Source organism: Streptomyces sp. NPDC000983 (genome assembly GCF_040299205.1).
GTDB lineage: Bacteria > Actinomycetota > Actinomycetes > Streptomycetales > Streptomycetaceae > Streptomyces.
In genome coordinates, this window is record NZ_JBEPBM010000006.1 from 170,483 (window position 1) to 227,723 (window position 57,241).

The 57,241-nt window shown below is 72.4% G+C and carries 47 protein-coding genes (2 of these 47 cut by a window edge); 23 read left to right on the forward strand and 24 right to left on the reverse strand.

Annotated features, from left to right (window positions below; all coding sequences use genetic code 11):
• Positions 1 to 31: the beginning of a heavy metal translocating P-type ATPase gene (locus tag ABT296_RS09260; protein WP_351924938.1), read on the reverse strand. The gene continues 1,886 nt to the left of window position 1, outside the view; only the first 31 of its 1,917 coding nucleotides appear in the window; it begins with the start codon at positions 29 to 31; its stop codon lies beyond the left edge, outside the window.
• 56 nt (positions 32 to 87) lie between these two features.
• On the opposite strand from ABT296_RS09260, the gene ABT296_RS09265 reads away from it, so the two are divergent.
• Positions 88 to 444 carry an ArsR/SmtB family transcription factor gene (locus tag ABT296_RS09265; protein ID WP_351924940.1) on the forward strand — a complete coding sequence of 119 codons (357 nt, stop codon included), beginning with the start codon at positions 88 to 90 and terminating at the stop codon, positions 442 to 444.
• Positions 445 to 456: 12 nt separating this feature from the next.
• On the opposite strand, the gene ABT296_RS09270 is transcribed toward ABT296_RS09265, so the two are convergent.
• The 5 genes from ABT296_RS09270 to ABT296_RS09290 all read right to left on the reverse strand — a co-directional run bounded on the left by ABT296_RS09270 (position 457) and on the right by ABT296_RS09290 (position 7,145).
• Positions 457 to 1,764, reverse strand: coding sequence for a hypothetical protein (locus ABT296_RS09270; RefSeq protein WP_351924942.1), 1,308 nt, complete (start codon positions 1,762 to 1,764; stop codon positions 457 to 459).
• A gap of 411 nt (positions 1,765 to 2,175) precedes the next feature.
• Positions 2,176 to 2,685, reverse strand: a complete 510-nt coding sequence (locus tag ABT296_RS09275) for an O-acetyl-ADP-ribose deacetylase (protein WP_351924944.1) — start codon at positions 2,683 to 2,685, stop codon at positions 2,176 to 2,178.
• Positions 2,682 to 4,091, reverse strand: a complete 1,410-nt coding sequence (locus tag ABT296_RS09280; RefSeq protein ID WP_351924946.1) for a phytoene desaturase family protein — start codon at positions 4,089 to 4,091, stop codon at positions 2,682 to 2,684. Before ABT296_RS09280 ends, ABT296_RS09275 begins: the two co-directional genes overlap by 4 nt.
• A 250-nt stretch (positions 4,092 to 4,341) precedes the next feature.
• The gene (locus ABT296_RS09285; protein WP_351924948.1) at positions 4,342 to 5,190 is read right to left on the reverse strand and encodes an inositol monophosphatase family protein; all 849 of its coding nucleotides are present in this window, start codon (positions 5,188 to 5,190) and stop codon (positions 4,342 to 4,344) included.
• A 143-nt stretch (positions 5,191 to 5,333) separates the two neighbouring features.
• Positions 5,334 to 7,145 carry a gamma-glutamyltransferase family protein gene (locus tag ABT296_RS09290; protein ID WP_351924950.1) on the reverse strand — a complete coding sequence of 604 codons (1,812 nt, stop codon included), beginning with the start codon at positions 7,143 to 7,145 and terminating at the stop codon, positions 5,334 to 5,336.
• A 254-nt stretch (positions 7,146 to 7,399) separates the two neighbouring features.
• Here ABT296_RS09290 and ABT296_RS09295 point away from each other — a divergent pair, with 254 nt between their 5' ends.
• Complete coding sequence (locus ABT296_RS09295) at positions 7,400 to 8,068, forward strand: hypothetical protein (protein ID WP_351924952.1); 669 nt, start codon at positions 7,400 to 7,402, stop codon at positions 8,066 to 8,068.
• 19 nt (positions 8,069 to 8,087) lie between these two features.
• Here ABT296_RS09295 and ABT296_RS09300 read toward each other — a convergent pair whose 3' ends face one another.
• The 9 genes from ABT296_RS09300 to ABT296_RS09340 form a co-directional block, all read right to left on the reverse strand.
• On the reverse strand, positions 8,088 to 9,617 hold the full coding sequence (locus ABT296_RS09300; RefSeq protein ID WP_351924954.1) for an NCS1 family nucleobase:cation symporter-1: 1,530 nt from the start codon (positions 9,615 to 9,617) through the stop codon (positions 8,088 to 8,090).
• 131 nt (positions 9,618 to 9,748) lie between these two features.
• Complete coding sequence (locus ABT296_RS09305; protein ID WP_351924956.1) at positions 9,749 to 10,768, reverse strand: TIGR03842 family LLM class F420-dependent oxidoreductase; 1,020 nt, start codon at positions 10,766 to 10,768, stop codon at positions 9,749 to 9,751.
• Between the two features lie 11 nt (positions 10,769 to 10,779).
• Complete coding sequence (gene hydA / locus ABT296_RS09310; protein ID WP_351924958.1) at positions 10,780 to 12,174, reverse strand: dihydropyrimidinase; 1,395 nt, start codon at positions 12,172 to 12,174, stop codon at positions 10,780 to 10,782.
• Positions 12,175 to 12,265: 91 nt separating this feature from the next.
• Positions 12,266 to 13,108: a nitrilase-related carbon-nitrogen hydrolase gene (locus ABT296_RS09315; protein ID WP_351924960.1), complete on the reverse strand. Its 843-nt coding sequence runs from the start codon at positions 13,106 to 13,108 to the stop codon at positions 12,266 to 12,268.
• Between the two features lie 155 nt (positions 13,109 to 13,263).
• The gene (locus ABT296_RS09320; RefSeq protein WP_351924962.1) at positions 13,264 to 14,847 is read right to left on the reverse strand and encodes a PucR family transcriptional regulator; all 1,584 of its coding nucleotides are present in this window, start codon (positions 14,845 to 14,847) and stop codon (positions 13,264 to 13,266) included.
• A 12-nt stretch (positions 14,848 to 14,859) separates the two neighbouring features.
• A complete protein-coding gene (locus ABT296_RS09325) occupies positions 14,860 to 16,149 on the reverse strand; it encodes an aspartate aminotransferase family protein (RefSeq protein ID WP_351924964.1) in 1,290 nt (429 codons plus the stop codon).
• On the reverse strand, positions 16,146 to 16,988 hold the full coding sequence (locus tag ABT296_RS09330; protein ID WP_351924966.1) for a nitrilase-related carbon-nitrogen hydrolase: 843 nt from the start codon (positions 16,986 to 16,988) through the stop codon (positions 16,146 to 16,148). Before ABT296_RS09330 ends, ABT296_RS09325 begins: the two co-directional genes overlap by 4 nt.
• Before the next feature lie 182 nt (positions 16,989 to 17,170).
• Positions 17,171 to 19,057, reverse strand: coding sequence for a hypothetical protein (locus ABT296_RS09335; RefSeq protein ID WP_351924968.1), 1,887 nt, complete (start codon positions 19,055 to 19,057; stop codon positions 17,171 to 17,173).
• Between the two features lie 131 nt (positions 19,058 to 19,188).
• Entirely contained in the window at positions 19,189 to 19,440 is a 252-nt protein-coding gene (locus tag ABT296_RS09340; protein ID WP_351924970.1) for a helix-turn-helix domain-containing protein, read from the reverse strand.
• Between the two features lie 32 nt (positions 19,441 to 19,472).
• On the opposite strand from ABT296_RS09340, the gene map reads away from it, so the two are divergent.
• A complete protein-coding gene (gene map, locus ABT296_RS09345; protein WP_351924972.1) occupies positions 19,473 to 20,240 on the forward strand; it encodes a type I methionyl aminopeptidase in 768 nt (255 codons plus the stop codon).
• 895 nt (positions 20,241 to 21,135) lie between these two features.
• Positions 21,136 to 23,685, forward strand: a complete 2,550-nt coding sequence (locus ABT296_RS09350; protein WP_351924974.1) for an ATP-dependent Clp protease ATP-binding subunit — start codon at positions 21,136 to 21,138, stop codon at positions 23,683 to 23,685.
• 9 nt (positions 23,686 to 23,694) lie between these two features.
• Here ABT296_RS09350 and ggt read toward each other — a convergent pair whose 3' ends face one another.
• On the reverse strand, positions 23,695 to 25,494 hold the full coding sequence (gene ggt / locus ABT296_RS09355) for a gamma-glutamyltransferase (RefSeq protein WP_351924976.1): 1,800 nt from the start codon (positions 25,492 to 25,494) through the stop codon (positions 23,695 to 23,697).
• 117 nt (positions 25,495 to 25,611) lie between these two features.
• On the opposite strand from ggt, the gene ABT296_RS09360 reads away from it, so the two are divergent.
• Positions 25,612 to 26,382, forward strand: a complete 771-nt coding sequence (locus tag ABT296_RS09360; RefSeq protein WP_351924977.1) for a hypothetical protein — start codon at positions 25,612 to 25,614, stop codon at positions 26,380 to 26,382.
• A 1,083-nt stretch (positions 26,383 to 27,465) separates the two neighbouring features.
• On the opposite strand, the gene ABT296_RS09365 is transcribed toward ABT296_RS09360, so the two are convergent.
• Positions 27,466 to 27,906 (reverse strand): DUF6278 family protein, encoded by a 441-nt coding sequence (locus tag ABT296_RS09365; RefSeq protein ID WP_351924979.1) that lies wholly within the window; start codon positions 27,904 to 27,906, stop codon positions 27,466 to 27,468.
• Positions 27,907 to 28,062: 156 nt separating this feature from the next.
• Here ABT296_RS09365 and ABT296_RS09370 point away from each other — a divergent pair, with 156 nt between their 5' ends.
• The 10 genes from ABT296_RS09370 (at position 28,063) to ABT296_RS09415 (ending at position 38,337) form a co-directional block, all read left to right on the forward strand.
• Positions 28,063 to 29,391: a radical SAM/SPASM domain-containing protein gene (locus tag ABT296_RS09370; protein WP_351924981.1), complete on the forward strand. Its 1,329-nt coding sequence runs from the start codon at positions 28,063 to 28,065 to the stop codon at positions 29,389 to 29,391.
• 129 nt (positions 29,392 to 29,520) lie between these two features.
• A complete protein-coding gene (locus ABT296_RS09375) occupies positions 29,521 to 29,682 on the forward strand; it encodes a hypothetical protein (RefSeq protein ID WP_351924983.1) in 162 nt (53 codons plus the stop codon).
• 235 nt (positions 29,683 to 29,917) lie between these two features.
• Complete coding sequence (locus ABT296_RS09380) at positions 29,918 to 31,390, forward strand: coproporphyrinogen-III oxidase family protein (RefSeq protein WP_351924985.1); 1,473 nt, start codon at positions 29,918 to 29,920, stop codon at positions 31,388 to 31,390.
• Between the two features lie 4 nt (positions 31,391 to 31,394).
• Entirely contained in the window at positions 31,395 to 32,120 is a 726-nt protein-coding gene (locus ABT296_RS09385) for a hypothetical protein (RefSeq protein ID WP_351924987.1), read from the forward strand.
• Positions 32,121 to 32,159: 39 nt separating this feature from the next.
• A complete protein-coding gene (locus ABT296_RS09390) occupies positions 32,160 to 32,957 on the forward strand; it encodes a class I SAM-dependent methyltransferase (protein ID WP_351924989.1) in 798 nt (265 codons plus the stop codon).
• Positions 32,958 to 33,357: 400 nt separating this feature from the next.
• Positions 33,358 to 33,804 carry an SAM-dependent methyltransferase gene (locus ABT296_RS09395; RefSeq protein ID WP_351925189.1) on the forward strand — a complete coding sequence of 149 codons (447 nt, stop codon included), beginning with the start codon at positions 33,358 to 33,360 and terminating at the stop codon, positions 33,802 to 33,804.
• A 117-nt stretch (positions 33,805 to 33,921) separates the two neighbouring features.
• Positions 33,922 to 35,193 carry an MFS transporter gene (locus tag ABT296_RS09400; protein ID WP_351924991.1) on the forward strand — a complete coding sequence of 424 codons (1,272 nt, stop codon included), beginning with the start codon at positions 33,922 to 33,924 and terminating at the stop codon, positions 35,191 to 35,193.
• Entirely contained in the window at positions 35,177 to 36,805 is a 1,629-nt protein-coding gene (locus ABT296_RS09405) for an FAD-dependent oxidoreductase (protein ID WP_351924993.1), read from the forward strand. The genes ABT296_RS09400 and ABT296_RS09405 overlap by 17 nt, the downstream gene beginning before the upstream one ends.
• 100 nt (positions 36,806 to 36,905) lie before the next feature.
• The gene (locus tag ABT296_RS09410) at positions 36,906 to 37,475 is read left to right on the forward strand and encodes a TetR/AcrR family transcriptional regulator (protein WP_351924995.1); all 570 of its coding nucleotides are present in this window, start codon (positions 36,906 to 36,908) and stop codon (positions 37,473 to 37,475) included.
• A gap of 136 nt (positions 37,476 to 37,611) precedes the next feature.
• The gene (locus tag ABT296_RS09415) at positions 37,612 to 38,337 is read left to right on the forward strand and encodes a TetR/AcrR family transcriptional regulator (RefSeq protein WP_351924997.1); all 726 of its coding nucleotides are present in this window, start codon (positions 37,612 to 37,614) and stop codon (positions 38,335 to 38,337) included.
• 100 nt (positions 38,338 to 38,437) lie between these two features.
• On the opposite strand, the gene ABT296_RS09420 is transcribed toward ABT296_RS09415, so the two are convergent.
• Positions 38,438 to 39,499: a type III polyketide synthase gene (locus tag ABT296_RS09420; RefSeq protein WP_351924999.1), complete on the reverse strand. Its 1,062-nt coding sequence runs from the start codon at positions 39,497 to 39,499 to the stop codon at positions 38,438 to 38,440.
• 554 nt (positions 39,500 to 40,053) lie between these two features.
• Here ABT296_RS09420 and ABT296_RS38710 point away from each other — a divergent pair.
• The 3 genes from ABT296_RS38710 to proB are packed head-to-tail and all read left to right on the forward strand — an operon-like array spanning position 40,054 to position 44,239.
• Positions 40,054 to 42,015 carry a WhiB family transcriptional regulator gene (locus ABT296_RS38710; RefSeq protein WP_502977213.1) on the forward strand — a complete coding sequence of 654 codons (1,962 nt, stop codon included), beginning with the start codon at positions 40,054 to 40,056 and terminating at the stop codon, positions 42,013 to 42,015.
• Positions 42,012 to 43,022 carry an alpha/beta fold hydrolase gene (locus ABT296_RS09435; protein ID WP_351925001.1) on the forward strand — a complete coding sequence of 337 codons (1,011 nt, stop codon included), beginning with the start codon at positions 42,012 to 42,014 and terminating at the stop codon, positions 43,020 to 43,022. The genes ABT296_RS38710 and ABT296_RS09435 overlap by 4 nt, the downstream gene beginning before the upstream one ends.
• Positions 43,019 to 44,239, forward strand: coding sequence for a glutamate 5-kinase (gene proB, locus ABT296_RS09440; protein WP_351925003.1), 1,221 nt, complete (start codon positions 43,019 to 43,021; stop codon positions 44,237 to 44,239). Before ABT296_RS09435 ends, proB begins: the two co-directional genes overlap by 4 nt.
• A gap of 66 nt (positions 44,240 to 44,305) precedes the next feature.
• Here the strand turns inward: proB and ABT296_RS09445 are convergent, their stop codons facing one another.
• The 3 genes from ABT296_RS09445 to ABT296_RS09455 form a co-directional block, all read right to left on the reverse strand.
• Positions 44,306 to 44,467: a hypothetical protein gene (locus ABT296_RS09445; RefSeq protein ID WP_351925005.1), complete on the reverse strand. Its 162-nt coding sequence runs from the start codon at positions 44,465 to 44,467 to the stop codon at positions 44,306 to 44,308.
• A gap of 316 nt (positions 44,468 to 44,783) precedes the next feature.
• Positions 44,784 to 44,930 (reverse strand): hypothetical protein, encoded by a 147-nt coding sequence (locus ABT296_RS09450; protein WP_351925007.1) that lies wholly within the window; start codon positions 44,928 to 44,930, stop codon positions 44,784 to 44,786.
• Positions 44,931 to 45,127: 197 nt separating this feature from the next.
• Positions 45,128 to 46,078 carry a DMT family transporter gene (locus ABT296_RS09455; protein ID WP_351925009.1) on the reverse strand — a complete coding sequence of 317 codons (951 nt, stop codon included), beginning with the start codon at positions 46,076 to 46,078 and terminating at the stop codon, positions 45,128 to 45,130.
• A gap of 257 nt (positions 46,079 to 46,335) precedes the next feature.
• Between ABT296_RS09455 and fdxA the strand changes: the two genes are divergently transcribed.
• Both fdxA and ABT296_RS09465 read left to right on the forward strand, forming a co-directional pair.
• Complete coding sequence (gene fdxA / locus ABT296_RS09460) at positions 46,336 to 46,659, forward strand: ferredoxin (protein ID WP_351925011.1); 324 nt, start codon at positions 46,336 to 46,338, stop codon at positions 46,657 to 46,659.
• A gap of 121 nt (positions 46,660 to 46,780) precedes the next feature.
• On the forward strand, positions 46,781 to 48,559 hold the full coding sequence (locus tag ABT296_RS09465; protein ID WP_502977214.1) for an SGNH/GDSL hydrolase family protein: 1,779 nt from the start codon (positions 46,781 to 46,783) through the stop codon (positions 48,557 to 48,559).
• 21 nt (positions 48,560 to 48,580) lie between these two features.
• On the opposite strand, the gene ABT296_RS09470 is transcribed toward ABT296_RS09465, so the two are convergent.
• From ABT296_RS09470 to pcaDC, 3 genes are read right to left on the reverse strand one after another with little or no spacing between them, the layout of a single operon-like run.
• Entirely contained in the window at positions 48,581 to 49,360 is a 780-nt protein-coding gene (locus ABT296_RS09470; protein ID WP_351925013.1) for an exodeoxyribonuclease III, read from the reverse strand.
• 30 nt (positions 49,361 to 49,390) lie between these two features.
• Complete coding sequence (locus tag ABT296_RS09475) at positions 49,391 to 50,026, reverse strand: MBL fold metallo-hydrolase (protein WP_351925015.1); 636 nt, start codon at positions 50,024 to 50,026, stop codon at positions 49,391 to 49,393.
• Positions 50,027 to 50,059: 33 nt separating this feature from the next.
• Positions 50,060 to 51,385: a bifunctional 3-oxoadipate enol-lactonase/4-carboxymuconolactone decarboxylase PcaDC gene (gene pcaDC, locus ABT296_RS09480; protein ID WP_351925193.1), complete on the reverse strand. Its 1,326-nt coding sequence runs from the start codon at positions 51,383 to 51,385 to the stop codon at positions 50,060 to 50,062.
• A 1,142-nt stretch (positions 51,386 to 52,527) separates the two neighbouring features.
• On the opposite strand from pcaDC, the gene ABT296_RS09485 reads away from it, so the two are divergent.
• The 3 genes from ABT296_RS09485 to ABT296_RS09495 all read left to right on the forward strand — a co-directional run.
• The gene (locus ABT296_RS09485; RefSeq protein WP_351925017.1) at positions 52,528 to 53,361 is read left to right on the forward strand and encodes an IclR family transcriptional regulator; all 834 of its coding nucleotides are present in this window, start codon (positions 52,528 to 52,530) and stop codon (positions 53,359 to 53,361) included.
• Positions 53,362 to 53,526: 165 nt separating this feature from the next.
• On the forward strand, positions 53,527 to 54,564 hold the full coding sequence (locus ABT296_RS09490; RefSeq protein ID WP_351925019.1) for a helix-turn-helix transcriptional regulator: 1,038 nt from the start codon (positions 53,527 to 53,529) through the stop codon (positions 54,562 to 54,564).
• A 604-nt stretch (positions 54,565 to 55,168) separates the two neighbouring features.
• On the forward strand, positions 55,169 to 57,241 hold the 5' portion of the coding sequence (locus ABT296_RS09495; RefSeq protein ID WP_351925021.1) for a M20 family metallopeptidase. It continues 195 nt past the right edge of the window; 2,073 of the gene's 2,268 nt are visible here — the first part of the coding sequence; it begins with the start codon at positions 55,169 to 55,171; its stop codon lies beyond the right edge, outside the window.

Sequence of the window (57,241 nt, forward strand, 5' to 3'; positions counted from 1 at the left end):
GGGCGAGTGCGGTGGACACGCGGGCCACCATACAGGAACACATGAAGACTCATTCATCTGTTCATGCGTGATGGGTAGGATACGCGCATGGGTCATGGAGCCGTCACCACCACCGACGACGAGCGGGTACGTCTGGACGCGGACAACGTCGCGAAGGTGGCGACCACCCTCCAGGCCCTGTCCACCCCCTCCCGGCTGCTGATCCTGGCGCGGCTGCGCGAAGGCCCGCTGCCGGCGACCGAGTTGGCGGCCGAGGTGGGCATGGAGCAGTCGGCCTGCTCGCACCAGCTGCGGCTGCTGCGCAATCTGGGGCTGGTGGTGGGCGAGCGGCGCGGCCGGTCGGTGGTGTACGCGCTGCACGACCACCATGTCGCCGAACTCCTCGACCAGGCCGTCTACCATGTGGAACATCTGCGGCTGGGGCTCAGCGACACGGCGGAGTGAGGGCCGACAGGGCTAGGCCGCGGTCTTGTCGTGGGTCGGCCGCCCGGTCTCGTCCTCCGCGACGAACTCCACCACCGCCAGGGCGAAGAGCAGGGTGAGGGCCAGGCCGACGACGACCGCGCCGGTCGGGTACGGCCACAGGACGAAGGCCACCGCCGCCGCGGCCACCAGCAGCCAGGAGATCCAGGTGCGGTGCCGGTACAGGAAGTGCCCGACCCGCCCGGTGCGCAGGCCCGCCCGGTCCGCGGTGGACCGGACCGCGCCGATGCCGTTGTGCCACAGCTGCCGGACGAATCCGGCCCGGCGCCCGGGTCCGGTGAGCCAGGCGGCGAGGGCGACCACCACGCCCAGGACGACGCCCACCCGGACGGCGACCCGCAGATAGCGGATGAGCGTGTCGTACACCGACTCGGCGGCCGCCTGGGAGACACCCGGGGGCAGGGCGTCGAGGTAGACCACCCGGAAGACGGACAGCGCGATGCCGAGCAGCCCGACGGCGAAGGCGAAGCCGAGCGCGCCGGCGACCAGGGCCCGGCGCCGGCGCACGGCCACCGCCACGCCGGCCGCGACGAGCAGGACCGACACCACGGGCAGCCAGAAACCGACGATCTGGAGCAGCCGGAACCCGGTGCGGACCTTGCCGATGTCCTGCGACTGCACGACGGTGATGTCGGTGTGGATCTCGGGGATGTTCCCGGCCACCGTCATGCCCTCGTCGACGAGCCGCTGCTTGACCCGGTCGACGACCGGCCCGAGGTCGATCGTGACGGCGTCGTCCTTGAGCTGGACCGCGCCGCCGCCCTGGCCGGTGAGCGCCTTGACGACGGCGTCGTGGGCCCGCCGGTTGGCCTCGGTCCAGATCGTCTCGAAGGCGTCGGAGGCGACGACGGCCTGCGCCTTGTCGTGCACGAAGCTGCTGACCGCGTCCTGGAGGGAGTCGCCCAGCTTGCCCAGCGCCTTCTCCACCAGCGGCCGGTCCGCGGCCTCCGTCTGCTGGAGCAGGGCGGCCAGGTCGAGGCGGGACATCAGGGCGTCGGTGACCCGGGTGGCCACGGCGTTCTGGACGTCCTTGTCACCGGCGAGCGGCTCGACCGTGTCGACATAGCGATCCGTGTCGCCGGCGAGGTCGGCGGTCCAGGCCGCGACCGCGCCCAGCGGGGCGAGGATGCAGCCGAGGACGATGAGCACGGTGGCCAGCACCGCCCGGCCCACATGCCGCTTCGGCCGCCCGGCCCGCTCCTCCTCCAGCGCGGCGACCCGCGCCCGCAGCCGCTCCAGCTCCTCCTGAGAGGCACCCGAGGCATCGCCGTCGCTCGCCATGCCGTTCTCCCTCCTGCTCCGCTGGGCTCAGCAGAACCCGGGGAGCGGAGGGCGGCGACCTCGACGGGCCGGACGGGTGAGCGAAGGCGCACGCCCGCGGCGGCAGAAAACGGGTGACCACCGCAGCGGGCGGTGTACGCGCGGGGCGCGCGGGCGTGGCGGGTGATGGTTGAGTTTCCGCTGTTCGGTCGGCGTCATGTGCGAGCCACGATGATTCTCGACCGGATCCCTGCAGGGCTGGTGCAAGAGGGGCGCACCCTGACATCCGGGCACCCTCACCTGGTTTCCGTGGTCAGACCACCGGCGCGTGGACGATGCGGATGTGCCGACCAGTTTCGTTCTCCGGCCGCGCGGAAGCAGGGCCGCTCGGGAACGGCGTCGTTGTGCTGTACGGCCCCTCCGTCTTGTCCGTCAGCGGAGCTGTTCCGTGAACGCCTCGTACGCCCGGTCGTCGAAGAGGACGAAGCGTGCCTCCTCGACGTCCGTCCGCGCGGCGCGCACCGTTTCCACCGCGATGCGGGCCGCGTCTCGCATGGGCCAGCGGTAGACGCCGGTGGAGACGGCCGGGAAGGCGACCGTGCGGGCGCCCAGTTCGTCGGCGACGCGCAGGGACTCGCGGTAGCAGGAGGCGAGCAGGTCCGAGCGGTCCTCGCTGTCGCTGTGGACGGGGCCGACGGTGTGGATCACCCACCGCGCGTCGAGTTCCCCGGCCGTGGTGGCGACCGCCTGCCCGGTCCGCAGGCCCTTGCCGTACCGGGACGCGCGCAGTGCCCGGCACTCGGCGAGGATCTCGGGGCCGCCGCGGCGGTGGATGGCGCCGTCGACCCCGCCGCCGCCGAGCAGCGAGGAGTTGGCGGCGTTGACGATGGCGTCGGCGCTCTCCCGGGTGATGTCGCCCTGGACGAGCGTGATCGTGGTCATGTCTGCCTCAACCTTCTCCAGACGGCCTTCGCCGCGTTGTGCCCCGACATTCCGTGCACCCCGGGCCCGGGCGGGGTGGCCGAGGAGCAGATGAAGACCGCCGGATGCGGGGTGCCGTAGGGGGACAGCGACAGCTTCGGCCGCAGCATGAGCTGCAGTCCCGAGGCCGCGCCGGAGCCGATGTCGCCGCCGACGTAGTTGGCGTTGCGGGCGGCGAGTTCGGCCGGTCCGGCGGTGGCGCGGGCGAGCACCAGGTCCCGGAACCCCGGTGCGTGGCGCTCCAGTTGGCGTTCCATCGCGTCCGTGAGGTCGCCGGTCCAGCCGTTGGGGACATGGGCGTACGCCCAGAAGACCTGCTTCCCGGCGGGGGCCCGGTCCGGGTCGACGACTCCGGGCTGGACCGTGATCATGAACGGCCGGTCGGGTGCCCGCCCCTCCCGGGCGGCGGCGCGAAGGGCCGCGCCGATCTCCGCGCTGCCGGCGCCGAGCTGGACCGTGCCGGCGCGCCGGGCCTCCGGGGCGGTCCACGGGACCGGTCCGTCCAGCGCGTAGTCGATCTTGAAGACTCCGGCGCCGTACCGGTAGCGCTCGTAGTACCGCCCGAACCCGGCGATCCGGGCCAGCGCGGTCGGTGAGGTGTCGAAGATGTACGACCGGGCCGGCGGCAGGTCGTCGAGGCGCTTGACCTCGTAGTCGGTGTGGATCGTGCCGCCGAGGTCGCGCAGGTACGCGGCGAGCGCGTCCGAGATCGCCTGGGAGCCGCCCCGGGCCACGGGCCAGCCCCGGGCGTGCGCGGAGAGGGCGAAGACCAGGCCCACGGCGCCGGTGGCGAGGCCGTTCAGCGGCGCCATGACATGGGCCACCAGGCCGGCGAAGAGGGTCTTGGCGCGCTCGCCCTGGAAGCGGCGGGTCAGCCAGGTGGACGGGGGCAGTCCGGCCAGGCCGAAGCGGGCGAGGGTGACCGGGTCGCGCGGCAGGGAGGTCAGCGGCAGCGACATGAAGTCCCGCGCCAGGGTGTCCCAGCGGGGTAGGAAGGGCTCGACCAGCCTGCGGTACGCGCCGGCGTCCCGGGCGCCGAAGGAGGCCGCCGTCTCCCCGACCGAGCGGGAGAGCACGGCGGCGGTGCCGTCGGGGAACGGGTGGGCCATGGGCAGTTCGGGGTGCAGCCACTCCAGTCCGTAGCGCCCGAGCGGCAGGGCGCGGAACGCCGGGGAGTTGACGCCCAGCGGGTGCGCCGCCGAGCACGGGTCGTGGCGGAACCCGGGCAGGGTGAGTTCCTCGGTGCGGGCGCCTCCGCCCACGGTGTCACGCGCCTCGAAGAGGGCCACGGAGAATCCCCGCCGGGCCAGCTCCACGGCGGCGGTCAGCCCGTTCGGCCCCGCCCCCACCACGACCGCATCGAGCATCGACGGCACCTTCGGACTCCTTCGTCAGCCGATGGCCACTCGGGATCAGGATAGGCCGGGGCACCGACAGCCGGTGCGGGGCGGTGACGCCCGGCCCGGTCGCCCCGGCCCCACTCCCCCGGACGTCCGGTCAGTCCGTGGCCGGCGCGGACGACCACTCCGTGGCCGGTGCGGACAGTCGGTCCGCGGACGAACCGGACGGTCAGTCCGTGGCCGGACCGGACGGTCAGTCCGTGGCCGGACCGGACGGTCAGTCCGTGGCCGGTGCCAGCAGCGCGCGCAGCCGTTGCGCGGTCGCCGCGTCGCGGGCGGCCGTGAACGGCAGGGCGTTGCCGCCCGTCACCCCGAACGGCTCGCCGCTGAGGGTGAGATGGGCGCCGCCCGCCTCCTCGACCAGCAGCAGGCCCGCCGCGTGGTCCCAGGCGGCCTCCCAGCTGAAGGCGACGCCGTCGGACTCGCCCCGGGCGACGGCGAGATACTCCAGGCCGGCCGAGCCGCAGGGGCGCGGGGCCACGCCCTCGGTCCACAGGCCGAGCAGGGCCCGCTTCTGCGCCTCGGTGGTGTAGTCGGGGTGGGAGGTGGCCACGCGCAGGTCCCGGCCGGGTTCCGGGGCGCCGGAGTTCAGGCGCTCGCCGTCGAGGAAGGCGCCCTGTCCGCGGACCGCGGTGGCGAGCAGGTCCAGGGCCGGGGCGTAGGTCCAGGAGGCGAGGAGTTCGCCACCGCGGGCCAGCGCGACCAGCGTGCAGAAGCCGGTGTCCCCGGCCACGAACTGGCGGGTGCCGTCGACGGGGTCGACGATCCAGACGGGGGCGTCGCCGCGTATCGCGTCGTAGGTCGCGGGGTCGGCGTGGACCGCCTCCTCGCCGACCACGACGGAGCCGGGCAGCAGGGCGCCGAGCGCCTCGGTGAGGTACTGCTCGGCCTTGCGGTCGGCGTCCGTCACCAGGTCGTGCGGCCCGTTCTTCTGGTCGACCTCGTGCGCGGCCAGCTTGCGCCAGCGCGGCATGATCTCCAGGGCGGCGGCCCGGCGGACGGCTTCGGTCACGTCGAGGGAGCGGTGGGCGAGAAACTCGTCGATGGTTTCCGTGTCTACGATCATGCCTCCATCAGAACACGCCGCACCGACAAGCCCGTCCGGGGGTGGTGCACTCCGGGTGGAATCGGCATGAACAGGCGGGTTCGTCCGCCGGTGACCGGGCCGCCACCGGGGCAGGGCCGGGTCGCCACCGGGGCAGGGCCGGGTCACCGGCCCACGGCGTAGCCCTGCATGCCGCGCGGGTTCGCGGCCGCCGACAGCAGCCCGGTGCGCGGGTCCCGCGCGACGGCGCACAGCCTCCCCTCCGACCAGGGCTCCGCGACGGTCACCCGGTGGCCTCGCCGGATCAGCTCGTCGACGACGGCGGGGTCGGTGCGGGACTCCACCGTGACGCTGCCGGGCCGCATCCCGCGCGGGTGGAACGAGCTGGGGAAACTGTCGTTGTGCCAGTTCGGCGCGTCGATCGCGCCCTGGAGGTCGAGGCCGCCGCGGACCCGGCCGCGCAGCGCCACCCCGAGGAAGAAGTGCAGTTGCCACTGGTCCTGCTGGTCGCCGCCGGGAGTGCCGAACGCCAGTACGGGCTCCCCGTCGCGCAGGGCGAGGGAGGGCGAGAGGGTGGTGCGCGGGCGCCGTCCGGGCGTCAGGGCGGCCGGGAGTCCCTCCTCCAGCCAGGTCATCTGGAGCCGGGTGCCGAGCGGGAAGCCCAGTTCGGGCACGACGGGGTTGGACTGGAGCCAGCCGCCGCTGGGGGTGGCCGCGATCATGTTGCCCCAGCGGTCGACGACGTCGAGGTGGCAGGTGTCGCCACGGGTCGCGCCGTCCGGGCCGGCCCCGGGCTCGCCCGGCGCGTCGTAGCGGGCGGTGGTGGGCTCACCGGCGCCCCGGGCGGTCGCCCGCTCGTCGAGGACCGTGCCGGCGTGTGCGCTCAGGCGGGGCGTCCGGCCGCCGGGGCTGCCCGGGCGCAGCGCGTGGGAGGCCCGCTCGCCGACGAGCGCGCGCCGGCCGGCGTTGTACTCGGCGGACAGCAGCTCGGCCAGCGGCACCTCGCCCGCGTCCCCGTACCAGGCCTCGCGGTCGGCCATGGCCAGCTTGCAGCCCTCGATGAGCAGGTGGAGGTGGTCGGCGGAGCCGTACGGCGGCAACTCCTCGGGAAGCAGCGCGAGTTGCTGGAGGAGGACGGGGCCCTGGCTCCAGGGGCCGACCTTGCACAGGGTCCAGCCGTTCCAGTCGTGGGTGACCGGGGCCTCGTAGCTCGCGGACCAGCCGGCGAGGTCGTCGGCGGTGAGGGTGCCGGCGTGGTGCTCGCCGCTGGTGTCCAGGGTGGGCCGGCCCGCCTGCCGCACGAGGGCCTCGGCGATGAAGCCGGTGCGCCACACCTCGCGGGCCGCCTCGATCTGGGCCTCCCGGTCGCCCGCCCCGGCGACCTCGGCGAGCAGCCGCTTCCAGGTCGCGGCGAGGGCGGGGTTGCGGAAGGGCACACCGGGGCGCGGCGGCCGGCCGTCCGGCAGGTACACCCGCGCCGACGACGTCCACTCGGTCTCGAACAGCTCGCGTACCGCCTCGACGGTGGCACCGAGGTTCTCCACCGGCGGGTGCCCGTGCTCTGCGTATCCGACGGCGTACTTCAGCACGTCGGCGAGGGTTCTGGTGCCGTGGTCGCGCAGGAGCAGCAGCCAGGCGTCGAAGGCGCCGGGCACGGCGGCGGCCAGGGGGCCGGTGCCGGGGACGAGGTCCAGGCCGAGGGCGCGGTAGTGGGCGACGGTGGCCCCGGCCGGGGTGACGCCCTGGCCGCACAGCACGCGCACCTCGCCGCCCGCGGGGGCCAGCAGCGCCGGCACCTCGCCGGCCGGTCCGTTCAGGTGCGGTTCGACGACGTGCAGTACGAACGCGCCCGCTACGGCCGCGTCGAAGGCGTTGCCGCCGTCCTCCAGCACCGCCATGGCCGACTGGGAGGCCAGCCAGTGGGTGGAGGACACCATGCCGAACGTGCCCTGGAGCGTGGGGCGGGAGGTGAACAAGGACGGTCTCCTCACGGCGCTGCCGACGGGTCGTGGAATCGTACGCGGATCACTTCCCGGTGTCCGGCCGGCCACGCGGGCCTCCGCCGCCGACCCTGTGGACATAACGTGCATATACCGCACGGTTGGTGGGTCACAGTGACCGCGCACGCACGGAGCGAAGTAACACTTCCGCCCCACCGGCAGGCGTGCAACACTGCCGTCCCGTCCGCTGTGCGGGCTCTCGCCGCACCCTCCCCCACGAAAAGTGAGCCGTGCGTCCCCTTTCGCTGCCGCTCGCCCTCACCGCCCGTCTGTCCCCCGTCGTGGTGCTCGCCGCGGCGGGCTGGGCCCTGACGTCCGGACCGTTCGCCGCGACCCCGGCGGCCGAGCCCCAGGCGCAGGCGAAGACGGAGAACAAGTCCGCCTCGGCGCCCTCCACCTCCGCCGCGTCGAAGACGTACACGGACGCGCCCGCCCCTTGCGGAAGTGTCCCCAAGGCGACGGTCACCGCCCTCGTGCCGGGCGCCAAGACGGCCGGCAAGGAGATCCCGTCGACCGACACCGAACTGCGCCGCACCTGCTCCTGGAACGCCCTCAAGGGGTACGACTACCGGTGGCTCGACGTCTCCTTCGAGATCACGAAGTCCGACGAGGACGCGACGAAGTCCTACGCGCAGCGCGTGGAGGCCAAGAGCGGCGGCGGTGAGGTGCCGGGTCTCGGTGACGCGGGCTACTCGGTGGTGAACCTGACCACCGAGGACAAGCAGAAGACCCGGGAGGGCGTGGTGCTGGCCCGGGTCTCCAACGCGCTGGTCGTCGTCACCTACAACGGCAGCGACTTCGAGTCCAAGGAAGCGCCCAGCTCGGACGAGATCAACAAGGGTGCGATCAAGGCGGCGAAGGCCGCGGTGGCGGCGCTGGAGGACGGCAGGAAGGCCTGACCGTCCTCCCGCCGGGGCGTCAGACGGCGCGGTCCTCCCTGCCGCGCAGCAGCATCAGGCCCAGGTAGAGGACCATCGAGGTGCCCAGGCCGACCGCCCAGCCGTAGTCGGCGAGCGGGGACAGGGCGGGGATCGGGACGCCGTCGATCAGCGGGTCGAAGTCGGCGCCGCCGACGGCCAGTACGCCGCCGGTCAGGAAGGCGACGACGGCCCGCCAGTTCCAGCCGCCCTCGTACCAGTAACGGCCGCCGCCCTCGCGGTACAGGTCTCCCAGGTCGAGCCGGGCGCGGCGCAGCAGCCAGTAGTCGGCGATCAAAATGCCCGCGACCGTGCCGAGCAGGCCGCCGACCAGGCCGAGCCAGGTGAAGATGTAGCCCTGCGGGTCGGAGTACAGCTTCCACGGGAAGATCAGCACGCCGAGTACGCAGGTGGCGAGGGCGCCGGTGCGGAAACTGATCCTGCGGGGCGCGATGTTGGAGAAGTCGAAGGCCGGCGAGACCAGGTTGGCGGCGATGTTCACCGACAGGGTCGCCACCAGCACGGTCACCAGGGCGAAGAGCAGCCCGACCACGTTGTCGGTCTTGGCGGCCAGTTGGACCGGGTCCCAGATCGGCTCGCCGTAGACCGCGGCCGAGCCGGAGGTGACCATCACGGACAGGAACGCGAAGAGTGTCATGGTCGTCGGCAACCCGAGGGCCTGGCCCCAGGTCTGGGCCTTCTGGCTCTTCCCGTACCGGGTGAAGTCGGGGATGTTCAGCGACAGCGTGGACCAGAAGCCGATCATGCCCATCAGGGAGGGCCAGAACAGCTTCCAGAAGTCGGCGCCCCAGCCCAGCTTCGACGGCTGGTCGAGCAGCGGGCCGAAGCCGCCGGCCTTGCTGCTCATCCACCACAGCATCACGAAGGCGCCCACCAGCACGAAGGGCGCCGCCCAGTTCTCGAACCGGCGGATGGTCTCCATGCCGCGGTAGATGATCGCGACCTGGATCGCCCAGAAGATCGCGAACGACAGCCACATGGTCCAGGGGTGACCACCGATCAGGCCGGCCTCGGCCCAGCCGTCGCCGATCAGCTTCCCGGCCAGGAAGAAGATCGCCTCACCGCCGATCCAGGTCTGGATGCCGAACCAGCCGCAGGCCACCAACGCCCGTACGACAGCGGGGAGGTTGGCGCCGCGGATGCCGAAGGAGGCGCGGGCGAAGACCGGGAAGGGAATGCCGTACTTGGGGCCGGCGTGCCCGGTGAGCAGCATCGGGACCAGCACGATCACATTGGCGAGCGCGATGGTGAGCACCGCCTGCTTCCAGTCCATGCCGACGGCGATGAGTCCGGAGGCGAGGGTCCAGGAGGCGGTGTTGTGGGCCATGCCGACCCAGAGCGCGGAGAAGTTGTACGTGGTCCAGGTCCGCTTCTCGACCGGGACCGGCAGCAGGTCGTCGTTGGCGTAGCGGCCGCTGGGCGGCGGGGACCCCGGGGCGAGCTCCACCCGGCCGTCGGCCAGGGTGACTTGGGCGGACGGCGGTATCGCCGTGGGAGCGGTGTCGGTCATGGGCAGGCCAATCAGGGACGGTGGGACGGGAAAGGCCGTGCGGGTGGCGCCGATGGGGGGTGCGCTCGCGACGAGCGTCCTGGGCCCCCTCCCCGGGACGGCGGGGAGGGGGAGTTCTCGGGGAGGGGGGCTCAGCCGCCCAGGGCGGGGATGACCTCGGCCCCGTACGCGTCGATGACGGCTTCCTGGGCGTCGTGCATGTCGTAGACGGCGAACTGGTCGACGCCCAGTTCGCGCAGGGCGGTCAGCTTCTCGATGTGCCGTTCCACCGGGCCGATGACACAGAACCGGTCGACGATCTCGTCGGGCACGAACGCGGTGTCGGGGTTGTCGGCCCGTCCGTGGTGGGAGTAGTCGTAGCCCTCGCGGGCCTTGATGTAGTCGGTGAGTTCCTCGGGTACGGCGGCGGAGTGCTCGCCGTACTTGGCGACCAGGTCGGCGACGTGGTTGCCGACCATCCCGCCGAACCAGCGGCACTGCTCGCGGGCGTGCGCGAGCGCCTCGGGCGAGTCGTCCTCGGTGACGTACGCGGGGGCGGCGACGCAGATCTTCACGTCGCCCGGGTCCCGGCCGGCCGCGACCGCCGCGTCCTTGACCGCCTTCACCATGTACTCGGTGAGGTACAGGTCGGAGAGCTGGAGGATGAAGCCGTCCGCCTCCTCGCCGGTCATCCTCAGCGCCTTCGGGCCGTACGCGGCCATCCAGACGGGGAGTTCGGCGCCCTCGCCGATCCACGGGAAGCGGATCGTGGTGCCGCCGAGGTCGGCCTCCTCGCCGCTCGCCAGGGCCCGGATGACCTTCATCGCCTCGCTGATCCGGGCGAGGGTGTTGGGCTTGCGGCCGGCCACCCGCATCGCGGAGTCGCCGCGACCGATGCCGCACACGGTGCGGTTGCCGAACATGTCGTTGAGGGTGGCGAAGGTGGAGGCGGTGACCTCCCAGGTACGGGTGCCCGGGTTGGTGACCATGGGCCCGACCTTCAACCTGGTCGTCTCGGAGAGGATCTGACTGTAGATCACGAACGGTTCCTGCCACAGCACGGCCGAGTCGAAGGTCCAGCCGTACGTGAACCCGTTGCGCTCGGCCCGCTTCATCAGGCTGATGACCTTCGAGGCCGGCGGGTCGGTCTGCAGGACGAGTCCGAAGTCCATGTGCGCCACTCCTAGTTGAGGTACTGACAGGTGGAGCGGGGCGTGTAGACCCCGTGCCCGGCGCGGCCGGTGTACTCCCGCTCGTCGATGACGACCTCGCCGCGCGAGAGGACCGTCTCCACCCGGCCGGTGGTGCGCCGGCCCTCGTACGCCGAGTAGTCGACGTTCATGTGGTGGGTCTCGGCCGAGATGACCTGCTCGGCCTGCGGGTCGTAGATGACGATGTCGGCGTCGGAGCCGGGCGCGATGGTGCCCTTCTTCGGGTACATGCCGAACATGCGCGCCGGGGTGGCGCAGGCGATCTCGATCCAGCGGCGGCGCGAGATGTGCCCGTCGACGACGGCCTGGTGCAGGAGGTCCATCCGGTTCTCCACGCCCGGCAGCCCGTTGGGGATCTTGGAGAAGTCGCCGCGGCCGAGTTCCTTCTGGCCCACGAAGCAGAAGGGGCAGTGGTCGGTGGAGACGACCTGGAGGTCGTTGGTCCGCAGCCCCTGCCACAGCTTGGCCTGGTGCTCCCGCGGCCGCAGCGGCGTGGAGCAGACGTACTTGGCGCCCTCGAAATCGGGCTCGGCGAGGTTGTCGGTGGACAGGAACAGGTACTGCGGGCAGGTCTCCCCGAAGACGTTGAGCCCCTCGTCGCGGGCCCGGGCCAGCTCGGCGACGGCCTCCATGGCGGAGACGTGCACCACGTACAGCGGGGCCCCGGCGACCTGGGCGAGCCGGATGGCGCGGTGGGTGGCCTCGGCCTCCAGCAGCGCCTTGCGGACCTCGCCGTGGTAGCGCGGGTCGGTCTCGCCGCGGGCCAGCGCCTGCTCCACCAGGACGTCGATGGCGATGCCGTTCTCGGCGTGCATCATGATCAGCCCGCCGTTCTCGGCGGAGCGCTGCATGGCGCGCAGGATCTGGCCGTCGTCGGAGTAGAAGACGCCCGGGTAGGCCATGAACTGCTTGAAGGAGGTGACGCCCTCCTCCACCAGCAGGTCCATCTCCTTGAGGGTGTCCTGGTTGACGTCGGAGACGATCATGTGGAAGCCGTAGTCGATGGCGCAGTTGCCCTCGGCCTTGGCGTGCCAGGCGTCCAGGCCCTCGCGCAGCGAGTGCCCGACGCTCTGCACGGCGAAGTCCACGATGGTGGTCGTACCGCCCCAGGCGGCCGCCCGGGTGCCGGTCTCGAAGGTGTCGGAGGCGAAGGTGCCGCCGAACGGCAGCTCCATGTGGGTGTGGGCGTCGACGCCGCCCGGGACGACGTACTTCCCGGTGGCGTCGATCGTGCGGTCCGCGCTCCAGCTCTGCGTACCGGGCACGGCGAGGGCGGCGACCCGGCCGTCCTCGATCAGGACGTCGGCGTGGACCTCGTCGGACGCGGTGACGACGAGGCCGCCGCGGATTACTGTTCGGCCGGTCATGGGTCCTCTCCCTCGGTGGTCGCGTGCGGGTTGTTGTGGCTGGTCGCGGTCGCTCGGCGGAGCCGCGTGTTCGTACGGCCCCGCGCCGCTGTCAAGGCGCCGTCAGCGGCCCGTACGCCCCCGGAGCCCGGTCCCGGTAGAACTGCCAGCGGTCGCGGACCTCTCGGAGTTTGGCCAGGTCCAGGTCGCGGACGACGAGTTCGGTCTCCTTGTCGCTGGCCACCTCGCCGACGAACTGTGCCTCCGGGTCGACGAAGTACGTCGTGCCGTAGAAGTCGTTGTCGCCGAGGTCCTCCACGCCGACCCGGTTGATCGCGCCCACGAAGTACTCGTTGGCGACGGCCGCCGCCGGCTGCTCCAACTGCCAGAGGTAGCGGGAGAGTCCGCGCGAGGTGGCCGAGGGGTTGAAGACGATCTCGGCGCCGGCCAGGCCCAGGGCCCGCCAGCCCTCGGGGAAGTGGCGGTCGTAGCAGATGTAGACGCCGACCCTGCCGACGGCGGTCTCGAAGACCGGCCAGCCGCTGTTCCCGGGGCGGAAGTAGAACTTCTCCCAGAATCCCTGCACTTGGGGGATGTGGGTCTTGCGGTACTTGCCGAGGTAGGAGCCGTCGGCGTCGATCACGGCCGCGGTGTTGTACAGCACCCCGGGCTGCTCCTCCTCGTACATCGGCAGGACGAGGACGAGGCCCAGTTCCTTCGCGAGGGCCTGGAAGCGCCGTACGGTCGGGCCCTCGGGGATCTGCTCGGCGTACTCGTAGAACGCCTTGTCCTGGACCTGGCAGAAGTACGGTCCGTAGAACAGCTCCTGGAAGCACAGGACTTGGGCGCCCTGCGCGGCCGCGTCGCGGGCCGCCTGTTCGTGTACCCGGATCATCGACTCCTTGTCGCCCGTCCACGCGGTCTGGAAGAGGGCGGCTCGGATCACTCTGCTCATCGGGACCTCCGGTCGCTCGGTGTGCAGCGAGACTAGGAACTCCGAAAGCGCGCTTCGACTGGCACGGTGTCACGTCTGCGGGCCTTCGGCGTGTCACGGTGTCACCCTTTCCAAGGCCCATGTTTCACCACCGTTTTCCCAGGTCGTGGCATGTTTCAGCTCTGTTGCGCGTCATGTGCGAGCAGGGCGATGTGCACGGACGCCGCCTGCTCGAAGTCGTCGAGGTCCACCCCGAGCCGGCCCTGTATCGCCTCGAGGCGCCGGTAGAGCGCGGGCCGCGAGACGTGGTGGAGCTGGGCGGTGCGGGACTTGTTGCGGCCGGTGGCGAGGTAGGTGCGCAGCACGGCCAGCAGGTCCTCCTCGGGGCCGCGCAGCAGTCCGTCCAACTCCCGTTCCGCGAAGGACTGGACGTGCGGGTCGTCCCGCAACAGCCGCACCAGGCCGCGCAGATGGACGTCCTTGAGGCGTACGACTGCGGGGAGGTCCATGGCGGCCGCCGAGTCGGCCACCGCGTCGGCGACGTGCCGTGCCTCGCGCAGGCCGGCCGGCACGTCGTCCCAGACGGCCCGGGGGTCGGCGGCGGCCACCACGGTGCCGGGTGCCTCCGCGCGGAGCCGGGCCGCGAAGTGGGCGGCGAGTCCGGGCGCGTCCTGGTCGCGGGCGAGGCTCAGCAGGACGGCGGTGTCCGGGTCGGCGAGTTCGGCGACGATGCCGGGCAGGCCCATCGCCCGCAGGACCCGGTCGAGTTGGGCGGGTTCGCCGTGCCGGACCACCAGCGGCACGAAGGTGCGCCGGTTGACGGGCAGTCCGGCCGCCCGTGCCCGGGGCAGCAGCTGCCGGGCCGGTACGACCCCGCTGACCAGGTCGGTCAGCAGGCTCTGGGCGGACTGTTCCTCCCAGGTGCAGGCGGAGTTGCCGGCCAGCATGCGGTGCAGCACCAGCGCCTCGGCGCCCCGGTCGGCCAGCAGCCGGCCGGTGGCCCGGTCGCCGCGGTAGCCGCACAGCACGATCCGGCCCCAGCGCTCGCCGCGGCCGCCGAGTTCGGCGCGGATCCAGCCGTCGCCCTCGCTGCCTCCCCCCGTGCCCGAACGGCCCGGCAGGTGCCCCCATGCCTGGCGGGCGATGCGCTCCCAGTCGCGCAGGACGTCGTCCACGGCCGGCCGTTCCCCGGCGGTGGCCAGGACCCGGTGGGCGAGGTTGCTGACGACGACCGGACAGGCGCTGTGCTGGGCGATCTCGTCGAGCAGCCGCTGGAGCGGGGCGCCCGCGGTGATCAGCCCGGTGAGGGCGGTGCGCACCGACTCCGAGAGGCTCACGGCGGCGAACTTCCGCCGCACCAGCCGGGACTGGACCTCCTCGGTCAGCTCGGCGAACGGGAACGGCCGGTGCAGCACGACCATCGGCAGCCCGCACCGCTCGGCCGCCCGGCGCATCACCTCGGGGGCGGCGGGAAAGGCGCGGCCGAGTCCGAGGACGACGGCCGCGGCCTCCGCGCGGTGCAGGGACCGGATGTACTCGGCCTGCGCGCTCTCGTCGCCGGCCAGCAGCACCCCGGTGGTGAGGACCATCTCGCCGCCGCTGAGCATCACTCCGACGTCGGCGGCCTCGGCGACATGGACCCAGCGCACCGGCCGGTCGAGCTGTCCGGCGCCGGCCACCACCTCGGGTTCCCCGGCCAGCACCCTTTCCAGGGTGAGGACCTGACGGACCGACAGCTCGGGTTCCAGGGTGGTGGTCATGGCGGTGTTCCCTTACTGAAGGCCCCGCAGAGCGCGTTCGAGGATCGCGGCACCCTCCTCGGCCTCCGCGACGGACAGCGACAGCGGCGGGGCGATCCGCAGGGCGCTGGTGTCGTGGCCGCCGCCCTTGCCGATCAGCAGCCCGCCCTCGCGGGCCGCCTCCAGCACGGCCGACGCGGCCTGCGGCGCGGCCCGGTCCGTGCCGGGTTCGGTCAGCTCGATGCCGATCATCAGCCCGCGCCCGCGCACCTCCCGTACGTACGGCACCTGCGCCGCGACCGCCCTCAGCCGCTCGATCAGCAGTCCGCCGACCCGCCGGGCGTTGCCCTGCAGATCGTGTTCCAGCAGGTACGAGAGGTTGGCGAGGCCGGCCGCCATGGTGACCTGGGTGCCGCCGAAGGTGGAGATGCTGTGGGAGTCGAGGCAGTTCATGATCTCGGCGCGGGCGATGACCCCGCCGACGGACATGCCGTTGCCGATGCCCTTGGCGAAGGTGACGATGTCCGGCGGGCCGTGCTGCGCGTGGGCCTGCCAGCCCCAGAAGTGGTCGCCGGTACGGCCCCAGCCGGTCTGCACCTCGTCGGCGATCCAGAGGATGCCGCGCTCGGCGAGCACCTGGCGGAAGGCCGCGTACAGGCCGTCGGGCGGCGAGGTGAACCCGCCGACGCCCTGGACGGGTTCGGCGATCAGCGCCGCCGGGGCCCGGGTGTGGCCGAGGAGGTCCTTCAGGTCCGCCACGCAGGCCGCCGTGAACCCGGCGTCGTCCAGGTGGGCGTAGGGGCCGCGGGTGCGGACGCCGCCGTGCACGTACAGGGTCTGCAACGGGGACAGGGAGGTCGGCGACCAGCCGCGGTTGCCGGTGATGCCGACCGCGCTGAAGGAGCGGCCGTGGTAGCTGTTGCGCATCGCCAGGACGGTGTTGCTGCGCCGGTACGCGGTGGCGAGCAGCAGCCCGGTGTCGTTGGCCTCGGTGCCGGAGGTGGTGAAGAAGACCCGGGCGTCCGGGATGCCCGACAAGTGGGCGACGCGCTCGGCCAGTTCGACCATGGGCCGGTTGAGGTAGAGCGTGGAGGAGTGGATGATCCGCCCGGCCTGCTCGCTCACCGCCTTCGTCACCTCGGGCAGGGCGTGCGCGGTCATCGTGGTGAGGATGCCGCCGAAGAAGTCGAGGTACTTGTTGCCCTCGGAGTCCCAGACATGGCGGCCCTCGCCGTGGGTGATCTCCAGCGGGTCCTCGTAGTAGAGGGCGAGCCAGTCGGGCAGCACCCGGCGGTGGCGTCCCAGCAGGTCGTCGCCGTTCACGGCCGCACCAGCCCTTCGTAGGCGTCGGGGCGCCGGTCGCGGTAGAACGCCCACTGCTGCCTGACCTCTTCGATGACGTCGAAGTCGAGGTCGCGGACGAGGAGTTCCTCCTTGCTGTCGCTGGCGACCTCCCCCACGAACTGTCCGCGCGGGTCGACGAAGTAGCTGGTGCCGTAGAAGTCGTTGTCGCCGTACTCCTCGACGCCGACCCGGTTGATCGCGGCCACGAAGTACTCGTTGGCGACGGCCGCGGCGGGCTGCTCCAGCCGCCACAGGTAGGACGAGAGGCCGCGGTGGGTGGCGGAGGGGTTGTAGACCAGCTGGGCGCCGTTCAGGCCGAGTTGGCGCCAGCCCTCGGGGAAGTGCCGGTCGTAGCAGATGTAGACGCCGACCTTGCCGACGGCGGTCTCGAAGACCGGCCAGCCGGCGTTCCCGGGCTTGAAGTAGTACTTCTCCCAGAAGCCCTTCACCTGCGGGATGTGGTGCTTGCGGTACTTCCCGAGGTAGCTGCCGTCCGCGTCGATCACGGCGGCGGTGTTGTAGTAGAAGCCGGACTGCTCGATCTCGAAGACCGGGACGACGATCACCATGCCGGTCTCGCGGGCGAGCTCCCGCATCCGGGTCACGGTCGGCCCGTCGGGCACCGGTTCCGCCCAGCGGTAGTGCTCCGGGTCCTGGACCTGGCAGAAGTAGGGGGCGTTGAAGACTTCCTGGAACCCGATCACCGCGGCGCCCCGGCGGGCCGCCTCCCGGGCGTGCTCCTCGTGTTTCGCCACCATGGACTCGGTGTCGCCGGTCCAGGTGGCCTGGACCAGAGCGGCGCGTACGACGTTGGCCATGAGCTGCTCCTTCGACGGGACGTCAGAGCCTCTACGCCCGTAGATGCAGGCCGTAGAGGCACGAACGTAAGCCTCCCGGACGGGCTTGCCAAGACCATCGTCGTCAACCCGCTGAGTCGATCCGGTTTCACACTCCGGTGGGTGAGTGCCCGGCCCACCGCCCCGCCCGCTGCCCCGCCCGCTCAGGCGGCGAATCCGGCGACCCGCAACGCGTGCACGAGGTCCCAGTGGCGCTCGTCCGAGACGCCCCTGGCTGCCTCCAGCAGTAACGGTACGAGGGTCGGCGGGTCCTCGGCCACGCTGCGGGCCGCCTCCTCGGGGGTACGGACCCGGACGTAGGCGTCCAGCAGGGCGTGGATCTCCCGGCTGCGGCCTTCCTCGGCCAGTCCCAGGACCGCCCGCCCGATCTCCTCGGCGGACCGGGCGACGCCCTGGCGCAGGATCTGCTCCCCGTCTCCGCCCCGGCCGGCGGCGACCAGGGCGTCCGCCGCCGCGACCAGCCGCTCGGCGGGCAGCGAGGCCGCCTCCCAGAGCAGGGTGGCCCAGTCGGCGCCGAGCCCGGCCCGCTGGAGCTCCACGGCGAGCAGCGGGTAGCGCGCCGCCGACGAGTAGGCGATCTCGGCGAGCAGGGCGTGCGCCTCCCCGCTGCGGCCCTCCTGGCGCAGCCGGACCAGCCGTCCGACGGCGCCCACGACCTCCCGCCGGTCGCCGCCGTCCAACGGCTCCACGGGCGGCGGCGCCTGTTCCTCCACCTCGGCGGCACCGGCGAACCGGGCGCCCCGGGGAGTGCGCCGGGCGGTGCCGTGGGGCTCGGGCAGTACGGGGGCGGCGGGCGGGGCGGTTACGGGGGCGGTCTCCTCCTCGACGATGCCGGCGAAGCGGGCACTGCCGCGGCGGCGCTTGCGCTGCTTGGGGACGGTGGGGGTGGGGTCCGGGATGGGGGTGGGGTGGTCCGGGGCGGGGGCACGGGGTGGCTCTACGGCGGAGGCGGGGTCGGGTGCCGGACGGGGGGCTCCGGCACCGCCTTCGCCGGGGGCGGGGTCCGGGGTGGAGAAGGGAGCCCGGCCTCGGCCCCAACTGAGGGCGGGGTCCGGGCCGGGGGCCCGGCGCGACTCAAAGGCGGAGGCGGGGGTGTGCTCCGGCTCGAAGGCGGAGGAGGAGACGGAGGTGGAGGTGGAGGCGGGATCGTAGGCCGGATCGAGGGCCCGGCCTCCGCCGGGGGCGGTCTCCGGGGCCAGGGCGCGCGACGGCTCGAAGACGGAGGCCGGATCGGGGGCCCGGCCTCGACCTCGGTCGGCGGCAGGGTCTTGGGCGCGGCCTTGACCTCGGTCGGTGACTTCGGTGACTGAGGCGGGATCGAAGGCCGGGTCGCGGTCGCGGCCTGGGCCTCGACCGGGGGCCGGGGTGAAGGACGTGGCGCGGTGCTCGGCGTCAGGGGCCCTGTGGGTCGCAGACGCGGTGCGGGGCGCGGGCATATGGGCCGCCGACGTCGTACCGGTGCCGGGCGGCTGGTCGTTCCGCGCGGGCTCGCGCCGTAGCGCGGCGATCCGGGCACTTGCCGACCTGCGGTCCAACTCGGTGAGCCTGGAACGCAGTTCGGCACAGCGGGCGGTGGCCCGTGCGTGGTCGTCGCGGGCCCAGGCGAGGTCCAGGCCGAGGGCCTCGGCCTCGCCCCGGGTGGTGGCCGCCGCCAGCGACCGGCCCAGTTCGGCCTGGCGGTCCGCCGCGTGGCGCTGCTCGCGGATCATCGAGACCAGCCGGTCGCCGAGGGCGTCGCGGCCCCCGGGACGGAGGTCGTGGGCGATCAGCGCCGCCGCGTGCCGTGCCCGTGCCGACGCCGCCTCGGCCCCGGCGGCCTGTGGGCCGTACTCGGCGCCCAGGTCCTGCAACAGGGCCTCCAGCACGTCCCACGGAGGTATCTCGCGCCCGTCCAGACAGGCCCGCATCCCCTCCGGATCACGCTGCCAGAACACCCCGCACCAGCCGCCGCCCTGTTCGAGGCGTGCCATCAGACCGTTCAGGTAGTTCGCGAACTCCCGCACCTGAGCCGGAAGTTGTTCCACTGCCATGCCCAGACTCCCGCCCGACCGGAACACTCCGGTCCGTAGGCAACACCAGTCGTGTTACGACGGCGCTACGGGGAGTTTTCCGGGGGAACGCAGAGTGCACCCGTCCTGCCGGAACGTGACGTGGACGGTTCTCAGGCGGCGACCGGCGCGCACAGCCCGGCCAGTTCGTCCATGGACAGCTCCAGCACCCGCGCCAGCGCGGCCACGGTGAAGAAGGCCGGGGTCGGGGCCCGGCCGGTCTCGATCTTCCGGAGGGTCTCGGCGGAGATGCCGGCCTCGGCGGCGACCTCGGCCATGCTGCGGGCGCCGCGGGCCTCGCGGAGGAGCCGCCCGAGCCGCTCGCCGCGCTCGCGCTCTTCTGGGGTCAAGGGGGTACGCACCATGACGCCATTCTAATACCGGTATAGTAATTGGCATGGTGGAACTGAAGACGGACACATCGATCGATGCCATGTACGCCGCGGGACAGGTCGTCGGCCGCGCCCTGACAGCCGTACGGGAAGCCGCTGACGTGGGCGTTTCCCTGCTGGAGCTGGACGAGGTGGCGCGCGGGGTACTGCGTGCGGCGGGCGCGGGCTCGCCCTTCCTCGGCTATCGGCCCTCCTTCGCGCCGACGCCGTTCCCTGCCGTGCTGTGCACGTCGGTGAACGACGCGATCGTGCACGGCATCCCGACCGCGTACCGGCTGCACGACGGCGACCTGGTCTCCATGGACTGCGGCGCCGAACTCGACGGCTGGGTCGGTGACTCCGCGATCAGTTTCATCGTGGGCCGGCCGCGCCCGGCGGATCTGCGTCTGGTCGAGACGGCGGAGCGGGCGCTGGCAGCGGGCATCGAGGCGGCCGTGGTCGGCAACCGGATCGGGGACATCGCGCACGCCGTGGGCACGGTCTGCCGCGAGGCCGGGTACGGCATCCCCGAGGGCTTCGGCGGGCACGGCGTGGGCCGGCACATGCACGAGGATCCGCCGGTCCCCAACGAGGGCCGCCCGCACCGGGGCATGCCCCTGCGGCACGGCATGGTGCTGGCCATCGAGCCCATGCTGATCGGCGGCGGCACGGACGGCTACCACGAGGCACCGGACGGCTGGACCCTGCGCACGAACGACGGTTCGAGAGCGGCCCACGCCGAGCACACGGTGGCGATCACCAGGGAGGGCCCCCGCATCCTCACGGCCCGCTGACCCCGCGCGGGGGCGTGCACAGGGCCGCGGAGTCGGCGGGCCCCTCGCAGCCCGCCGACCACCGTCCCGCAAGGACTCCACGACAGCCCCGGACGAGCCACCCTCCCCCGGCCCACACCAACCGCCACGGCGCGCACAGGCAGCCCCGGACACCACGCCGACGCCCCCGAGCACCCCGCGACGCGACTTCCCGGCGGCGCCGACACGCACCGCAGCGCGCCACGCCCGAACCGCCGGGCGGGCCCGGAGGGCAGGGCGGGCCCGGAGGGCCGTACGACGGCGTCGGTCCCACCCGGACGACGAGGACCCTTCGGCCGCTTCCCCGAACCCGAGCGGCCCCCCGCGCCCGGGCGACGACGGGCAGCTCGCCGAACCGGGCAGCTCACACCCGCTCCCCGCGACGCGGACTCCCCGACCCGCCCACAAGCACCGGGGCGCGTGCCGCGCCCCGAGCGCAGGGCGGACCCGGGGCCCGTACGACGACATCACCCCCGCCCGGACGGCGAGACCCCCTCGGCAGGCCCGGGTCAGGCGGCCTCCCCGCGCTCACAGCGGCCGCCACGCCGACACCGCTCATCCCCGGGCGGCTCGCCGAAACGGGCACCTCCGCACCCCGGGCAGCACACCAAACCCGAGCGCCCCCGGACAGCACGCCGGCCCAAGCCCCCCGCCCCGGCTCTCCCCGCCGCACGGACTCGCCAGGCCGTGTGTGCCGTGCTCGGGTCCCGGGGCGTAAGCGTTGCCCGCCCCCGGTCCTGGGGGGTGTACTCGTCGGCCGCAACGGCCCGGGGCGGCCTCCCGCATGCCTCCGGCAGGACTTCGTGCCATCGTGGCATGAGTCCTGTTTGCCCGGGTTACCCGACTCCGGTACGTCGTCAGCGAAGGTGCGGAAACGATGACCAGCGGCTTCTTCCCGGAAGGCCCGGAGGGCGACCCCTTCGGCGATTTCCTCGCACGGTTCTTCGGCGGCCCCCGCCCCGGCCCCCGCCAGATCAACATCGGCCAGCTGCTCAGCCAGCCGGCCAGGGAACTCGTGCGCGGCGCAGCCCAGTACGCCGCCGAGCACGGCAGCCGCGATCTCGACACCCAGCACCTGCTGCGCGCGGCCGTGTCCGCCGAGCCGACCCGGAGCCTGCTCAGCCGGTCCGGGGCGGACCCCGACTCGCTGGCCACGGAGATCGACGAGCGCTCCGGCCCGGTCCAGCACCCGCCGGGCGAGGCGCCGCCGCCGACCTCGCTCTCCCTGACCCCGGCCGCCAAGCGCGCCCTGCTGGACGCGCACGACCTGGCCCGGGCCCGGGGCGCGGGGTACATCGGCCCGGAGCACGTGCTCAGCGCCCTCGCGGCCAACCCCGACTCGGCCGCCGGACACATCCTGAACTCGGCGCGTTTCGCGCCCACCGGCCTGCCGCCCGAGGCGCCGGACACCGCGCAGCGCTCCGAGGGGCCCCGGGCCACCGAGACGCCCACCCTGGACAAGTACGGCCGGGACCTGACCGAGCTGGCCCGTCAGGGCCGGATCGACCCGGTGATCGGGCGGGACGAGGAGATCGAGCAGACCATCGAGGTGCTCTCCCGGCGCGGCAAGAACAACCCGGTGCTGATCGGTGACGCCGGCGTGGGCAAGACGGCCGTCGTGGAGGGTCTGGCCCAGCGCATCGCCGACGGCGACGTCCCGGACGTGCTGAGCGGCCGGCGGGTGGTCGCGCTGGACCTGACCGGCGTGGTCGCCGGCACCCGGTACCGGGGCGACTTCGAGGAGCGCATGACCAACATCGTGGGCGAGATCCGCGCCCACTCCGACCGGCTGATCGTGTTCATCGACGAACTGCACACCGTGGTCGGCGCCGGGGGCGGCGGCGAGGGCGGTTCGATGGACGCCGGCAACATCCTCAAGCCCGCCCTGGCCCGCGGCGAGCTGCACATCGTGGGCGCGACGACGCTGGAGGAGTACCGGCGGATCGAGAAGGACGCGGCGCTCTCCCGCCGCTTCCAGCCGATCCTGGTACCCGAGCCGACGCCCGCGGACGCGGTCGAGATCCTGCGGGGCCTGCGGGACCGCTACGAGGCCCACCACCAGGTCCGCTACACCGACGAGGCGCTCGTCGCCGCCGTGGAGCTGTCCGACCGCTATCTCACCGACCGCCGGCTCCCCGACAAGGCGATCGACCTGATCGACCAGGCGGGCGCCCGGGTGCGGCTGCGGTCCCGCACCAAGGGCACCGATGTGCGTGCCATGGAGCGGGAGTTGGAGCAGCTGGCCAGGGAGAAGGACCAGGCCGTCGGGGACGAGCAGTACGAACAGGCCACCCAACTGCGCGACCGGATGCTGGAGTTGAAGCAGCGCATCACGGACGCCGCCGGGGACGGCACGGCCGACGAGGGGCAGAACCTGGAGGTGACGGCGGAGGCCGTCGCCGAGGTGGTGTCCCGGCTGACCGGCATCCCGGTGTCCAGCCTGACCGAGGAGGAGAAGGACCGGCTGCTGGGCCTGGAGCAACATCTGCACGAGCGGGTCGTCGGCCAGGACGAGGCCGTGCGCGTGGTCTCGGACGCGGTGCTGCGCTCCCGGGCCGGGCTCGCCAGTCCGGACCGGCCGATCGGCAGCTTCCTGTTCCTCGGCCCGACCGGCGTCGGCAAGACCGAACTGGCCCGGGCGCTGGCGGAGTCGCTGTTCGGCAGCGAGGAGCGCATGGTGCGGCTCGACATGAGCGAGTACCAGGAGCGGCACACCGTGAGCCGTCTGGTGGGCGCCCCGCCCGGATACGTGGGCCACGAGGAGGCGGGCCAGCTCACCGAGGTGGTGCGCAGGCACCCGTACTCGCTGCTGTTGCTGGACGAGGTGGAGAAGGCCCACCCGGACGTCTTCAACATCCTGCTCCAGGTGCTGGACGACGGGCGGCTGACCGACTCCCAGGGCCGCACCGTGGACTTCACCAACACCGTGATCGTCATGACCAGCAACCTCGGCTCCGAGGCGATCACCCGGGGCGGCTCGGGGATCGGTTTCGGCTCGGGCGGCGCGGAGGCGGACGAGGAGGCGCGGCGCGAGCGGATCCTGCGGCCGCTGCGCGAGCACTTCCGGCCCGAGTTCCTCAACCGGATCGACGAGATCGTGGTGTTCCGCCGGCTCGACCCCGAGCAGTTGCGGCGGATCACGGATCTGCTGCTGGACCGGACCCGCCGGCTCATGCGGGCCCGGAACGTGTCGGTCGAGTTCACCGGCGCGGCGGTCGACTGGCTCGCCGAGCGCGGTCATCAGCCCGAGTACGGCGCCCGGCCGCTGCGCCGCACCATCCAGCGCGAGGTGGACAACCAGCTGTCCCGGCTGCTGGTGGACAACCGGGTCGCCGAGGGCGGCCGGGTCACGGTGGACGTCGAGGACGGGCGGCTCGCCTTCCGCGCCGAGAGCCCCGAACAGGCCGCGCCCGGACCCGAGTTGTGACCACCCGCCCTACCGGGCGGGCCGCACCACCATCGCCGAGCCGCCGCCCCTGCGCACCGTCTCGGCCGCGGCGAGCCACCTGCCGTCCGGCAGGCGCTGCACGCCGGTCGCCGCACCGATCTCCGGGTTGAGACGGAAGCCGTGTCCGATCGACTCCAGCGCGGTCCTGGTGGCGCTGTCGTAGAGGGCGGGTTCGAGTTCGGTGGTGGTCTGGTTGCGCTGGCTGGCGCGCGGCGCGGCGATGGCGTCGACGAGCGGGAGTCCGCGGTCGACCAGGCCGGTCAGGGTCTGGAGCACGGTGGTGATGATGGTCGCGCCGCCGGGTGAACCGAGCGCCACCACGGGCCTGTTGTGTGCGTCGAGCACGATCGTCGGGGACATCGAGGAGCGGGGGCGCTTGCCCGGGCCCGGCAGGTTCGGGTCGTGGACGGCGGGGTTGGCCGGGGTGAAGGAGAAGTCGGTCAGCTCGTTGTTGAGGAGGAAGCCGCGTCCCGGGACGGTGATGCCGCTGCCGCCGGTCTGCTCGATGGTCAGCGTGTAGGAGACGACGTCGCCCCACTTGTCGGCCACCGTGAGGTGGGTGGTGCTGTCACCCTCGTAGGTGGTCGGGGCGGCCGTGCCGCTCGCCCCGCAGGCGGCGGGGTCGCGCGGGTCGCCGGGCGGGAGCGGGCTGGTGAGCACCGCGTCGTCCTTGATCAGGCACTCCCGAGAGTCGGCGTACCGCTGGGAGAGCAGTTCCCGGGTCGGTACGTCCTCGAAGGCGGGGTCGCCGACCCAGCGCCCCCGGTCGGCGAAGGCGATCCGGCTCGCCTCGACGAAGCGGTGCAGGTACCGCGTCTCGCTGGCCGCGGAGAGGTCGGTGCGCTCCAGGATGTTGAGGGCCTCGCCGACGGTGGTGCCGCCGGAGGAGGAGGGCGCCATGGAGTAGACGCCGAGTCCGCGGTACGAAGTCCGGCTGGGGGCCTGGGACTTGACGCGGTAGCCGGCGAGGTCCTCGGCGGTCAGGCGCCCGGGGCGGGCGTTCCAGCCCGAGGCAGGGTCCACCGGGGGCCTGTTGACGGTGGTGACGATGTCGTCGGCGATGTCGCCCCGGTACAGCGCGCCCACCCCGCGCCGGGCCAACTCCGCGTAGGTGCGCGCGAGGTCGGGGTTCTTGAAGGTGGAGCCGACGACGGGGAGCCGTCCGTCGGGCAGGAACAGCTCCGCCGTGTCCGGGAAGTGGCGGAAGCGGGTCTCGTTCGCGGCGGTCTGCGCGCGGAAGGTGTCGTCGACGGTGAAGCCGTCCCGGGCGAGCCGCTCGGCGGGCTTGAGGAGGGTGGAGAGCTTTCTGCTGCCCCACCGGTCCAGGGCCCGCTGCCAGGTGGCGGGTGTGCCGGGGGTGCCGACGCTCAGGCCGCTGCTGACGGCCTCGGCGAAGGGGACGGGGGTGCCGTTCTCCAGGAAGAGTCCCGAGTCGGCGCTCCGGGGCGCGGTCTCGCGTCCGTCGATGGTGTGCACCGTACGGGACGTGGCGTCGTAGTGGACGAAGTAGCCGCCTCCGCCGATGCCCGCCGAGTAGGGCTCGGTGACGCCGAGCGCGGCGGCGGTGGCGACGGCCGCGTCGACGGCGTTGCCGCCCTTCCTGAGCACCTCGATCCCGGCGGCGGTGGCGTCCGCGTCCACGCTGGCGACCGCACCTCCGTACCCCGCGGCGACCGGGACCTTCGCGGTCTCCTCGACCGGTGGTTCCGCGGGTGGCGCCGCCCCCACGGACACCAGGGCGGCCGACACCGCGAGAACCGACAGTCTGCCTGCGACCGGACGACGCATGCGCACCTCCACAGCAAGGGCCGTCCGCGCAGCCTATGCCATTAACATGCGCACGTCAGGAAGGCGAGGGGCGGGTGTCGAACACGGGTTTGCGCAACCCCGCTAGCATGCGCGCCCATGAATGACGACCTGCGCAACATCGTCCTGGGTGTGGTGGCGGCCGGCCTGAGCGCCGCCCTCGGCTGGGTGGCCCGCACCTATCTGTGGAAGCGCAAGCTCCGCCGCAAGCAGACCTTCTTCGGGCTGCCCGACAACTCCGAATCGCTGCTGGTGGTGAACCGGGAGGCGGGCGGGCCCGAACTCACGGTGATGCGCCATGACGTGTTCGCGCTCCTCGAACTGGCCGCGCTCATCAAGGACTGCAACGCGCACGCCCAGGTCGTCGCGCACGACGCGGCCCAGCAGGGGTTCGGCGAGCGCACCGAGTTCTGCGTCGGCGGGCCGGCCTCCAACCGCCGGATGACGGCGCATCTGGCCTCCCTGCTGCCCGGTATACGCGTCAACGTGGACTCGGAGCCGGGGCCCGACCGGGGCGCCTTCCAGATCGGCAGCGAGCGCTACCGGCTGGAGCCGGGCCGGGGCGAGTTCGTCATCCTCGCCCGGCTCACCGCGGGCCAGGGCCGGGAGTCCCGCCCGGTGTTCCTCTTCTGCGGCCAGCGGGCGATCACCAACCAGGCCGCGACCCGCTATCTCGCGCGCAACCACGAGCGGCTGACGCGCAAGCACGGCAACAACTCCTTCGTGCTGCTGCTGAAGGTCGTCAACTCCCAGGCGTACGGCCCGGACGTGGTGGAGCTGGTGGCGGACGTGACCCGGGCGGCGCAGGAGCCGCTGCCGACCCCGGCGCCGACGAGTACGCGCGCCTCCCGCCGCGCCGCCTCCTCCTGAGTGCGCACCCGTCGGGGTGAGCGGCGCCCCCGTCGAGGTGAGCGGCACCCTCGCTGCCCGAGCCACGACGTGGGACGGTTCGGCCTCGGTGGGCCGGTCGGCGTCGGCAAGCCATTCAGCCACGGCGAACTGTTCAGCCTCGGCGAGCCGGTCGACGGCGCCCCGTTCGCCCGTCGCGGGCGCGCGGCGGCATCTCGTCCCGGCCCCCGGACACGGCGCGGAGGCCGCGCACCGAGCAGGCCGCGGCGACGCGCTCCGGGGACAGCCGGCCGGCCCGTTCCGCGGGCCCCGTAGCCAGGAGCCGTTCCCGCGGGCCGCGAACTCAGGAGCCCTTCCCCCGGGCCCCGAACCCAGGCGCCGTTCCCGCGGCAGGCGGGGTGTCGAACCACTGCGGTCGCCGGCACGGCCGACCCGCTCCGTGTCGAGCACAACCCGACCGGCGCGCAGCTGACCTTCTCCCCGCCGGGGACCGGCCCGGGACGGGCGTCGGTCCTCCTGCGCGAGCAGTGATCTCCGGCTGCCGCCGGGCGGGTATGGCTCTGTGACTGCCGCCCCTGCCCCCGAGGGGGCCTGGGAGGGGGAACCCCACCCGGCAGCAGCGCCCCCGTGCGACCGGCCGGACGCGGAGATCGCCGGAGGGCCGGTCCCAGGGGACGAACCGCCCATCGTAGTCGAGGCTCCGCGTGACGCAGCCGCCGGGCGGCGAGCGGGGCTTGAGCATCCGGCGTCCGGCACCGTCGAGGGCGCCCGTGCGGTGCGCGGCGCGGATCGCGGCCCCGCTCAGTACTTGGGGACGTCGGACCGGAAGTCCCCTCGCGCCCGCCCTCCGGGGCGGCGAGGAGACCCGCGAGCGCGTCCGTCAACCCCGCCCCGACGGGCCGGACGTCCCCCGTCACCGACGAGGACACGCGGTTGCCCCGGGGCGTCACGCGGTGCGGTAGACGGATCGAAAGCCATGCCCAGCCCCACCCACTCCCAGCCGTGTCGCGGTCGCCGCAAACTATCCAGCCGGGACATGCCCCTGCACACGACACGCACTTTCCGGGCAATAGCCGTATTTACGCCGCAGCCCGGGCCACGGGATCACGCCTCGGCGACCTCCGCGTACAGCTGCGACAGCTCGGGGACCCCGCTGGCCGCCCACTCGTGCCCGGAGGCGACGACGTCGAACTCGCGGCCCGAGGAGAGCCGTACGACGGGCTGGCCGTTGGACCAGATCTCCCACCGGGCGCCCGGGACCGTGCGCACGATCACCGTGCCGAGGTAGAGGCCGGCGTCGTTGCCCAGCCAGGGCAGCACCTCCTCGTCGTCCCGCCAGCGCGGGAGCAGCTGGTCGAGCGCCTCCAGCGAGGCCGCCGAGTCGTCCAGCCCGATCCCCTCCCGGCCCGCCTGCGAGCGCAGCAGATCGCACTCCGCGAGCAGTTCCCCGATGCCCTCGTATCCCTCACCCCCGGCGGAGAGCACCGCCACGCCGTGGGCGGCACCGCGTCGCCTGCGCCAGGCCGTCAGGAAAGGGATGTCCATGCGCCCACCCTCGCACCGACCATGCCACCGGCACCACCGGCACGCGGGAACCGGCCAACCCGATACCCCTTGCCAAAACTTATTCATGCTCCGTAGAGTTCATCACGTCATGAGTTCAACAGATGTTGACTTTGGCGTTCCGGGAGGCGGGGACCCGTGCGGAAGATCCCATTCCAGGTGAACGAGGGCGGATTGGTCGCCCTGCTGCCCAACGGCCATGTGGAGTTCCTCGCCAACTCGGCGCACCCGCTGATCCTGCGGCACAACGCCGGACGGCCGGTCCCCGCCGAGGAGTTGATGACCCACGCGATCACCGATCCGCTGGTCACCCTGGACCGGTTCCATCTCTCCGCGCCGGCCATCGCGTTCGTGGAGACCACGAACCTGTGCAACCTGCGCTGCAAGCACTGCTACGCGGACTCCGCGCTGAAGCGTCCCGACGAGATGTCCACCCCGCGCATCAAGGCCCTGCTCGACGAGTTCGCCGAACTCGGCGTGCTCCAGGTCTTCCTGACGGGTGGTGAGATCTTCTCCCACCGGGACGCGGTGGAGATCGTCAACCACGCCCGGAGCAAGCCGTTCAGCACCCAGATCTTCACCAACGGCCTGCTCGTCACCGAGGAGCGGCTCGCGGCGATCCCGCCGGGCCAGTCGTTCTTCATCAGCTTCGACACCGCCGACCCCGAACGCACCGTTCGCGGCCGGATGGACTTCCCCAAGCTCCAGCGCGCCTTCGAGGCGATGCGCCGGCACGGCCATGTCTTCCGCACCGCGATCTCCGTCCACCGCAACAACATCCAGGACGCCGAGGAGATCTTCGAGTGGTGCGCGGAGCGCGGCTACCCCCGGCCGCAGTGGCTGGAGACCCACCCCGTGGGCCGCGCCCTGCTCCACCCGGACATGCTGCTGCGACCCGAGGACGTCGACGAGGTCTTCGAGGTCTACCAGCGCTGCATGGAGCGGTACTCGACCTCCCCCGAGACCGAGCCGGCCGACGAGAGCGGTCCCGGCACCGGGGCCGGAGCGGGCGCGGCGCCCGGCGGGCGCGCCGCGGACGAGATCCGCGGGGTGGACACCATCCAGTTCTGCCAGCGCCTCGAACGCGCCGTCGGCCAGGAGAAGTGCGGCCGCTCGGTCGTCTACGTCAACAGCCGCGGCGACGTCTACCCGTGCAGCAACTGCATGTCGGGCCAGCTGCACCGGGCCGGGAACCTCACCGAGCGGTCCTTCGCCGACATCTGGGAGACCGGGTTCGACGCCTTCCGCGACATCCGGTTCAGCGACCACACGGTGTGCGGGACCTGCCCGGTGGCCGCGGAGGACCTCTGGTGCCAGTTCCGCTGCCCCCCGCTGGCCCGCAACCTCACCGGCGACGCGCAGGGCTGCGGCGCCACCGAGTACCTCCAGGAGTTCATGCTGCGCTCCGGCCGCTACTGGCGCGAGCGCCGACGGCGGGACATACGCCTGACGCTCACCCCGCGCTAGCCGCGCCCGCCGAGGGCCGCACACCACCGCGCCCGGCCGACCGCCGGGCCCCACCGACCCCGCTCCCGACGCCGTGGGCGGGTCCCGTCCGAGGGCGGCACGCCGCCCCTCATCGAAGGGAACACGGACATGCCCGAAGAGAAGAAGGTCATCCGCATCCACCTCGAGCCGGGCGAGGAGGGCGTGACGCTCAGCGCCGTCGGCGCCGCCTCGGCCACCGCGCCCAACGAGACGCTCCTGGTGGAGGCCACCTCCATCACCGAGGCCACGGTCATCGAGGTCGAGATCTGACCCACCGCCGTGACGAGACGTACCGGAGCGCAGCAGGACCCCCCGGGCTCGTAGAGGGACGGGCTCGCGGAAGAGCGCTCGAGGGACCTCCGGAACCGCCGAGGGATCGGAACCGGGGGCGAGCGCTGCACGGCCTTCCCGGCCCGTGAGGGACGGGCCGGGAAGGGCCGCGCGCACGTCAGGCGCGGCGTGACCGACCAGCGGGGCCCGAGCCCGGACAGGAGACGAGGTCGCGATGAGCAAGACGGTTGCTTCAGCCGGCACCACCGCCGTGCGCCCCGGCACAGGACTCGCGCGGCTGCTCCAGGAGAACCCGGCTCTCAGGATCGGCCAGGACGACTACAACATCAACGTGACGGCCAACTACGGCGACCGGCTCGACGCCGGCGAGGTCGCCGAGGCGCTGCGCGCCCACCCGGGTGCCGGCCGGCCCGCGCATCTGTACTTCCACGTGCCGCTGTGCGCGTACATCTGTCATTTCTGCAACTACGTCAAACGCAAGATCCCCGGCGGCGCGGAGGGCGAGCGCGCCTCCCGGGTCTGGACGGACCTGCTGATCGAGGAGTCCGAGCGGCGCCTGGCGCACGCCCCCTGGCTCGCCGGGGCCCGCATCGAGTCGGTCTACCTCGGCGGCGGCACCGCGTCCCTGCTCGGCACCGAGCAGCTGGGCCGGCTGGTCGCGCACATGCGGGCCAACTACGCACTGACCGAGGACTGCGAGATCTCCCTGGAGGGGAACCCGGACAACTTCCAGCGCGAGGAGCTGGCCGAGGCCTGCCACATCGGCTTCAACCGGTTCAGCGTGGGCGTGCAGTCGCTGCAGAGCGAGGTCAACGCCTTCGCCGGGCGGGGCCACGACGCCGCGATGTCCCTGCGGGCGATCGAGAAACTCCGGTCGACGGGGCGGCCGTTCAACGCCGACATGATGTTCGGGCTGCCGCACCAGACCCCCGCGAAGGTCGCCGAGGACATCCGTGCGCTGACCGCCCTGGAGGTGCCCACGATCACCATCTACCGGCTGCGCAACGCGGACCGGGCCAAGATGGGGATCGGCAACCGGGCCCTGTGGAACGTGGAGAGCGTCCGCGACCGGCTGCGCTCGGAGCACGCCTTCCCCGGCCTGGAGGAGACGTACGAGATGCGCGAGGCCGTCGTGGAGGAGCTGCTCGACGCCGGCTACCACCCCAGCCCGTGCGGCTGGTGGAACCGGCCGGGGGTCTACCCGGAGGGCAACATCCCGCGGGTCTCCCGCAACAAGTGGCAGCGCCACGACTCGATGATCGCCTACGGGCCGGGCGCCTACGGCTGGCTCACCGGCGACGACGACACGGTCGTGCAGACCCACAACACCGCCGACATCAGCGGCTACGCCCGGCAGATCCAGGACGGCCCCGGGCTGCCGCTGGCGTTCGGGCGCAGGCTGGTCGGGCTGGAGGCGATCGGGCTGGTGCTCGGCTTCAACTTCAAGGCCAACCAGCCGATCGACGCGGCCCGGTTCCGGCGCCGGTTCGGGGTGGAGCTGTTCCACGACGAGCCGTTCGCCTCGGTCTTCGCCGACCTGCAAGAGCGCGGGCTGGTCGAGCCGGTGCCGGGCACCGCGGAGAGCGTCGTGCCCACCCTGGACGGCGAGGCCCTGCACGAGGAGATCATCAGTGTCTACTTCCACCAGCGCGTCGGCAGCTTCGCCGAAGCCGTCTGCCGGAGGTGACGGGGTGAGCGTGCACCGCCACGTCCAGTGGCGCAAGGACTCCGCGGGGGCGCCGTACCGTCTGCGGCGGTCGTTCCCCGCGGCCCCGGCGAGCGGGACCGTGGTGCTCGCCGGCCCCGGAAGCGTCTCGGCCCTCGACGGCGGGGGCCGGGACGACCTGCTGCTCGACCGGCTGACGGAGCGTCTGGTCGGCGCGGGCCGGCAGGTCCTGCAGTGCGACATGCCGGTGCGCGACCACCTGGTGCCCTTCACCGAGAAGGATTTCGCGGCCCGGGTGGAGCGGCTGGACCATCTGCTGCGCGGCCACCGGCACCTGCTGACCGGACCGCTCGTCCTGGTCGGCTTCTCGCTCGGCGGGCTGGCCCTGCTGGAGCTGCTGGAGTCCGGCACGCCGCCGCGCGCCGACCGGCTGGTCCTGGTGGGCACGGTGGTGGAGGACGACATCTTCCTCGCCTCGCGCGTGCCGGCCGTCGAACTCGTCTACGGCAGCCGTGACCTGATCGGCTATCTGATCGACGACACCTCGGGCTCGGGCGCCGATCCGCAGACCGTCGTCTTCGACCCGGGCATGTACGCCGACTGGTCCGCGCGGCACGTCATCGGGTCGCCCACGCCCGAGGTCAACGTCCATCTGCTCGAAGGACTCGGGCACACCCTGCACCCCTGCGGGCCGGACCCGGGCCGGGACCCGCTGCCGGAACTCACCTCCCTGGTGGGCCTGGCCCCATGACGTCGCATCGGCTCACAGCACGACAGGAAAGGGAACGAGATGCCCGCGAGTGAGACTCTCTCCAGCCGGCGGTTCGACAAGATCGCAGGCAACTTCGCCACCAGCGAGGTGCACCGGTCGAGCCCCACCATGGAGGCCCTGCACGAGACGCTCGGGTCGCAGAGCGGCAGCGCGATCTGCGACGTCGCCTGCGGCGCGGGCCATCTGGCACTGTCCTTCGCCGGCCAGTCGCCGGCCCGGCTGGTGGGCGTCGACCCGGCGCCGTCGATGCTGGAGTCGTTCCGGGGACTGGCCGCCGAGCGGCAGGTCACGGTGGAGACGGCGCAGGCCGCCGCCGAGGAACTGCCCTTCGCCGACGGCTCCTTCGACCTGGTGGTGTCCCGGCTCGCGCCGCACCACTTCCAGGACATCCGGCGGGCGGTCGGGGAGATGACCCGGCTGCTGCGGCCCGGCGGGCGGCTCGCGGTGATCGACCTGGAGGGCCACCCGGACCCCGTGATCGACGCGTTCAACCACGAGCTGGAGGTCCTGCACGACCCCACCCACGAGCGCAGCTACACCCTCGACGAGTGGGTCGGGTTCCTCCAGGGCGCGGGCCTCAACGTCCCCGTCGCCCGCGGCGGTCAGTCCGAGAGCCGGACCGGGGTGCCGGTGAAGCGGTGGTGCGAGATCGCCTCCTCCGGTGCCGAGGCCGAGGCCGCGATCCGGCGGCGGCTCGCCGAGGCGCCCGAGGAGCACCGGGCGGCGCTGGGGATCCGGCGGGACGGCGAGGAGTTCCTCATCCCCGTGCGCACCTGCATGGTGATCGGCGTCAAGCCGCTGGGCGGGGTGCGTTGACATGCCGGTGATCAGGCTCTTCTCCCCCGACGCCAGCCCCGGCTCGGCGGCGCTGGAACAACTCGCCAACTCCGTCACCGAATTGCTCGGACTGCCCGCCGGCCACTGCTGGGTGTGGTGGCAGCGGCTGGAGCCCGGCACCTACCACCGGCCCGAGTGGCGGGCCTCGGACACTCCCCCGGCACCGGTCGGATTCGTGGTCTGCAAGGCGAGTTACAGCAAGGACCAGGTCGGCGCGATGCTCCGGCTGGTCCAGACCCGGCTCGCGGAGCAGCTGCGCGTCCCGGCCGACGAGATCTTCCTGACCGTGCAGCGGGCCGTCACCGGCGAGTTGCTGGTCCGCGACGAGGTGTGGTTCGCGCATCTGGAGGAGCCCGGGCCGGGCGCCGTCACCGACCTGGTGCCGATCGGCCGCGTCCACAGCGACCGCAGCGACCTGTCCGACGACTACTGGGGCGACATCACCTCGGTGATCCGGCTGGACGGTCGGCGGTTCGGACCCGAGGCGCTGCTCGGTCTGGACTCCTTCTCGCACCTGGAGGTGGTCTTCCACTTCCACCGGGTGGCGCCGGAGAAGATCCACACCGGGGCCCGGCATCCGCGGGGCAACCCCGACTGGCCGCGCGCCGGGATCTTCGCGCAGCGGGCGAAGAACCGCCCCAACCGGATCGGCGTCTCGCGCTGCCGGCTGCTCAAGGTGGACGGGCTCGACGTCCATGTGCGCGGTCTGGACGCCGTGGACGGCACTCCGGTCCTCGACATCAAGCCCTACCTCACCCAGTTCGGGCCGCGCGAGGAGGTCGTACAGCCCTCGTGGGTCGACGACCTGATGCGCGACTACTACTGAGCACCGCGTACGGCGGGACCTCCGGCGGGCCGAACCTCCGTCGGCCCAGCGGCCGTTGAACCGCACCTCCGCCGACCGAGCCCCTGCCGAACCGAACCTCCGCCGATCGGAGCCGAGATGAAGAAGTCCGCCGGGCGGGAGCGGCTGCCGCGCAGCGCCCTGGCGCTGCTGGCCGCGGTCTTCGTGGACGCCCTCGGCAGCGGGCTCTACATGGCGGTCTCCGTCGTCTTCCTCACCCGCTACCTGGATCTGGGCAGCGGTCAGGTGGGGCTCGGTCTGGGCATCGCGGGCGCGGTGTCCTTCGCGCTGCTGGTGCCCACCGGGATCCTGGCGGACCGGGCCGGCCCGCGCCGGATGCTGCTCGCCGCCCATCTGACCCGGGCGGCGCTGCTGGCGTGCTACCCGTTCGCGTCGTCGTTCACCTCCTTCCTGCTGGTGGTGTCGCTGCTCGCGGTGGCCGACCGCGCCGCGTCCCCGCTGGTGCAAGGGATGTTCGGGGCGGCCGTGGAGGCCGGGCAGCGGGTCCGGGCGATGGGCATCGCCCGGACGCTGCAGAACCTGGGGATGGCGCTCGGCGGGCTCGCGGCGGCCGGGGCGCTGCTGTGGGACGACGACGGGGTGTATCTGGCGGTCGTGTACGGCAACGCGCTGTCGTTCGTGCTCGCCGCCGTGCTGGTGACCCGGCTGCGGGCGGGCGGGGCCGGCGGGGGCCGGCCGCTGCCGTGGCGACGGCGGCTCTCGGTCTTCCGGGACCGCCGGTTCACCGTGCTGACCGTCCTGAACTCCGTGGTGAGCCTGCATGTCACGGTGCTGACCGTCGGCGTCCCGCTGTGGGTGCTGGCCGACGACCGGCTGCCCCGGGCCGTGATCGCCTGGACGCTCGTGCTCAACACGGCCGTCGTGGTGCTGTTCCAGGTGCGGGCGACCCGGGGCGTGGAGAGCGCCGAGGACGGCGGCCGCGCGCTGAGGCTGAGCGGGCTGCTGCTCGCCGTCTGCTGTCTGGCGCTGGCCGTCACCGGTGAGCTGTCGACGACGGCCGCGGTGACGGTGCTGCTCCTCGCGGTGGCCTTCCAGGCGTTCGCGGAGATGTACCAGCAGGCGGGCGCCTGGGCGATCTCCTACGATCTGGCGCCCGAGGACCGGCGCCAGGTCTATCTGGCCTTTTTCAGCCTCGGCAACGCCGCCCGCAACACCTACGGTCCGCTCGTCGTCACCTTCCTGGTGGTGCAACGCGGGCCCGTCGGCTGGCTGGTGCTCGGGGCCCTGGCGCTCGGCTGCGGCGCCTGGGCGGCCCGGGCCGGCCGCCCCTCCCCTCTTCCCGGCGCGCGGCCCGCGCCGGCTCTGCCGCTGACCGATGTCCAAGGAGAGTCCCATGGCACCCACACCTGAACAGTCCGTGATCGTCGTCGGAGCGGGACCCACCGGACTGGCGCTGGCCTGCGAGCTGGCCGCCGCCGGGGTCTCGTGCACCGTCCTGGAACGCCGTACGGAACCCTCCGCGCAATCCCGTGCGATGGCGCTGTACAGCAGGACCCTGGAGGTCCTCGATCTGCGCGGCCACGCCGACTCGCTGACCGCGGTGGGCCGGCCGGTCGGCCGGATGCTGCCCGCGCGGGGCGCCGAGATCGACTTCACCGCGATCGACAGCCCGTTCCCGGCGCTGTACGTGGTCCCGCAGAGCCGGACCGAGGAGGCGCTGCTGCAACGCGCCGTCGATCTCGGGGTCATCGTGCAGCGCGGGGCGGAGGTGTTCGGCCTGGAGCAGGACGCGACGGGGGTACGGCTCGACGTGCGCACCGAGTCCGGTGAGTGGCAGGAGAGCGCGGACTACGTGGTGGGCTGCGACGGCGCGCACAGCGCGGTGCGCGAACTGGCCGGGATCGCCTTCCGCGGCCGTACCTACGACATGGCGCCGATCCTCGCGGACGTCAAGCTGGCGACCCCGCCGCCGGACGACGTGGTGATACTGAGCGGCGGCGGCGCGATGATGGTGTCGATCCCGTTCGGGGACGGCTGGCACCGGATCGCGGTGGGACACCGCGACCACCCGTGGACACGGGACGAGGTGACGCTGGAGGAGCTGTCGGAGCGGCTGACCGAGGTGCTCGGCTATGACCCTCAGCCGCACGAGCCGCGCTGGCTGGCCCGGTTCAGGATCCACCAGCGGCTCGCCGACCAGTACCGCACCGGCCGGGTGCTGCTGGCGGGCGACGCGGCGCACCTGCACTCGCCGTTGGGCGGCCAGGGCCTCAACCTCGGTATCCAGGACGCCGTCAACCTCGGCTGGAAGCTGGCCGCGACCATCCAGGGCTGGGCGCCGGCCGGTCTGCTCGACACCTACCAGGCCGAGCGGCGGCCGCAGGCGCAGAAGATCCTCAAGGCCACCGACCACGCGACCCGGATGGCCACGCACCCCTCGCCGGTGGTGACGGGCATCCGCCGGGTGGTGCTGAGCCGGCTGCTCGGCCGCCGCAGGATCAGGAAGGTCGCGAGCGAGGCGCTGTCCGGGCTGCGCTCCGGTTACGCCGGCCGCGGCCGTCCGGCCGTCCTCGGCGGGGCCCGGCTGCGCGCCGGGCAGCGGGTGCCCGATCTCGCGGTGCCGCGGGCCGGGGGCGCGCCGGTGCGGATGTACGAGCTGATGCGTGACGGCCGGTTCCTGCTGCTCGACCTCGGCGGGGACGGCGTGGCCGCCCAGGTCGCCGAGGGCTGGGGCTCACGGGTCTGCCCGGTCCGGGTGGACGGACCGGTTCCGCAACTCGGTTCCCTCAGCGCCGTGTTGGTCCGCCCGGACGGATACGCTGCCTGGGTGGACAGCACGACGTCACCCACGGGCCGCGAGGACCGCGTACGCCAGGCGCTGCACCGCTGGTGCGGCACCGAGGGGCCGGCGTCGGGGGTTCCCGCGCCGCCCGCCGCCGAGAGCGCCGCCCCGACCCGGACCGCGCGGGAGGAACCCGCCGAGGCCCCCGACTCGCAACCGGCAGCCGCCGACCGTACGTGACGCGAGGACATCGTGGAGCACCGACCGACTCCGCCCGGCCCCCTCGCACCGCCTGTCGCGCGGGGGCCGGCACCGACCACACGCCGAGGGAATCCCAGCCATGGCGCAGCCAGTGATGTCGAGGCGCTCGCAGCGCACCCGGGAGGCCATACTGCGGGCGGCCCGGATGCACTTCGCCGCGGACGGCTACCAGCGCTCGACGATCAGGGCCATCGCGGCGACGGCCGCCATCGACCCGTCCATGGTGATGCGGTACTTCGGGAGCAAGGAGCAGTTGTTCGACGCGGCGCTCGACGTCGATCTCGGGCTGCCGGACCTCACCGGCACGCCGGTGGAGCTGCTCCCGCGGGAGTTGCTCACGCACTTCCTCGCGCCCTGGGAGGACGACCTCGACGAGGGCTCGATGCGGCTGCTGCTGCGGTGCGCGGCGACCAACGAGCGGGCGGCGGAGCATCTTCGGCGGATGCTGCACGAGCAGTTCACCAGCAGTCTGCGCGGTGCCCTGGGGGCGGAGCGGGCGGACGCGTGCAGCGGTGTGCTCGCGGCACAGCTGCTGGGCGTGGCGTTCACGCGTTACGTCCTGCGGCTGCGGCCGATCGCCGACCTTCCGGTGCCGGCGCTGGCCGAACTCGTCGCCCCGTCGATGCGTACGGTGCTGGCGTCGGTATGAGAAGGAACAGGCAGAGTAAGGAAGAGGCCAAGACTCCGCATGCTCATGGCCTCGAGGTGTCACGCCTGATAAGATATTTTCACTGTACAGTGAATTCCCTTGTTCCGGCGCTCCTCACCCAAAGTGCAGTGATCTCATGAAACCCAGCCGCTCAGACGATTCCGCTTCTATCTCCGGGAGGCCCGAGGAGACCGACTCGACCGACGGTCCGCAGGCTCGGCGGAGCCGGCCGAAGCGTGCTCGCAGCGGACGTCGCCCCGGAGACAGCGGCACCCGGGAACAGATCCTCGAGGCAGCGTTGCACCTGTTCGCCGACCGCGGCTACGCCCGTACCACCATTCGGGCGATCGCCGAGAACGCTGGCGTGGATCCCGCACTGGTCCACCACTTCTTCAGCAACAAGGAAGGCGTGTTCGACGCCGCGGTCAATTCTCCGCTCAGTGTGTCGACGGCCTTCGACGGCATGCCCTTCGCCGAGGACGTCACCTCGGAGGCCGCCTGGCTCGCCCACACCTACTTCTCGTTCTGGGAGAACGAGAAGACGCGTTACGCGATGACGGCCATCTACCGGGCGGGGCTCGCCGACAGCGTCACGTCGGACATGCTCAGGTCGCGCATCGAGGCGAGCACCAAGGCGTGGACCAGTTCGACCGGTTACAAGGACATCGAGGACTCCGAGGCCCGCGCCGCGCTGGCCTCGGGCCACATCATCGGACTCGCGATCCTGCGCTACGTCCTGCAGGTGCAGCCGCTGTGCGACATGAGCTACGCGGAGTTCCTCGACTGGGTGGTGCCGGCACTGGACCTGCGCCTGTCCATCAACCTGGAGCCGCGCGGCCAGGGCGGGCCGGCGGCGGACTGAACTCCCCACGCCCGAACCGACCGTCCGGACACGGTGCCGGGACGGGCACCGTGTCCGGAGCGGGGTGGGATCGGACGCCGTCCCGCCGGACGGCGTCGGGTCAGACGCCCTCGCGCCAGACGGCCTTGACCGCCATCAGGGCGATGCCCGGACCGGGCGCCAGCAGCAGGCCGCGGGCCCCGTCGGCGGGCGGCTTGGCGAAGGTGCGCTCCAGGACCTCCAGCGCGGACACCGAACCGACGTTGCCCACGTCGCGCAGTGAGTCGCGGGCCATCCCGAACAGTTCGGCCGGACCGCCGAGACCTTCGGCGAGCGCGTCGATGACCTTGGGGCCACCGGTGTGCGAGACGACGAACTCGGGCGCGGGGTCCTCCCCTTCGAGCGCCGTGGCCCGCAACCAGTCGCCCAGGTGGGGCAGTACGCTCCCGATCACGTTCAGCAGCTCGGGCGAGTTGTAGCCGTGCAGCCCGTCACCGGAGGTACGGGTTCCCACCACGTCCGCGCTGCCGGGGTGCAGACACTCCCAGGACGCGGTGAGCTCCATGTGGGGGCCGTCGGCCCGGCCGCGCACCACGCACGCGCCGGCAGCGTCGCCGAAGAGCCCCTTGAAGATCATCCCGTCCATGCCGGTGTCCGCGCAGTTGAGGTAGGCACTGAACACGTCGGCGCAGACCACGAGGACCGTGGCCTCGGGCCGCGCCGCGACCAGTTCCATGGCCGTGGAGATGCCGAACACCCCTCCGGCACAGCCCATTTGCGTCACCGGAATGCGCCGCGCCTGGGGGCGCACACCGAGGCGCTGCATCAGCCGTACGTCGAGACCGGGCATGGTGTGTCCGGTGGCGCTGGTCACCACCACGGCGTCGATGTCGCCGGGCGTGACACCCGCCTCCCGCAGCGCCCCCTCGGCGGCGCGCTCCGCCAGTTCCACCGAGTCGAGCAGGTGCTCACGGGCGTGATCGGCGAGCGAACGCTGCTCACGCAGCCGCTCCAACGGCGGCCGGGTGTACCAGCGCGTCTGCACGGTGGTGGCGCGGATGGCGCGGACCACGGCACGCAGACGCGGGTGTTCGGGATACAACTCCCTGATCTGGTCGATCAGTTCGTCGGTGGTGACCTGGTAGCGGGGCAGAGCGACGACGGGAGCGCTGACTACGGGCACGACGTCTCCAAAGGTTGAAAAGCCTGCGGATGAAGGAGGCACTGACCGGTTCCGGCCCGGCGGTCGGGCACCCGCACGGCCCTGCGGTGGACGCTCACTGGGCTCCAGCCATGGAGACATGGGCATGCCGAACACTCCCCCCGGTGTCTGACGGTGCTGTCCTTCGCGGGCGCCTGAACGGTGCGGCTCGTCGAACGCGCGCACAGCAAACAGGCGCGCAGAGCGGCGCACTGCAATGCAGGAACGTTTGACCAGAAGTACCCCTCATGCGGGCATCACCCGGGGGTCGACCTCTGAACTGGAGCCTAGGAGAGCGGAGTTGACTCCAACTAGAGCGAAATTCAACGCGCATGGAATTCAATGCGGGCGGACAGCGGGGACCGGGCGCGGTGCGTTGGGTGCGGGGTGCCGGGTCCGTGCCGCGCGGTTGGGGGCGTCGGGTTTGTGCCGCACGGTTACGCGCGTGCGGGCTCACGCGCCACCGGCCACGGACCGCTGAACGCAGACGACTGGCCACCGGCCACCGGGATCACAGCGAGAGAGGGCCGACCGCCATGCAGGCACCACCGCACTACGCGGACCCCGACCCCTGGACCGAGCGCGCGGCCTGCCGCGACACCGACCCCGAGACCTTCTTCCCGCACCCCGGAGCCTCGGGCGGCATCGACCGGGAGGCCGTCGCCAAACGCCTGTGCGGGCGCTGCCCGGTGGCCCGGGAGTGCCTGCGCGAGGCGCTCCTGCACGACGAGAACGCCGGGATCTGGGGCGGCTTCAACGCACGGGAACGACGGGAACTGCTGCGGATCGCCGGCACGTTGGAGTCGACCGGGGCGCAACTGGCCGCGCACCTGGCGAGCGGCGGCCCCGGGCTGAGCGCGGCGCCCAGGGAACGCCCGGCGTACGTGTGGTACCTGCGCCACCACGGCTGGACCCCGCGCCGCATCGCGGGCGCCCTGGGCATCAGCTTCGGTCAGGTCCAACAGGCATGGCAGCTCGCGGAGTTGGCGTCCTCGTGCACCCGGGGCCCGGTGAGCGGCATGCCCAATCCCCGGGCCCCGCGCAAACGGATACGGCGGGGCGGGGCGGGGAGCGCGGCAGCCTCGGCGGGGGACGGAGTGGTCGGCAGGACGGAGGAGTTGGCCGCCGGGGCCGCGGAGTTCGGGGTCGGTGCGGTGGGGGGCGGGGCCGGCGGATCTGTGGACGGCGGGGCCCGAGGCGCGGGCGGGGCGGCTGCCGGATCGGCGGCGGGCGGGGCCCGCGCTACGGACGGGCCGACCGCCGGCTCTGCGCGCGAGGCCCGAGGCGCGGGCCGGGCGGCCGGCGAACCGACGGAAGGCAGAGCCCGCGCTACGGACGGGCCGACCGCCGGCTCAGCGCGCGAGGCCCGAGCCGCGGGCCGGGCGGCCGGCGAACCGACAGAAGGCAGAGCCCGCGCTATAGACGGGCCGACCGCCGGATCGGCAGACGGCAGGGCCCGAGGCACGGACAACACCGCCCGAGGTACGGGCGGGCCGACCCCCGGATCGCCGGACGGCGTGGCCCGCGGCGAGCGCCCCGGCATCCGCCTCCGTGACGGGGCGGAGGCCGTACGCCGAGCGGTCCCGCCGGGGTTCGGGGCAGTGCCTGTACGCCGGACACCGTCACCGGGGTCCGGGGCCGCGCGGTCCGGATACCCGCAGCGCCCTCAACTCCCCGCTGGGGGGCATCCGGCAGGACCGGCGCCCGCAGGTGGACCGAGCCCCGCGCCGGGCCCGCGGGGTCAGGGGACTCCCAGGGCCGCCGGAGCAGGGGCCGGCGCCACAACCGGGGCCGCCCGGGGCCCCGAGGCTCGGCGGGCCGCACCGACCGCGCAGGACAGGCAGGTCACCGCAGGCGGTACGGCACCTGGCGGTGCCGCCCGAAGGGCCGACGCGGCAGGGGCGGTGGCTGGTGCCGCTGCCGGAACAGCGCCTGACACCGGGGCGGGCCTGGCGGAGGGACGGCCGGTTGCCGGGGCCGAGGAGAGGCGGCGAGCCACCGCCCGCGATGAGCGGAGCCGGGTCACCGGGACCGGGCAGGAGGGCCGTCGGGCCCCGGCCCGGCGTGCCGGGCAGCCCCCGGCGCCGGTCGCCGACCACGGACGGCGGGTGGAGGGGGGACGTCGCGCTCCGGGCGACTCCCCCGTGCCGCCGGACAAGCACTCCCCCTACGACAGCTCCTGGTCACGCCCCGACCAGATCTCACGCCCACGCGTCACCCCGAACACCCGGCCAACCCCCGACACCCCCCGCCCGTCCTTCCCCCCGCACTCCCGCCCGGCCCCCGGCGATCCCCGTCCTCCGGCCCAAGCCGCACCGCTGTACGTGGACCGGGTGCGGCTGCTGCTCAAGCCCAGGGCCCGGCGGTTGCCCGAGGGGCCCCGGGTCACGTTGACCACGGGCTCCGCGCGGACCTTCGTCGTACCGCGCAACCCCCGGGTCACCATCACCATCCGGCCCGTCCCGGGCACCGTCGGCAAGAAGGGCGAAAGGTCATGAGCGCCGTACGGGAGGTACAGGCTCGGCGGCTCGCCGGGACCGTCGTCACGGACGACGGGGCCGAGATCGTCGTGTACGCGCACGGGTCGCCGAAGGCCCGGGCCACGGTCGTGCTCTCGCACGGCTGGACCATGTCCGCGCTCGAATGGCGGCCGCACATCGAGGCGTTGACGCGACCGCGCCCCGGCTTCCCCGCGCTGCGGGCGGTCAGCTACGACCAGCGCGGGCACGGCCGCTCGACCCGGGGGACGGCGCCGCTGGACATGGCGCTGCTCGGGCGCGACCTCGATCTCGTACTGCGCCGGGCGACCGTCCCCGAGGACGGTCCCGTGCTGCTCGTCGGGCACTCCATGGGCGGCATGGCCGTACAGCAACTGGCTGCCGCACGACCCGAGTTGTTCGGGCCGTGGGTGTCCGGTGCCGCGCTGTTCTCGACGTGTGTGCAGGAGGCGGGCGAGGTGCCGTTCGTGCCCGAGGACCGGGCCGCGCAGCGCCGGGCTCAGGCCGAACGGCTGGTCGCGGACGGCCTGTTGAGGTCGGCCGGCTGGGCCAGGACCGTGCACCGGCTGCTCACCGGACCGCTCTCGCACCCCTCGGCCGCCCCGCTGTGGCACGCGCTGTTCGGGCGGGGCCCGCAGACCGACCACGCCCGGGCCGACGCGCACGCGCTGCGCACCATCCCCCCGCTGATCGTGGCGGAGTTCTTCGCCGCGCTGACCACGCACGACTGCGCGGGCCGGCTCGGCGCGCTCAGCCGGGTGCCGACCCGGATCCTGGTCGGCGCCCTCGACAGTTACACACCACCCGGCCAGGCCCTGCGGCTGGCCGACGACATCCCGGGGGCGACCCTGTACACCGTGCCGAAACAGGGCCATGACCTGCCGTACGAGCGTCCGGTGCTGGTCGTGGAGACCGTGCACGCGCTCCTGCGCGACCTACGACAACGCGGTGGGACCGTCCCGGGCGCGCCCCGGGAGCTCGCCCTCGACACGGGAGCGCAACGATGACCCGGCCACCCTCGAACCCGGCCCCGGACGACGGCCTGCGCCCCGACGTGCTGCGGGCGCGGCGGATCGTGGTGAAGGTGGGTTCGTCCTCACTGACGACGGCGGTGGGCGGTCTGGACTCCGACCGCGTGGACGCCCTCGTCGACGTACTGGCCCGCACCATTGCCGGCGGCACCGAGATCGTGCTGGTCTCCTCGGGCGCCATCGCCGCGGGGCTGGCGCCCCTGGGCCTGACCGAGCGCCCGCAGGACCTGGCCGGGCAGCAGGCCGCCGCCTGTGTGGGCCAGGGCCTGCTGGTGGCCCGGTACACGGCCTCCTTCGCCCGCTACGGGCTGCGGGTCGGCCAGGTCCTGCTGACCGCGGACGACATAGGCCGCCGGGCCCAGTACCGCAACGCCTACCGGGCGCTCAGCAAGGTGCTGTCGATGGGCGCGGTGCCGATCGTCAACGAGAACGACACGGTGGCCACCTCGGAGATCCGGTTCGGTGACAACGACCGTCTGGCCTCCCTGGTCTCCCATCTGGTGCGCGCCGACCTGCTGGTGCTGCTGTCCGACATCGACGGCCTGTACGACGGTGACCCCAGGCGTCCCGGGGCCCGGCGGCTGACCGAGGTGCACGGCCAACAGGATCTGGAGGAGGTGGAGTTGGGGGACGCGGGCAGTTCGGGCGTGGGTACCGGCGGGATGAAGACCAAGGTGGAGGCGGCCCGCATCGCGACCGGGGCGGGCGTACCGGTGGTGCTGACCGCCGCCCGGCACGCCGCCGACGCGCTGGCCGGCCGGGAGACCGGCACTCTCTTCCACCGCACCGGGGACCGCAACTCCGACCATCTGCTGTGGCTGGAGCACGCCAGCAGCCCCCGCGGAACCGTGCAGTTGACGGCGGAAGCGGTGCACGCCCTGGTCCACGGCCGGGGCGCGCTGCCGGCGACGGGGGTGACCCGGGTCGCGGGCCAGTTCGTGGCGGGCGATCCGGTGGAACTCCTCGACGAGGAGGGCCGTGTGGTGGCCCGGGGTCTCGCCTCGATCGCCTTCCAGGAGTTGTCGTTGCTGCGCGGCCGGTCCGGCCGGGAGGTGGTGCACCAGGACGACCTGGTGCTGCTCCCGGCGGCCGCCCGCACCGGCTTCCCGGCCCAGGTGCGCCGGCAGGTGAACGTACGGGTGCTGCCCGCCCGGGAGTTCGCGGCCCGGGACGCCGGCGGCCCCGGGTTCTGAGCGCCGTACGGACACGGGGCGGCGCCCGTCGGACCTCCCGACGGGCGCCGCCCCCTGCGCGTACGTTCAGTCGATGCTGCGGACGATGTGCAGTTCGGCCGGATCGTCGTCCACCCCCGCCAGGCCCAGCGGCGGCGCGGGCGCGGCGCGCAGCCGTACCCGCCGTGACTCGTGCCGGTACACGAGCCGGCCCGCCGGCTTCGTCTTGGTGATGATGCGGATCTGCATGAACGGACCTCCCGTCCGGGGCAGCGGGGCGGCCGGTCCGCCCCCGGTGTGCCCGTCGCCCACCGGAACGTGCCCGGTGGCGGTCAGCGCGGCCGGGCCCGTGGGCCCACGCCCGTGCAACTGCGTTGCTGTGAAGTCGAGTTGTCGCGCGGTTCAGCGGAGGTAGCGGCAGGCCGATGGGCGGCGGTCGGCGAAGTGCGGACGGCAGGCCGATGGGCGACGGTCCGCGAGGTGCGGGCGGCAGCCCGTACGTCCCCCGCGCGCGCTCGCCGCGGCTGTGCCGGTACGGCCGGGGCACCGGTGGAAGCCCCGGCGGTCATCCCTCACCGCTGTCCCCCGCCATGACGTCGGTCTCCTCCACGGGCGGCAGGGGCTCGCCCCCCGAGAGTTCGGCCAGCATCACCCAGGCGAGCGCCTCCGCCTCGTCCGGATGGACGGTGAGACCGGAACCCGTGCCACTCATAGGTACCCCCTGTGTGTACGACGCCACGGCGCGCACCGCGACCTCGCGGAACTCAACAACTGATGAACTCGCCTCGTCCGAGCGTCGCACGCCCCGAGAGCCCCGACAAGGGCCGCTGTCCGGAGCCCCGAGCGACCCTGGCCCGAGGCTTGAGCGGCACTCCATGACCGCGGCCCGCACCACCGGCCGGGGGCCTCCTACCGCCGGGACCGCACCCCACCACCGACCCCCACCCCGACCGCCGGCGCCGACCTGCGCAGCCGTATGCCCCAGAAGTGACCCCCGGGTGCGGCGACTTGGGGCCTGGACCCCTCGGGCGCTCCGTGCGTCTCGGCGCGGGCGAGGACGAACACGCCGCGCCCCGCGGCGAACGCGGCGGCCAGTCCGGCGGCCACCGTCAGCGGGCCCGTCGCGTAGCGGTCGCCCAGCACCGCCACCCCGAGCACCACGGCGAAGACGGGATTGACCAGGGTGACCGTGGCCAGTGGCGCCTCCAGCCCGCCCCGGTAGGCGAGTTGGCACAGCAGCAGGCCCGCCGGGGCCAGGAACAGCACCCCGCCGACGACGAGGAGCGTCGAGGCGAAGCTCGCGGAGCCCTCACCGGTCAGCCGGAGCACCGCGGTCTGCGCCAGCGCCGACGCGGCGGCGAACGCGACGCCCGCGGCGGCCGCGTGGCACAGGCTCGCCGTCGCCGCCCTCCGGGTGACCGCCGACGCGACGACCGGTACTCCCATGCCGGCGGCGGTCAGCAGCACCACGCCGATCAGTTCGCCCGTGTCGAGCGGGCGGCTCTCGCCGGCGGACGGCACCAGCGCGAGCAGCCCCACCACTCCCGCCACGGTCAGCCCGGTTCCGGACCACTGGGCCGGAGTCATCCGCTGCCGCAGCACGGCCGACGACAGCAGCGGCGCGGCGACCAGGGTGAGCACCCCGAGCATCTGCACGGTGACCAGGGAGCCGTAGCGCAGGGCGGCCGTGTGCAGCACGGCGCCCAGCGCGTTGAGGAGTACGGCCACCCACCAGGCCGTGGACCGCCGTAAGCCCACACCGAGCGGGCCGGCGGCCCGGAGGGCGGCAAGGCGCTGCCCCACGGCGGCGGCCGCGTACGCCAACGCGGAGGCCGTACCGAGCACAAGAACCGAGAACACGGTGTTCACGACGTCCTTTCACCGCGCCTGGCACGGGAACAAGCTATTTCACTGCTTGTTGAAGTCTACGGGTGCTGAATTACCTGCCGCAACCAGCACACCCGTGCGCCCGACCCCGCCCCGCGGGCGGGACGACCGCCGGGGCACGGCGGTTCGAGACGGACTCCATCCGACGTCCACGGGGATTCCTGCCAAGGCCCCTACCCTCACCTAACTCACCAGCCCGGCAACCCCATCTGGACCACGGAGAGTCGCTCATGACGTACGTCATCGCCCAGCCCTGCGTCGACCTCAAGGACAAGGCCTGCGTCGACGAGTGCCCCGTCGACTGCATCTACGAAGGCCGGCGGAAGATGTACATCAACCCCGACGAATGCGTGGACTGCGGTGCCTGCGAGCCCGTCTGCCCCGTCGAGGCGATCTTCTTCGCGGACGACGTGCCCGGCGAGTGGGCGGACTTCCGCCGGGCCGACACGGAGTTCTTCGCCGAGCTCGGCTCCCCGGGCGGGGCCTCGGGCGTCGGCGCGGTGCAGGAGGACCACCCGGTGGTCGCGGGGCTGCCGGTGTCGGCCACACCGTGACGAACGGGTGAGTTCGGCGGCCTTTCCCACGGCCCTCGTTGACCTTCGCCCGCCACCTCCATAGCTTCGAGCCCGCCTGACATCACGTCAGCGACGGGGTTGCCGAGGAGAGGGGCGGGACGTGCGGCTGAGTCTTCGGGGCGCGGGGGTCGTGTGCGCGCTGATCGCGGGCCTGCTGCCCGTGTCGGCGGCGACCGCGTCGGCGGCCGCCGAGCCTCTCCCCTTGGCACGGCACTTCGACAACACCGCGGTCAGCGACGACGCGCGTCCCTCCGGGGCCGACTTCGACGGCGCGGGCGCCTCCCTGTCGGCGCAGGACCTGGCCGCCGCCGGCTGGCGCCCCGGCCGCACGCTCACCGTGCGGGGCGCCCGGCTGACCTGGCCGGACCGTGCGCCGGGCGAGCCCGACAACGTCCTCGCCGACGGCCAGGACGTCCTGGTCGGCGGCCGGGGCGACGCGCTGGCCCTCCTCGTCGCGGGCACCGCCGGCGCCGAGGTGAGCGGCCCGGGCACGGTCACCTACGCGGACGGCGGGCGCACCGCGTACACCCTGACCGCCCCCGACTGGCGCACCGGCCCGCTCGCCACCAAGGCCGTGGCCCTCCCGCACGTCAACACCCCGGCCGGCCCACTCGCCGAGAAGGCCCGCCTGTACGTGGTGACGGTGCCGCTCGCCGCCGACCGCGAGGTGGCGTCCGTACGGCTGCCGCACGCGCCCGGACTGCATGTGTTCGCGCTGTCCGTACGCACCACCACCGCGGGCTGGAGCGGCAGTTGGTCCGCCGCGACCGGCGGGTACACGGGCGTGGGCCCCTGGGCGGACCGCACCCTGCGGCTGGTCGTGCACACCTCGGTGGGCGGGCCGCGGGTCCGGGTCAGGTTCGACAACACGTTCGCTTCGGCGCCGGTGCGCGTCGGCGCCGCCACGGTGGCGGTCCAGGGGTCCGGCGCCGTTCCGGCGGGCAGCCCGGTACCACTGTCCTTCGACGGGGCCGCCGGCACCGAGATCCCGGCGGGCGCGCAGGTGTTCAGCGATCCGCTCGGCTTCGCAGTGCCCGCCGACACGAATCTGCTGGTCAGCTTCCATCTGCCGGGCACGGTCACGGCGGCGCCCGTGCACCGGGTCGCCCAGCAGCGCTCGTACGTCAGCGGGCCGGGCGACCACACGGCCGACGGCACGGGCGGCGCGTATACCTCGACCCTGACGATCTGGCCGCTGCTGGCCGGGGTGGACGTGGCGGGCGGGCCCGGTTCCGTGGTGCTGCTCGGTGACTCGATCACCGACGGGAACCGGTCCACCACCGACGCCAACCGGCGCTGGCCGAACGTGCTCGCCACCCGCCTGCTCGGCCAGCGCGAGGTGCCCCGCTACGGCGTGCTCAACCTGGGGCTCTCCGGCAACCGGGTGGTCACCGACGGCTATCCCGGGGACGGCGTCTCCACGGACACCGCCGGGGTGAGCGCCGTGAACCGCCTCGACCGCGATGTCCTCGCCCAGCCCTCGGTGCGTACGGCGGTGGTGTTCGTGGGGATCAACGACCTGCGCTGGGGCGCCCGCTCGGAACAGGTGGTCGAGGGCCTGCGCTCGATCGCGCGGCTCGGACGGGAGCGGGGGCTGCGCATGCTGGTTGCCACGCTGCTGCCGTGCGAGGGCGAGGCGCGGTGCACGGCCGCCGTGGACGCGGAGCGGGCCGAGGTGAACGCGTGGATCCGGGTCTCCGGCGAGTACGACGGGGTCCTGGACTTCGACGCCGTCGTACGCGACCCCGCGCACCCCGCCCGGATGCTCCCGGCCCACGACAGCGGCGACCATCTGCACCCCGGGGACGCGGGGCTGGCCGCGCTGGCGGCCTCGGTCGACCTGCTCGCGCTGGAGCCGGGCCGCTTCCGCCGCTTCTAGCCGGCTGCGGCTGCCAGGGCCCTAGACCTCCAGGTCCACGACGACCGGCGCGTGGTCCGAGGCGCCCTTGCCCTTGCGCTCCTCACGGTCCACGTAGCTGTCCTTGACGGCCTTCGCGAACGGCTCGTTGCCGTAGACGAGGTCGATGCGCATACCGCGGTTCTTGGGGAAGCAGAGCTGGCGGTAGTCCCAGTACGTGTACGGGTGGTCGTACTTCAGGGGGCGGGGCACGACGTCCGACAGGCCCGTCTCGCGCAGCGACGCCAGGGCCGCGCGCTCGGCGGGGGTGACATGGGTGAGGCCCTCGAAGGCGGTCACGTCGTGGACGTCGTCGTCCGTCGGGGCCACGTTGTAGTCGCCCAGCACCGCGAAGGGGCGGCTGCCCGCCGCGTCGCCCGCGACCGCCGCCTTCAGTGCCTCGAACCACTGGAGCTTGTAGGCGTAGTGCGGGTGGTCGACCTCGCGCCCGTTGGGCACGTACACCGACCAGACGCGGACCGGGCCGCAGGTCGCGGAGACCGCGCGGGGCTCGACCGAGCCGTCGTAGCCGGGGTCGCCGGGCAGGCCCTTGACGACGTCCTCCATGCCGACGCGGGAGAGGATCGCCACCCCGTTCCACCGGCCCGTCGCGTGGACCGCCGACTCATAGCCCAGCTCGCGCAGCTGTTCGGTCGGGAAGGCGTCCTCGGCGACCTTGGCCTCCTGGAGGCAGAGCACGTCCGTGCCGCTGCTCTCCAGCCAGGCCAGCAGCCTCGGCAGGCGTGCGGTGATCGAGTTCACGTTCCAGGTCGCGATGCGCATGTCCCACAACCTACCGGGCGCCACTGACAATCAGAGCGACGCGCTCTGCCCGGGCGTCAGCCGCAGGTGCTCGGTGCCGCCCAGCGCGCCGATCTGGTTGTCGTAGATCGGCCGGGCGAGGTCGGTGAGCAGGGCGTCGTGGATGTCGTAGGCGCGCTGCGGCTTGACCTCGCGGACGTAGTCGATCACTTCGGAGATCTTGTTCCAGGGGGCCATCACCGGCAGCATCAGCGTCTCGACCGGCCGGTCGGGGACGGTGAGGGCGTCACCGGGGTGGAAGACGCGGCCGCCGTCGACGAGGTAGCCGACGTTGGTGATGCGCGGGATGTCGGGGTGGATGACCGCGTGCAGCTCGCCGTGGACCTGCACGTCGAAACCGGCGGCCGTGAAGGTGTCGCCGTGGCCGACGGTGTGCACGCGGCCCGGGAAGGCGGCCGAGATCCGGTCGGCGACCGACTTCAGGGTCCAGATCTCGGCGGCCGGGTTGCCCTCCAGCGCGGTGCGCAGGCGCTCCTCGTGGAAGTGGTCGGGGTGCTCGTGGGTGACCAGGATCGCGTCGGCGCCCGCGGTGGCGTCCTCCTCGCTGAAGACGCCGGGATCGAGGACGAGCGTGCGCCCGTCCTTCTCCAGACGGACGCAGGCGTGCGACTTCTTCGTGAACCTCATGCCACCATCCTGCCCCCGCGCCACGGGGGCGGCTCACTCGGTGGGGGTGGTCTCCTCGCGGATGACCTGCTGCGCCACGGTGAACGCGCTGTTCGCCGCCGGTACCCCGCAGTAGACGGCGGCCTGGAGCAGCACTTCCTTGATCTCGACGGGCGTCAGGCCGTTGCGCAGCGCGGCCCGGGTGTGGAAGGCCAGCTCCTCCAGGTGACCGCCGGCGACCAGCGCGGTCAGCGTGACGCAGCTGCGCGAGCGGCGGTCCAGGCCGGGGCGGTCCCAGATCTCGCCCCAGGCGTAGCGGGTCACGAACTCCTGGAAGTCGCCGGAGAACTCGTCGGCCCGGCTCAGCGCCCGGTCGACGTGCGCGTCGCCGAGGACCTCGCGGCGCACCTTGATCCCGGCGTCGTACGGGTCGGGCCGCCCGCCCGCCAGCGGGACGGGGACGGGGGCCGGGGCGATCTCCGCGATGGGCGCGGGCTGCGCGGCCACCGGGACGACGAGCGACGCGGTCACGTTCGCGGGTACCGGCTTCGGGGCGTACGCGGGGAGGGCGACCTGGCCGGTGGAGGAGTCGTGGGCGGGCTGCCAGGCCGTCGAGAAGTGCCTGACCAGCAGATCGGTGACGGCGGCCGGCTGCTCGACCGGCACCAGGTGGGAGGCGCCCGGGACGACGGCGAGCCGGGCGTCCGGGATCCCGGCGACCAGGGTGCGGGCCTCGGCGGGGCCGGTGACCTGGTCCTCCGATCCGACCAGGACCAGGGTGGGCACCCCGACGCGGCCCAGCTCGGGCCGCACGTCGAACGCGGCCAGCGCCTCACAGGCGGCGATGTAGCAGCCGGGGTCGGTGGTGCGCACCATCTGTACGGCCCAGTCGGTGATGGCGGGCTGGGCGGCGGCGAAACCATGGGTGAACCAGCGCTCGGGCGAGGTCCGGGCGATGGGGTCGAGGCCGTTCGTACGGACGATCACCCCGCGCTGGCGGAACTCGTCGGCGGTACCGAAGCGGGGCGAGGCGGCGATCAGCGCGAGGGAGGCGAGCCGCTCCGGGTGACGCAGCGCCAGCTCCACACCCACGGCACCGCCGAGCGCACAGCCGGCGTACCCGAACCGCTGCACCCCGAGTCCGTCCAGGGTGGCGAGCAGCCGCTCGGTGACCTCACCGACCGACCCGGCGGGGTACGCGGGGGCGCCCCCGTGCCCGGGCAGATCGAACCGGAAGATCCGCCACTGCTGAGTCAGCTCGGGGACCTGTCGGTCCCACATGTGCCAGGTGGTGCCCAGCGATGGAGCCAGGATCAGGACGGGGGCGTCCTCCGGCCCGTCCAAGCGGTACTGCAGGGTGTTAGGTGGTGTCTCACTCACCCGTCCGAGCCTCTCATCCGTCACGCCGGCTCCTATGAGCAGGGGGCCGACTGTAGCTGTTCGACCAGGTGGAAGACCTCGCCTGCCGCACGGCGCTCGAGGCGACGGACGATTTCACGCCGGGTCTCGCCCTCCTTGATCCGCCGCTCGTGGAAGTCCTGGGTGCGCGGGTCGAACCGCGGGCGGGTGAATACGACGCGGTGAAGCGCGGCGTCGGTCTGCCCGTCGCCGCCGCGGTTGAGGCGACGGACTGCCGGTGTCCCGAGGAGCACTCGACAGGGCCGGCCCCGCACAGCGCGGCGAAGCAGCACCGGCTCCTCCCCAAGGTATGGCACCCGCACCCATCCTCCCGCCCCATCTCACCCCCCGCTCAGGGGCCACGGAACATGCTCAATCCCTCTCCCATAACACCCAGAACCTGATCCCAACCGAGCACAACAGCACACGAATGCAGGCAACGCATTCAAGGGTGGGACTACTCGTCCGCAGAGGTGCCGCCGACCAGCCCCGCGAAGGCGACCAACCCTGTCGTCCATGGCGGGACTCACGCTCCAGGCATGACCCGCGTGGCGACTTCTGGAACCAGCCGAGGTGAGGTTGGCCGTCATTGGCCCTCAAAGTGACGAGTGCCACTCTCTCCGCGTAGACCCCTCTGCTCTTCACCCTTGATTTCCGTCAGGCGGAAGGGTGTTCACTCATTCCGTCCACGCCGCGGAAGAACCGTGCCCGCCCTCCTGATCTGCGGCTTTCCGAAGCAGTGGCGGTAACGCGAGCTGATACAAGATCTCTTGACGGACACTCAAGTCAGCGCCATATTCTCTACATCCGCGCCACGGAAGCATCGTTTTCGTCCGGCGGAAGGGGGGCTCGGGCAATTCTGAACCATCGGCACAAACTGTTCGCTGAGGCACCCATGCCTGCCAGCGGCGCCGAACCTGGCGTTCCGCCGGGAGAGTTGAGACAGGAAAGCCCTGTCATGCCGGTGCGGGCGGCCTGGCGGTGCACGAGTACTGACAGGTCACCGAGGAGCTTGCCGCCGAAGAACCGCGGATCAGCACTTGCGGCCGAGCCACCGTGCAACTGGGCGCGACAGCACTGATCCCCGAGTGCGGCGACCGGTAGATCGACAGAAGGAGACTCCCATGCAAGTCGTGGTGCGCACGCTGCACGTTCTGCGAGCCCTGGCCGGCAAGGCGAAGGGTGCCACCCTTCAGGAGCTCCACGAGGAGCTCGATATCCCGGTGGGCAGCCTGCACCGACTGCTCGCCACGCTTGCGGCGGAGGATTTCGTCACCCGCTCGGTGGTGAACCGTCGCTACTTCCTCGGTCCGATCGCCCGCCAGCTCGCTGAGGCCGATCAGCATCGCTCCGCCCTCCTGGTCACCCCGCACAGCGCGATCACCGCCGCAGCAGCGAGTAGCGGGGAAACGGTTTTCCTCACCGAGCTCATCGGGGACCGGGCGGTGTGCGTGGCCCTGTCCGAGGGCCGCCATCCGCTGCGGCTCTTTGTCCGTATCGGACAGGAGATGCCGCTGCACGCTGCCGCGTCAGGCCGCTCCCTGCTGGCCTACCGTTCCGAGCCGGCCGTTCGGAAGCTGCTGGCCAAGCATGTACTCATGTCGTTCACCGAGGCGACACCGAGCACGGTCGAGGAGGTCCTGGCCCACCTCACGTTGGTCCGGGCCCGTGGTTATGACGTCTGCGACGATGAGCTCGACCGGGGGGTGTGGGCCGTCTCCTCCCCGATCTTCACCTCCACCGGTACGGTCGCTGCCAGCGTGACACTCGCCGCTGCGGGCAGCAGGATGCGCGACCCGTTGACCCGTGCTGATGCTGTACGCACCATTTTGGAGGCCGGGCGCGAACTCTCCGGCGAACTTGGTTTCAGCGGGGAATGGCCTGGCGCCACCGACTCCGGTGTTCCCGCATCCCGTGTTCCTGCAGAGCCGGCCGCTGTGACGGAGGAGTCCCCATGACCCTCAATCAACGACTGGTCTTGGGGAACGACGTTGTGTCCGTCTTCTCCGGCCCCGGCCGCCGACTCGACGAACTCCACGCCGAGTCGCTCTCGTCAGGTGGCGGCCGATCACATCGGATTGCTCGCGTCTGACAACGTCGTGTTGCCGACTACCAATTGATCGATGGGGAAAGACACCGTGCACCAATCTGCCGCAGCTTCAAGTAGTCCCGGTCGGTCCGTCACCCACCTGTGGGAAGCAGAGGGCGCTACGGAGACCGTCTATCGGGCGATGCTGCGGCGACCTGGTATCTCTCTCAGCGACCTCAAGTCCACCCTGACGCTGGACGAGAGGGAGATCCAGCAAGCACTGCGCAAGCTCTCCGACCTGGGACTGATTCACCACTCTCGGGAGGAGACCCAGACTGTCCATCCGGTGAGTCCGCAGCTCGGATTCCAGGCGCTGCTGGCCCGTCAGCAAAGCGAGATCGCACGCCAGCAACAGGCGTTGGAGGAGGCCCGGGTGAGACTGGGCTCCGTGGTGGACCACTACATGTCCGAGTACGCCGCTGCCCGGGGCATAGGGGTGGAGCGTGTCCACGGTCCCGCTACGGTGCGCATGCGTATCAGAGAACTGATGGCGGTGACGGAGCGGGAAATGTTGTCGTTCACGCCGGACGGGCCGCCCGAGGATGAGACGGGGACGGTGGAAGAGTCCCTGACCGGAACGTTGTTGGCCCGCGCGGTCGAAATGCGGACCATCTACCCTGATTGCGTCCGCTTGGCCCCGGTACTCCTGGACCAGTCGCCTGGCGTGGCACAGCCGCCTGCAGAATTCCGGACGGTGCCCGGTCTGTCGGTCCGGCTGCACATCTCGGACCGACAGGTGGCACTGATGCAGCTGAATGCCTCAGATGCAGCCCAGGACGCGCTGGTCATTGAGGAGCCTGCCGTAATCACCATCCTGTGCTCGTTCTTTGAGACGGTGTGGTCCTCAGCCACTCCACTCGTCGCCGGCGGACATGGGGACGATGCACTGTCGGCGCAGGAACGAGAGTTGTTGCGGTTGCTCGCCCAAGGGCTGACGGACGAGGCGGCAGCTCGGAAGATGGGTGTCTCGCTGCGAACCGAGCGCCGCATGCTGACGAAGCTCTCGCAGTCTCTGAATGCGCAGAGCAGGTTTCAACTCGGCCAGCGTGCCGCGGAACGCGGGCTGCTGTAGCCGCGGGTCGCGGGTGCTTCACGCACTACGAAGCACCCGCAACCCACGCTATTTCACTTGCCGCAGTTCTGGCAGCCCCGCTTCACGGCGCCGGTCGACAGCTGGCGAAGGACATCGGAATTCACGTTCACGGTCTCTCCCATTTCAGTCGGTACGCCTCGCGACGTACACCTTCAGAATTCGGTTCCGCACGGACTGGCCGCTGGGCGCCGACGAGCCGAATCCTGACACGCTCGACTCCTGAGTGTCAGCAGCTGGCGGCGGCACGAAATATGCATGGCATTTTCCTGTCATTCGGTGAGTCCGGCACATACGTGCCCGGCATGTTGTGCCACTGGTCAGGTCTGGCCTATGCGCCTTGCATAAGAGAAGCTGATGGCGAGCGGGTGCGGAGTTTGCACGTCGGCACCGTCACTTACAGAAGGACTTGAGATGGCATGCGACCGCGTCACATGTACGAGTTCCGACGCCGGTTGGACAGGTCCAGAAGGGCAGCCTTCGTGCCTTTGTCAACTCATGAGAAAGCCGAGTCAAATACCGTGCGAGAGCTGCGGAAAACGCTGAACAGCACCGAACTGTAACCAAGCCGGAGGGGGCTGCGTCGATGACGCCACCGGGACACATAGACTTCGATGGACTGCTCGGCGCCAAGCGCCGAGCAGCGCGGAGTGAACTCGTCGACGCCATTCGGATGCTCTCCCTTCAGCAGGAGGCAGCCGGCACCGCTGCCGAGACGGCGCCGCGGAATGCCTTCTACGAGCCCCGGCTCTACAGCCGGCTCGTCCTCGGTGGGCTTCCGTCCATGACGACGGACCAACTCCTCCTCGTGGCCGTTCCGGACGACAACGCCATACGCACCGTCCGGGCTGACGACAACGGCGTGGTCTACGTTCCAGGACTCGGCCGGTACGCCACGCATCACGGCGGCGCTGAACTGACCGTGCGCCACACCCCGGAGAGCGACACGCTCACCGTGGAGCCCGGGGGCGAGACCCATACGCTCCATCCCGTCACCCGAGTACCCGGCACCGACATCGAGCTCGTCGAGCGGCTCGACCCCGTCCTGCAGGCGTTCCTCGAACTGCACGTGGACCAGTGCGAACAGCTCCGTGTCGTCCCCGACGGCCATGCCCATCTGCCGCAGATGGTCCGTGCTTTGGAAGTGATCGCGACGGTGAGCCCGTCGTACCACCGGGTGCTGACAGAGTCCCTGCGCGCGATCCTGCTCTATCGGCACCCGACCGCCGAGTCCTTCGCGGCCCTGGGCATGCACGGCATGGTCTTCTTGAACGTGCCCGATTCCGCCGGCACCGACTACTTCGTGGAGGAACTCGTCCACCAGGGCGGACACGTGCTCTTCAGCGAAGCCACGCTCAGCAGGGGGGACTTCCTACGCGTCGACCCCGAGGTCGGGCTGTCCGAAATCGTCGGGCAGGACGACCCGCGCAACGTCTACGACGCCTTCCACGGGCTGTTCACCGAGCACATGGAGTACCAGATCGTGCTCGGTGTGCTCGAACAGGGACTCGCGACCGCTGCGGAGCGTCCGGCCTTCGAGAAGCACTTGCGCTCCGTGGCGGAGCGTCATGAGCGTGACCTACGGCTGATCGCTCCCCACACCGGCGAGGTCTTCACCGAACTGGGTGAGGAGATCTTCACCGTCTTCCACGAGACCTACGAGCGGGCTGCACGCCTGCATCCGGAGCTGTTCGGCAGGGGTGAGGGCAGCCCGGTGAGCGCCGAGGGTCTGCTCCGTGAACTGATCTCCATCCCGAGCGTCAACCCGCTGCTGCCCGGATCGGAGGGGCTCGCGGACGAGCGGAATCTGGCCTCCTTCGTGGTGGATCGACTCCGTGCGGCCGGCCTCGACGTCGAGACACAAGAAGTAGCCGATGGGCGACGCAATGTGATCGCCCACCTGCCGCGTGCGGGCGTTGCGGACGACGCCGTCATCCTGCTCAGCGCACACATGGACACCTACCCGGCGGGCGGCCGACGCGCGGCCTACGAGCCGGTCGGCGAAGGCCGTCAGCTGTACGGACGGGGCAGCGCGGACGCCAAGGGCTCGCTCGCCGCCATGATGGCGGCCTTCCTGCGGGCAGCCGAGTCCCCGAACCGGCGCGCTTGCTATCTGGCCGCCACCGTCGACGAAGAGTGTCTGTTGCTCGGTGCTCGTGCGCTGACCCGCCACGGGATGCGCCCGAGCCTGGGAATCACGGGTGAGCCCACCGGGCTCGCCCCGATCGTCGCGCAGAAGGGAATCATTCGGGGCACGTTGCTGGTGCGCGGCCCGAAGAGCCACGCGGCCTACCCTACGGAGAAGTCCGCGATCGGCAACGCGGCCGAGGTCGTACAAGCCGTCGGCCGACTGAATGTCATCCTGCGCGACCGTCCCGGCCACCCCGACCTGGGCACCCCCACCGTCACGGTCACCAGGCTGGACAGCACCGGCGGCATGAATCTCAGCGCCACCGAAGTTGCCGTTCAGTTCGATGCACGCTTCCTCCCCGGCACCAGCGGCGAGGAGTTCGCCGCACTCATGGAGCGCGAACTGCGCGAACTGCTCCCCAGCGGAGTGGACTTCGTCCTGGAGCCGCTCGCCTTCGTGTCCCCGCCCAACCAGACACCCACGGACTCCCCACTGGTCTCCGAGTTCTGCGCGGCCGTGCAGAGCGCG

What these genes read in the sequence shown, in the direction of transcription:
- ABT296_RS09265 (WP_351924940.1), top strand. Translation starts at nt 88, where the DNA reads ATGGGTCATGGAGCCGTCACCACCACCGACGACGAGCGGGTACGTCTG.
- ABT296_RS09270 (WP_351924942.1), bottom strand. Translation starts at nt 1,764, where the DNA reads ATGGCGAGCGACGGCGATGCCTCGGGTGCCTCTCAGGAGGAGCTGGAG.
- ABT296_RS09275 (WP_351924944.1), bottom strand. Translation starts at nt 2,685, where the DNA reads ATGACCACGATCACGCTCGTCCAGGGCGACATCACCCGGGAGAGCGCC.
- ABT296_RS09280 (WP_351924946.1), bottom strand. Translation starts at nt 4,091, where the DNA reads ATGCTCGATGCGGTCGTGGTGGGGGCGGGGCCGAACGGGCTGACCGCC.
- ABT296_RS09285 (WP_351924948.1), bottom strand. Translation starts at nt 5,190, where the DNA reads ATGATCGTAGACACGGAAACCATCGACGAGTTTCTCGCCCACCGCTCC.
- ABT296_RS09300 (WP_351924954.1), bottom strand. Translation starts at nt 9,617, where the DNA reads ATGACCGACACCGCTCCCACGGCGATACCGCCGTCCGCCCAAGTCACC.
- ABT296_RS09305 (WP_351924956.1), bottom strand. Translation starts at nt 10,768, where the DNA reads ATGGACTTCGGACTCGTCCTGCAGACCGACCCGCCGGCCTCGAAGGTC.
- hydA (WP_351924958.1), bottom strand. Translation starts at nt 12,174, where the DNA reads ATGACCGGCCGAACAGTAATCCGCGGCGGCCTCGTCGTCACCGCGTCC.
- ABT296_RS09315 (WP_351924960.1), bottom strand. Translation starts at nt 13,108, where the DNA reads ATGAGCAGAGTGATCCGAGCCGCCCTCTTCCAGACCGCGTGGACGGGC.
- ABT296_RS09320 (WP_351924962.1), bottom strand. Translation starts at nt 14,847, where the DNA reads ATGACCACCACCCTGGAACCCGAGCTGTCGGTCCGTCAGGTCCTCACC.
- ABT296_RS09330 (WP_351924966.1), bottom strand. Translation starts at nt 16,988, where the DNA reads ATGGCCAACGTCGTACGCGCCGCTCTGGTCCAGGCCACCTGGACCGGC.
- ABT296_RS09335 (WP_351924968.1), bottom strand. Translation starts at nt 19,057, where the DNA reads ATGGCAGTGGAACAACTTCCGGCTCAGGTGCGGGAGTTCGCGAACTAC.
- ABT296_RS09340 (WP_351924970.1), bottom strand. Translation starts at nt 19,440, where the DNA reads ATGGTGCGTACCCCCTTGACCCCAGAAGAGCGCGAGCGCGGCGAGCGG.
- map (WP_351924972.1), top strand. Translation starts at nt 19,473, where the DNA reads ATGGTGGAACTGAAGACGGACACATCGATCGATGCCATGTACGCCGCG.
- ABT296_RS09350 (WP_351924974.1), top strand. Translation starts at nt 21,136, where the DNA reads ATGACCAGCGGCTTCTTCCCGGAAGGCCCGGAGGGCGACCCCTTCGGC.
- ggt (WP_351924976.1), bottom strand. Translation starts at nt 25,494, where the DNA reads ATGCGTCGTCCGGTCGCAGGCAGACTGTCGGTTCTCGCGGTGTCGGCC.
- ABT296_RS09360 (WP_351924977.1), top strand. Translation starts at nt 25,612, where the DNA reads ATGAATGACGACCTGCGCAACATCGTCCTGGGTGTGGTGGCGGCCGGC.
- ABT296_RS09365 (WP_351924979.1), bottom strand. Translation starts at nt 27,906, where the DNA reads ATGGACATCCCTTTCCTGACGGCCTGGCGCAGGCGACGCGGTGCCGCC.
- ABT296_RS09375 (WP_351924983.1), top strand. Translation starts at nt 29,521, where the DNA reads ATGCCCGAAGAGAAGAAGGTCATCCGCATCCACCTCGAGCCGGGCGAG.
- ABT296_RS09380 (WP_351924985.1), top strand. Translation starts at nt 29,918, where the DNA reads ATGAGCAAGACGGTTGCTTCAGCCGGCACCACCGCCGTGCGCCCCGGC.
- ABT296_RS09390 (WP_351924989.1), top strand. Translation starts at nt 32,160, where the DNA reads ATGCCCGCGAGTGAGACTCTCTCCAGCCGGCGGTTCGACAAGATCGCA.
- ABT296_RS09400 (WP_351924991.1), top strand. Translation starts at nt 33,922, where the DNA reads ATGAAGAAGTCCGCCGGGCGGGAGCGGCTGCCGCGCAGCGCCCTGGCG.
- ABT296_RS09405 (WP_351924993.1), top strand. Translation starts at nt 35,177, where the DNA reads ATGGCACCCACACCTGAACAGTCCGTGATCGTCGTCGGAGCGGGACCC.
- ABT296_RS09410 (WP_351924995.1), top strand. Translation starts at nt 36,906, where the DNA reads ATGGCGCAGCCAGTGATGTCGAGGCGCTCGCAGCGCACCCGGGAGGCC.
- ABT296_RS09415 (WP_351924997.1), top strand. Translation starts at nt 37,612, where the DNA reads ATGAAACCCAGCCGCTCAGACGATTCCGCTTCTATCTCCGGGAGGCCC.
- ABT296_RS38710 (WP_502977213.1), top strand. Translation starts at nt 40,054, where the DNA reads ATGCAGGCACCACCGCACTACGCGGACCCCGACCCCTGGACCGAGCGC.
- ABT296_RS09435 (WP_351925001.1), top strand. Translation starts at nt 42,012, where the DNA reads ATGAGCGCCGTACGGGAGGTACAGGCTCGGCGGCTCGCCGGGACCGTC.
- proB (WP_351925003.1), top strand. Translation starts at nt 43,019, where the DNA reads ATGACCCGGCCACCCTCGAACCCGGCCCCGGACGACGGCCTGCGCCCC.
- ABT296_RS09445 (WP_351925005.1), bottom strand. Translation starts at nt 44,467, where the DNA reads ATGCAGATCCGCATCATCACCAAGACGAAGCCGGCGGGCCGGCTCGTG.
- ABT296_RS09450 (WP_351925007.1), bottom strand. Translation starts at nt 44,930, where the DNA reads ATGAGTGGCACGGGTTCCGGTCTCACCGTCCATCCGGACGAGGCGGAG.
- fdxA (WP_351925011.1), top strand. Translation starts at nt 46,336, where the DNA reads ATGACGTACGTCATCGCCCAGCCCTGCGTCGACCTCAAGGACAAGGCC.
- ABT296_RS09470 (WP_351925013.1), bottom strand. Translation starts at nt 49,360, where the DNA reads ATGCGCATCGCGACCTGGAACGTGAACTCGATCACCGCACGCCTGCCG.
- ABT296_RS09475 (WP_351925015.1), bottom strand. Translation starts at nt 50,026, where the DNA reads ATGAGGTTCACGAAGAAGTCGCACGCCTGCGTCCGTCTGGAGAAGGAC.
- ABT296_RS09485 (WP_351925017.1), top strand. Translation starts at nt 52,528, where the DNA reads ATGCAAGTCGTGGTGCGCACGCTGCACGTTCTGCGAGCCCTGGCCGGC.
- ABT296_RS09490 (WP_351925019.1), top strand. Translation starts at nt 53,527, where the DNA reads ATGGGGAAAGACACCGTGCACCAATCTGCCGCAGCTTCAAGTAGTCCC.